Here is a 57671-nt window from a genome sequence, read left to right as displayed (position 1 = left end):
GACAGACGGTTCTCGATCGGGAAGAGATTGAGGCTGGGCTGCTGCCGGAGCGTTGCGAGGACGTCCATGGGTTCTCCTTCGCGCGGTGAAAGGGACGGTGCGGTCAGCGGCCGGAGGCGTCCAGCCACGGGTAGCGGGCGGTGTCCTGTCCGGCGTAGTCCGGATCGAGATAGATGAAGGCCCGGTGGATGAGGGCGTCACGGACCTCGAAGACCCCGCACCACCGGCCGGCGCCCCACTCGGGCAGCCCGACCCGCCAGGGCCCGTCGCGATGCTCGCCGTGGGTGGTGCCCTCCACGGCGAGGACGTCCCCACCGGTCTGGATCCAGTTGAACGACCAGAAGTGATGGGTGGCCGACTTCACCGTCGCGCCGAGGTCGCCGAAGAGCGCGGCGATCTGTGACTTGCCCTTCGCCAGCCCCCACTTGGGGAAGAAGAACTGGGCGTCCTCGGCGAAGTAGTCGAGAACTCCCTTTCCGTCGCTGCCGGTTCCGCCGTTGTCGAAGGCCTTCAGATAGGCGGTGACCAGTGCCTTGCGCTGTTCGTCGGCCGAGGTGGCCGGGATGCCGGGCATGGCTGTGCTCCTTCTGTCGCAGGGGGCGGGTTCAGAGCCAGTTGGGGGCGATCTCGGTCGCCCACAGCTCCAGGCTGCGCATCTGCATCTCGTGCGGAATGAGCCCGGAGTACTGGCACTGGAGCAGGTATTCGGGGCTGTGCCGGGCCACGAGCTTCTCGATGCGCCGGTTGATGTCGTCCGGCGTGCCCACCCACTCCAGGCCCCGCTCGAAGAGGGTGTCGTAGTCGGCGCCGATCGGACCGGTCTCCCCGGTGCGCCGCAGCGCCTCGGTGAACCCCATGGGGCCGAACCAGTTCTCGAAGATGAAACCGCCTCCGCGGCGCGCCCAGTAGTGCGCCTGGTCGGCGTCCCGGGACACCAGCACATCGCGCATCACGCCGACGCTCTGCCCCTTCGTCAGCGTCCCGCGGCCCGCCGCCTCGGCCTCCTCGGCGTAGAGGTCGAGCAGCCGGTCCACCACGTCGTCGTTGGTGTGCATGACGATCGGGACGATGCCCTCCCGGGCGCAGAACCGGAAGGTGTCCTCACTGAAGCTGAACGGCTGGAACACCGGCGGATACGGTTTCTGAAACGGCTTGGGGGCGATGCCCACCTCGGTGATCCGCCCCGTCTCGTCCTGACCGCGGCCGAAGCGTCGTACGGCGTCGTACGGAAACTCCAGGTCCTTCGGCGGAATGGTCCACTGTTCGCCCTCGTGCGTGAACGTCTCGTTGGTCCAGGCTTTCTTGAGGATGTCCCAGTGCTCCTCGAAGAGCCGGCGGTTTCGCCGGTCGTTCTCGGTGCTGTCCGACAGGGTGCCGCCCACCCCGTAGACCTGGCCCATGATCTCGGCCCAGCGTTTCTGGAAGCCGCGCGCGATTCCGACGAACGTGCGGCCTCGGGTCATGTGGTCCAGCATCGCCAGATCCTCGGCGAGCCGGATCGGATTGTGGAAGGGCAGCACGTTCGCCATCTGCCCGACGCGGATGTTCCTGGTCTGCATGGCCACGTACAGACCGAGCATGACCGGATTGTTGGAGACCTCGAAGCCCTCGATGTGGAAGTGGTGTTCGGTGAAGGAGACACCCCAGTAACCCATCTCGTCGGCGGCCCGCGCCTGATGAGTGAGCTGCCAGAGCATGTTCTGGTAGTTCGCCGGGTTCGTGCCCGACATGCCTGCCGTGATCTGGCTGTGGCTGCCGACGCTGGGCAGGTAGAAAAGCAGGGATTTCACAGCGTTACCTCCTCGACCCGCGATGCCGCTGGGCGGAACAGACCGTCGCACGCCGACTTTGCGAGGGGCTTGATTCACGGCATGTGCGCGGCACCCGACCACCGAAAGCGGCTCGTCCAACTGCGGGCAATCCGAGGCCCCCACACTGGCCCGGGCGGACTCCTGGCGTTCACCGCACTCCATTCCGCCCGTGACCCGTATTCGCGAGTCCGGAGGTGTGTTTTTCCATGACCGCATCCATTGACGCCCCCCACCGCGGGCGCACCACGGCAGAACTCGTCCGCCAGGACCGGGAGCGGATCCTGCATCCGCTGCTGCCCGAAGGGCGCGACGACAGGACGGTCCTCGTCGGCGGCGCCGGCTGCCGGGTGCGCGACGCGGACGGACGGGAGTACCTGGACGCGTCGGCGGTGCTCGGGCTGATGCAGGTCGGGCACGGGCGGCGGGAGATCGCCGAGGCGGCCGCGGCCCAGATGAGCGCGCTGGACTGCTTCCACACCTGGGGGACGATCACCAACGACAAGGCGATCGAGCTGGCGGTACGGCTGACCGATCTGGCGCCGGCCGGCCTGGACCGGGTCTTCTTCACCAGCGGCGGCGCCGAGGGCAACGAGATCGCCCTGCGCATGGCGCGGTACTACCACCACCGTAGGGGCGCGTCCGAGCGCACCTGGATCCTGTCCCGGCACAGCGCCTACCACGGCATCGGCTACGGCAGCGGCAGCCTGTCCGGATCACCCCTCTACCGCGAGGGCTTCGGCCCGGTCGTCCCCGACGTGCACTTCCTGACCCCGCCCCACCCCTACCAGCGGTCGCTGTACGACGGTGCGGACCCGACCGACTTCTGCGTCCGTGAGCTGGAGGCGGCGATCGAGCGGATCGGCGCCCACCGGATCGCGGCGATGATCGGCGAGCCCGTCATGGGCGGCTACGGAGCCGTCGTCCCGCCGCCCGACTACTGGCCGCGCGTGGCGGAGGTACTGCGCCGGCACGGCATCCTGCTGATCTTCGACGAGGTGGTGACGGCCTTCGGACGGACCGGTCGCTGGTTCGGGGCGGAGCACTTCGGCGTCGTGCCGGACGTGCTGGTGACCGCCAAGGGAATCACGTCCGGCTACGTCCCGCACGGCGCCGTGCTGGTGCGCGAGGAGGTCGCCGAGGTCATCGGACAGGGCGGCGGCTTCCCCATCGGCTACACCTACACCGGGCACCCCACGGCGTGCGCGGTGGCCCTCGCCAACCTCGACATCATCGAACGGGAGTCCCTGCTCGACAACGCCACCGCGGTCGGCGGCCACCTCGCGGCCGGGCTGCGCACCCTCCTGGACCTGCCGGCCGTGGGCGACGTACGGCAGATCGGCCTGATGCTCGCGGTGCAGCTGGTGTCCGACAAGCAGACCCGGGAGGATCTGCCCGGCGGCACGCTGCGGGTGGCCGACCGGCTGCGCGAGGACGCCGGGATCGTCGTCCGCAACAATCCGCACGCGCTGATCGTCGCCCCGCCGCTGGTCATCGACCGGGCCACCGCCGACGAACTCGTCGACGGCATGCGCTCGGTCCTGGAACGCCTCGGGACGGACGGGGTCGTCCACTGACCCACCGCACGACCACATGACCGCGCGCCGTGGAGCCGGCGCCGCCCTCCCGGGCCGCCGGTGCCACGGCGCGCGGTCATGTGCCCGCGACACGCCCGGTGACGTGCTCAGTTGCCGGTCATGGCCAGCATCTTTGGCCGGTAGCGCTCGCCGTGGACCGGCGTGCCGGCGACCACCGCGTCCACGGCGGCCAGTTCGGCCGGACCCAGCGGCAGGGCGGCCGCGGCGATGTTGTCCGCGAGATGCGCCGGATCGCAGGTGCCGGGGACGGGGACGACGTCGGGGCCGCGGTGCTGCACCCAGGCCAGGGCGAGTTGCGCGACGCTCACCCCCAACCCCTCGGCGACGGCGCCCAGCCGCCGCACCAGCGCCAGATTGCGCCCGAGGTTCGCGGCGGCGAAGCGCGGCTGGGCGCGCCGGAAGTCGTCGGCTGCCAGGTCGTCCGTGGAACGGATCGTCCCGGTGAGGAAACCGCGGCCGAGGGGGGCGTAGGCGACCAGCCCGATCCCCAGCTCCCGGCAGGCCGGCACCACCTCGTCCTCGATGCCCCGCGACCACAGGCTCCACTCGCTCTGCACGGCGCTGACCGGGCACACGGCGTCGGCGCGCCGCACCGTGCCGGCCGAGGGCTCCGACAGACCGAAGTGGCGGACCTTGCCCTCCCGCACCAACTCGGCGACCGCCCCGGCCGTCTCCTCGACCGGCACCGACGGATCGATCCAGTGCTGGTAGTACAGGTCGATGCGGTCCGTGCGCAGCCGCCGCAAGGAGTCCTCGCAGGCCCTGCGGACGTACTCGGGCCGGCCGCACAGCCCCAGGAACGCCCCGTCGGGCGACCGCAGCATGCCGAACTTCGTCGCGATCACCACCTCGTCACGCCGGTCCGCCAGCACCGCGCCCAGCAACTCCTCGCCCGCGCCGACGCCCTGGACGTCGGCCGTGTCGAACAGCGTCACCCCCGCGTCGAGCGCCGCCCGCAGCGTCCGGACGGCCGCCGCCCGATCCGGCCGCCCGTAGAAGGCCGTGGTGGGCAGGCAGCCGAACCCCTGGCAGCTCACTCGAAGGTCGCGCAGCTCACGCGACGGCAGAACGGACGTGGCACACATGGGCGGCCTCCTGGTAGGTCGATGCCCGCGGGGGGTTCCCCTGAGCGGAGATGACAGCGGCCCGCGGTGGCGTCGCGCTGGACGGTCCACCGACCGCGGACCCTCCGCAGTCCTGCCCACCGGTGGCAAGCCGGAGATCAACCGGCCCGCAAGAGCCCTCGTCGACAGTGGTCGGCGACCCCTTCCCCCCATGGAATCGAGGCTCACCGTGGCGAAGACAACGAAGTCGCAGACGGCAGTGAAGGCGACGAAGACCACCGCCGAGGTCATGCTGAAGCGGCTGCACGACTACGGCGTCGACCACGTCTTCGGCGTCGTCGGACGCGAGGCCGAGGCCATCCTCTTCGACGAGGTGGACGGCCTGGACTTCGTCCTCACCCGGCACGAGTTCACCGCCGGGGTGATGGCCGACGTGCTCGCCCGCCTCACCAACCGCCCCCAGGCCTGCTTCGCGACACTCGGCCCCGGCATGACCAACCTGTCCACGGGCGTCGCCACCTCGGCGCTGGACCGCAGTTCGGTCATCGCGCTGGCCGCCCAGTCCGAGTCGTACGACTGCTTCCCCAACGTCACCCACCAGTGCGTCGACAGCGTCGCCGTCATGGCCCCGATGACGAAGTTCAGCGCCCAGCTCGAGCGCGGCACGGACATCGTCTCGCTGGTCGACTCCGCCGTCCTCAACAGCACCACGGAGCCCGTCGGGCCGAGCTTCATCAGCCTGCCCGTGGACCTGCTCGGCGCGGACGTCGACGGCGACCTGGGCGACTCGCCCCGCATCGACGCCGGCAAGAAGGTGCTGATCGACCCCTCGTGGCAGGACAGCGTCCCGCGGATCGCCCGGCTGCTCGCCGAGGCCGAGCACCCGGTGCTGATCGTCGGCAGCGCCCTGATCCGGGCCGGCGCGGTCGACGCCCTGCGCGCGTTCGCCGAGCGGCTGCGCATCCCCGTCGTCACCACCTACACCGCCAAGGGCGTGCTGCCGCACGAGCACCCCCTCAACTACGGCGCCGTCAGCGGCTACATGGACGGCATCCTGGACTTCCCCGCCCTGGACCACATCTTCGGCCCCGCCGACCTCGTCATCGCCCTCGGCTACGACTACGCCGAGGACCTGCGCCCCTCCATGTGGACGCGCGGCAAGGACAAGACCGTCGTGCGCGTCTCCCCCTCCGTCAACCCCATCCCGGGCGTCTTCCGCCCCGACCTCGACGTGGTCGTCGACCCCGGGTTCCTCATCGAGGCCCTCGACAAGGCCACCGCCGGCGCCGGCGCCAAGACCCCGCACGACATCGAGCCGCTGCGCGCCAGGATCGCCGAGTTCCTCGCCGACGCGGAGCACTACGAGGACGGCATGCGGGTGCACCAGGTCATCGACTGCATGAACGCCGTCCTCGACAACGGGACGTTCGTCAGCGACATCGGCTTCTTCCGCCACTACGGCGTCCTGTTCGCCAAGGCCGACCAGCCCTACGGCTTCCTCACCTCCGCCGGCTGCAGCAGCTTCGGCTACGGTCTGCCCGCCGCGATGGCCGCCCAGATCGCCCGCCCCGACCAGCCCGTCTTCCTCATCGCGGGCGACGGCGGCTTCCACTCCAACAGCGCCGACCTGGAAACCGCGGTACGCCTCAACCTGCCGCTGGTCATGGTCGTGGTCAACAACGACCGCAACGGCCTCATCGAGCTGTACCAGAACAAGGGCCACAGCCGCTCGCACGCCCCGGCCGTGCGCTTCCAGAGCGTCGACTTCGTACAGCTCGCCGAGGCCAACGGCTGCGACGCGGTGCGCGCCACCGACCGCGCCTCGCTGCTGGAGGCGCTGCGCAAGGGCGCCGAGCTGGGCCGGCCGTTCCTGATCGAGGTGCCGGTGGCCTACGACTTCCAGTCCGGCGGCTTCGACGCCCTCGACATCTGACCGCCATGCTGGGACCGAATCTCGTCTCGGGCTTCAGTGTCCGCGTCGCATGGGCGTCCGGCCCCGCGACGCCCACGGCACCGCAGTTCGCGACCCAGGGACACCACATACCCGTCGAGGCGGCGTACGCGGGGCGCACGCTGCGCGGCACGGCCGTCTGCCTCGGAACGCCGGCCGCCCTCGCCAGGGACGGCGCCACCCATTTGCTGCTGGGAGGTGAGATCTACAACCGGGAGGCGATCGCCGGGGCCGTCGGCAACGCCTTCCTGACCCACGGCAGCGACGCCGAACTCGTCCTGGCGGCCTGGCTGCACTGGGGCATCAGCGCCTTCCGGATCCTCAACGGCCGCTTCGCCGCGGTGATCCTCGACAGCGGCGGCCGGATCGTCCTCGCCACCGACCACGCCGGCTCCTTCCCGCTGTGGGTACGGGCGGACGAATACGGAGTCGACGTCTCCAGCGAGGCCAAGACCCTCGCCCGCGGCAAGAGCCTCGCCGTGGACGTGCCCGGGGCCCAGCTGATCCCGCGCGGCGCGGGCGTGCACCGGGTGCCCGCCGGCACCGCCCTGATCCTTCAGACCGTCCAGGGCGAGGTCCGTACCTCCTCCGTGGTACGGACCTGGGCGCCGCCGCTGTCCCGGACGGCCCCCGAACCGGACACCGCCGTGGCGAAAGTCCGCGACCTGCTCGGCGAGGCCGTCCGCACCCGGCTGCGCGACGAAAGCGAGCCGACCGTGGTGCTGTCGGGAGGCATCGACTCCAGCGGGGTGGCCGCCCACGCGGTGGCGCACAGCGCACTCGTGCACACCGTCTCCATGGGCACGGACGTCTCCGACGAGTTCGAGGCGGCCGCGGCCGTGGCCGGCCACCTCGGCACCGACCACCAGGAGATCTCCGTCGACAGCGCGGACCTGGTGCGCGAACTGCCCTGGGCGGTCTGGGCGGCCGAGATCACCGACCACACCATCCTGGAGTACCTCCTTCCGCTGGTCGCCCTGTACCGGCGGCTGCCCCCCGGCCCCCGCCGGATCCTCACGGGCTACGGGGCCGACATCCCGCTCGGCGGCATGCACCGGCGCACCGAACGGCTGGACTTCCTCGACGCCGTCATCGCCCATGACATGGCCACCTTCGACGGGCTGAACGAGATGTCCCCCGTGGTGTCCGGGGTGGCGGGGATCTGGTCGACCCACCCCTACTGGGACCGGGACGTGCTCGACTGCCTCGTCACGCTCGACGCCGGGCTCAAACGCCGCTACGGCAGGGACAAGTGGGTCCTGCGGGAGTCGCTCACGGGCATGCTCCCGGACGCGACGCTGGCCCGGCCCAAGCTCGGTATCCACGAGGGATCCGGCACCACCAGCGCCTGGACCGCGGAACTCCTCGGGCGGGGCGTGCCCGAGGAGAAGGTCGAGGAGGCCAAGGCGGCGATGGCCCGCCGCATGCACGAGCTGATCGTGCTCGGCGGCGAACGGCCCGGCGACGTCTCCTTCGACGAGGTCCTGCTCTCCACCGAATCCGCACTGCGTCTGGAAAGGCGAACGGTGACATGAGCGACAGCACCGAGTTCGGCCTGCCCGAGGACCCGCAGCGGCCACGGGCCCAGGTACGCTCCGGCGTCTCACCCCGCTATGCGCAACTGGCCACGTTCATGCGGCTGCGCCACGACCCCGCCCCCGTCGGCCGGGACGTGGTGGTCGTCGGCGCCCCCTACGACGGCGGCACCAGCTATCGGCCGGGGGCACGGTTCGCCCCCAGGGCCATCCGGCACGAGTCGTGCCTCATCCACGGCACGGGCATCGACCGCGGCCCGAACGTCTTCGAGCTCATCGACGTCGTGGACGGCGGCGACATCGACCTCAGTCCGTTCTCCATGGACCTCGCCATGGAGACCGCCACCGAGGCGCTCACCTCCCTGCTGGCCGACAACGCCGCCTTCCTGATGCTCGGCGGCGACCACTCCCTGTCGCTCGCGGCGCTGCGGGCGGTACGGCGCAAGCACGGCAAGGTCGCCGTACTGCACCTGGACGCGCACAGCGACACCAACCCGCCCGTGTACGGCGGCACCTACCACCACGGCACCCCGTTCCGCTGGGCCATCGAGGAAGGCCTGGTCGAGCCGGGACACATGGTGCAGCTCGGCATCCGGGGCCACAACCCGAGGCCGGACTCGCTGGACTACGCCCGCGGCCACGGCGTACGTGTCATCACCGCCCAGGAGTGCGCGGACCGGCCGCTCGCGGACGTCGCCGACGAGATCCGCGACGTCGTGGGCGGCCTGCCGCTGTACGTGTCGGTCGACATCGACGTCGTCGACCCCGCCCACGCCCCCGGCACCGGCACCCCCGCCCCCGGCGGACTGTCTTCACGGGAGGTGCTGTCACTGCTCTCCCTCGTCGGCGACCTCAACCCGGTCGGCTTCGACGTCGTCGAGGTCTCGCCGACCTACGACCACTCCGGCATCACCGCACTCCTCGCCGCCGAGATCGGCGCCGAACTGCTCTACCAGTACGCCCGCGGCACGGGCCGGACCCGAACGCCGGCGCCGCCGCGCACCGAAGCGGAACCGAAGTCGGAAGGAAGCACCATGTCCCTGCCCGTCCCCTCCGTCATGCGCCTGGACGACGACGCCGACCACCTGCGCGCCCTGCGCGCCCGACTGCCCCGCGTGCCGCGCCTCGACCTCTCCGGGTTCTTCGCCACCGCGGCGGAAGTGGCCCAGGAGCTCCCGCCGGAGCTGCGCCGGGCGCTGCGCGACTTCCGGCGCGAGGGCAACACCGAGGGCTATCTGCTGCTGACCGGGCTGCCCGTCGAGGAGAGCGAGCTGCCCACCACGCCCACCAGCACCCCCGCTCCCGTGCAGCGCCCGCTGCTCGCTATGGAGGCCTGGCTGGCCCTGGTCGGCCGTGAGCTCGGTCTGCCCACCGGATACCGGGAACTGCGCGAGGGGACCGTCCTGCAGGACGTCTATCCGTCGCCGAACGCCCACTACCTCTCGTCCGAGACCTCCGAGACGCTGCTGGAGTTCCACACCGAGATGGCGTACCACCGCCACCAGCCGCACTTCGTGATGCTCGCCTGCTCGCGGGCCGACCACGAGCGCACGGCGGCCACGCTGGTCGGCTCCGTGCGCAAGGCGCTGACACTCGTCGACGACAGTGTGCGCGAGGCGCTCCACCGCAAGCCGATGCGCTGCCACGTCGACATGGCCTTCCGGCCGGCCCCCGACGCGGACCCGGTCTACTCGGTCGCGGTCCTGGACGGCCCGCGCGAGGACCCCCTGCTGGCCTACGACCGTGAACTCCTCGACCCCGTCGACCTGCCCGCCAAGCAGGCCCTCGCCACCCTGTCGGACGCGCTCGACGAGGTGACCGAGCCGGTGCTGCTGGGGCCCGGCGACCTGCTCATCGTCGACAACTACCGGACCACCCACGCACGGACGCCGTTCACTCCTCGGTGGGACGGCAAGGACCGGTGGCTGCACCGCATGTACATCCGGGTGCCGGAGCGGATGGACGGCACCGCCGAACCGGGTGACGTGGTCGGCTTCGTCGGCCGCTGAGCCCCGACCCGACGGGACCGGTCGCGCTCGCGGTCGGTCCCGTCGGCGTAGCATCGTTTCCCCAGCTCAGACCTGATCAGAGAGGACCGGCACGAGGATGACCGTGTCTTTACCGCAAGGGTTTCGCACACACACCGGGAACTGTGGGATCCGTGACGACCGCGACGACTTCCTGGTGGTCGCCTCGGACGTGCCGGCGAACCTGAGCGCGGTGTTCACCCGATCCCGCTTCGCCGGCCCGAGCGTCGTGCTCAGCCGGGAGACGGCCGCGGCCGGCACCGGCCGGGCGATCGTCGCCCTGTCCGGGAACGCCAACGTGGCGACGGGCGAGGACGGCCTGCGCGACGCGGGAGCCGTCCGCGCGGCCGTGGCCGGCGTCCTCGGCGCCGCCGAGAAGGAGGTGCTCATCGCCTCCACGGGTCTCATCGGACAGCGCTACCCGATGGCCTCCGTCCGGGCGCATCTCGACGCGCTGCAAGCGCCGTTCGAGGGCGCGGACTTCACCGCCGCGGCGCGGGCCATCATGACCACCGACACCCGGCCGAAGACCCGTTCGGCCCGGTGCGGGGCGGCGACCGTGGTGGGTCTCGCCAAGGGCGTCGGCATGATGGAACCGAACATGGCGACGCTGCTCACGTTCTTCTTCACCGACGCGGGGATTCCGGCCGCGGACCTCGACGCGCTCTTCCGCCGCGTCGTCGATCGCACCTTCAACGCGCTGAGCATCGACACCGACACCTCCACCAGCGACACCGCGGCGGTGCTCGCGAACGGTCTGGCCGGACCGGTGGACCTGGTGGAGTTCGAGCGGACCCTCGGCGAACTCGCCCTGGACCTGGTCAAGGACATCGCCCGGGACGGCGAGGGCGCCACCAAGCTGATCGAGGTGGCGGTCACCGGGGCGCGCGACGCCGAGCAGGCCAAACGGGTGGGCAAGGTCGTCGTCAACTCGCCCCTGGTGAAGACCGCCGTGCACGGCGCCGACCCCAACTGGGGGCGGGTGGCCATGGCCGTCGGCAAGTGCGAGGAGGACACCGACATCGACCCGGGCCGCGTCACGATCGGCTTCGGGGACGTGGAGGTGTATCCGGCGCCGCCGGACGAGGACCGCCTCTCCCGGGTGGCCGCCCACCTCAAGGGCGACGAGGTGCTCATCCGGGTCGGTCTGGGCATCGCCGACGGCGCCTTCCGGGTGTACGGATGCGACCTGACGGAAGGGTATGTGCGCCTGAACGCGGACTACTCGACCTGACGGCGACTCGCGGTCCGTCCCCGCCGCCCCCGTCCCCCGTCCCCGTCCCCCAGGTCCTCTCCGTCAGGCGACCTGGGGGATGCCCCTCCAGGGCGTCAGATGGAGGGGGAGGGCGTTGAGGTACACCACCTCTCCCGTCCGCGCCGCCAGCTTGCGCATGCGCCTGAGATAGGCGTGCGCCTGACGGCGCCGGCCGGCCAGCCGCTCCGCGTCGGCCAGCAGGCTCAGCCCCAGCGTCAGCAGCCTGGTGCCGGCCCGCTCGGCGCGGTCCAGCGAGCGGCCCGCCTCCGCCAGCAGCCGCGGACTGGCCGTGCCCAGGTGCGCGTTGGCCCAGGCGAGTGAGGCGTCGATCAGCCACTGCACCCCCGGCAGCCGGGTGCGGGCGGCCGCCTCGGCCGCCACCAGCGCACTGCGCAACGCGCCGTGCGGATCGTTGTCGAGGACCTTCAGCACCGACTCGGTCGTGTGCAGGGTGACGAAGTCACGCATCGCCGAGTGGTGCGAGAGGGACACCAGATGGCGCAGGTCGTCCATCGCCCCCCAGGCCTTTGCCGGGGAGCCCGCCATCCAGTGACTCATCGCCCGCACCGCACGCGTCTCGGCCTGCACCCCCTGCCCGCGGCAGGGGCGGGGCGGCAGGGCGCGGCTCGCCAGCGCCATGCTCGCCTCGGACGCGGCCAGCGCCTGGGCCAGCTGGCCGCGGGAGTGCAGCATGATGCTGCGGCCCTGATGGACCGTGGCCTCGAGCGACGGATCGTTCTCCCGCGCCGCCAGCGCCAACAGGGTCGGGATCATCGTCTCTGCCTTGCGGAACTCGGCCCGGTACACCAGGCCCAGGAAGCGTTTGGGCAGCAGCCGGGCGCACTGCGGCCTTCCCAGCGCGCGGCCCAGGGCCTCGATGCGCGCGTGGATCGCCTCGGTCGACACGGCGCCCGAGCCGTTCACGTACCAGGAGACATCGGCGCGGCGGAGCTGCACGGCCAGCTCGGCCTCGGCGTACCCCGGCTCGCCGTCCCGGCCGCCGGTCAGCGCGGCCGCCTGGTCCAGCCAGGCCATCGCCACGTCGTCCAGGCCGCGTTGCCCGGCCTTCTCCGCCTCGTCCAGCAGGGGCTGGATCACCTCGTCGGGCGTCATCGTCAGGAGGGCCGCGCGGGCGTGCCGGGCGATCGACCGCTTGGCGTCGGCGGGGGTGACGGCCCGGGCCGCCAGGAACCCGACGGCGCACCGGTGCAGCCGGGCCCGCATCGAGTACGGAAGCTCTCGGCGGACGGTGTCCCGCAGCAGGGGGTGCACGAACTCCAGACGGCACTCGGTGCCCGGGACGTTGCGCAGCAGCCCGCCCCGGATCGCGTCCCGCAGGGCGTCCGAGGAGACGCCGTCCTCGGCGGCGAGGTCCTTCATCGCCCCCGGTGAGCTGTCCGGGCCGAGGACGGCGCACGCCCGGAGCACGGTCATGATCTCCGGGGGAAGCCCGCCGAGACGCTCGTGGACGACCCCCCGCAGCGAGTCCGGCAGCAGTTCGCGGACCTCGTTCGGGGAGGCGTCGGACGTCAGCTGTTCCAGGAGCCTGACCAGGAAGTACGGATTGCCCTGGGTGCGGTGCTGCAACGCGGTGCACTGCTCCGGACCCAGGTCGCGGCCCATCGTGGCCGCCAGCTCCCGGCTCTCCGCCGGAGTGAGACCGCCGAGGGTGATCTCGTCGGACGTGGGCAGTTCGCGCACCGCCGCCAGCGCCGCGCGCATCTGCGGATCGGCGGCCGGCCGGAACGTGCGGGAGGTGACGAGCAGCAGCAGCCGCGAGTCGTGGAGCTGCCGGGCGAGAAATCTCAGCAGGTGCAGGGAGGCGGTGTCGGCCCAGTGCAGGTCCTCCAGGATCAGCAGCAGCGGAGGGCGGGCGATCCCGAGCAGCGCGCGGCTCACCGCCTCGTGCAGCTCGAACCTGCTGGGTTCGGCGGCGGCGGCCGCGAACTCGCCCGGCTCCGAGGCGAGTTCGGGGACCAGGGCGGTCAGGGTGGCGCGGATGTCGGCGGGCAGCGAGCGGACCGTCTCCGGCCAGCGCTCGGCCGTCTGACGCAGGGCCTGTTTCCACGGCCAGTGCGCGGGCAGGTCGTCGCTCTGCGGGCAGTTCACCGTGACGACGTCCATGCCGTACTCCGCGCACGCGCGCCGTAACTCGTGCAGCAGACTGGTCTTGCCGCAACCGCTCTCGCCCAGCAGCAGCGTCACTCCTCCCTTGCCGTGCCGGGCGGTCTCCACGCCGGCCAGCAGCCTTTGCAGTTCCTCCTGCCGTCCGACGAACGGGCGGACGGCCTCGTACTGCCGGTCGGCCGCGGGCTCCGGACGGACCGCCTCCTCGCGGACCGCGGGAACTGCGGGGACGGTCGGGACTGGGGGGACGGTCAGGACGGTCGGGACTGGGGGGACGGTCGGGGCCGCGGGGGCGGCTGGCGGCGTGGGCTCGGGCGGTGGGGCCGTCTGCCGCGTAGGGGTGAGCGAGGGGTCCTGCCGCAGGATCTCCCCGTGGATCTGCCGTAGTTCCGGGCTGACGTCCACCCCCAGCTCGTCGGCCAGATACCGCCGGGTGCGCTCGAAGACCTGCAGCGCGTCCGCCTGGCGTCCGCTGCAGTACTGGGCCTGCATCAGCCGGCGCACCAGGCGCTCGCGCATGGGGTGCTGGAGCACCTCGCGCTCCAGGTCGTCGAGTATCTCGTGGCTGCGGCCCAGGGCGAACGCGGCCTGCGCCCGGCCTTCCGCCGCCGACAGCCGCAGCTGGACCAGCCGTTGGGTCTCCCGGCCGGCGAAGTCGTACTCGGACAGGTCCTCGAACGGCGGCGCCGTCCATTCCCGCAGGGCCTGCGACAACAGCGCGAAGGCCTCCGCGGGCCTGCCCTGCCGCTCGGCGGCGAGCCCCTGGCCGATGAGCCTCTCGAACCTCATGACGTCGATGTGGTCGGGGTCGATGTCGAGCACGTAGCCGGGGGAGCGGTACTGCAGCCGGAGCAGGGCGCCGTCGGCCAGCGGCTGACCGCCCACGAGCTTGCGCAGACGGGAGACGTACGACTGGAGTGTGGCGACGGCGTGGTCGGGGAGGTCGTCGCCCCAGATGTTCTCCAGGATGGACGGGATGGAGACGACTTTGCCGGCGTTGATCACCAGCAGTGCGAGGACCGCGCGGCGCCGGGGCGGTCCCAGTTCCAGGGTCTTCTGGGGAAGCCGCACGGTCATCTTGCCGAAGACGCGGACGGCGGGACCGAGGGCCTCAGCATGCTGCATGCGGCTTCCTTGCTCTTGTACGGGCACGATCTGGGTGCTTCCTGACATGGGTCTTCTCCTGCCGTCCGGGCGGGCGGACGCCGAGCGAGGGGGGTGGGGTCGGCTGAAGAGGACGAACGGAGCCTTACTCGTGCAAGGCCTGTTGCCTGCGGGCGGGAACGTGGAGGGGGGCGGGAGCGGGAGGGGTGGGAGTTGGCGGGGCGGGAACGAGGAGGCGGGGGAACGGATCACACAGGTGCTGGGGCCGGTTCGCGTTCCAGGAGGCGGGTGAGGGCGGCCGAGATGAAGGCGCGGTCGTTCTCGGTCGCACCGGCCCCGGCGAGATGGCCCCAGACGCCGGGGATGACCCGCAGTGTCGCGCGGGGGATGACGCGCGCGGCCTCGGCCTCGTCCTGCGCGGCGAAGCACAGGTCGCGCAGGCCGGGCAGCAGAACCGTTTCGGCCCGGATCGAGGCGAGCGCCGCCCGGGTGTCGCCGTCGAACCCGGGGGTGGCTCCCACGTCGCTCGACTCCCAGGTGGAGACCTGGGCGAGCAGGTCCGACGCCTGCTTGGCGACGAACAGTTCCTCCCAGAATCCCGTCAGGTAGGCCTCCCGGTCCGCGAAACCCAGTTCGCGATAGAGGCGGTCGGTCCAGAAGCCGTGCGAAGCCGCCCACCCGGCGAACAGCCGGGCCGCGGCCCGCCGCCCGGCGTCGCCCGGGCCGCCGCCGCGCAGCGCGGCCCCGAGGCCGGCCAGGAACACCCGGCCCGCCTCGCTGGTCGCCGCCGATCCGCAGACGGGGGCGATCCGGTCCACCAGCTCGGGATGCGACACCGCCCACTGGTAGGTGTGCATGGCGCCCATGGACCAGCCGGTCACCAACGCCAGCCGGGTGATGCCGAGTTCCTCGGTGATCAGCCGGTGCTGAGCCGCGACGTTGTCCCGGGCCGACACGGCGGGGAAGGCCGGGCCGGAGGGGTGGTTGCTGGGGGAGCTGGAGCAGCCGTTGCCGAACAGCCCCGGGACGACCACGCAGTAACGGTCGGTGTCCAGGGGGCGGCCGCTGCCGATCAACCAGTCGTAGCCGGTGTGATCGCCGGCGAAGAACGTCGGGCACAGCACGGCGTTGTCGCGCCGGCGGTCGAGGGACCCGTGAACGGCGTACACGATCGTCGCGTCGGTCAGTCTCCCCCCGCCGGTCAGTGGTAGATCGCCCAGTCGGTAGGTTGCGTGCTCCATCGGATCTCCCTATGCGTCGGGACGTTCCCGGTACAGGACAGAACAACAGGCATGGCGTTCGGCTCGGCCGAGCGAAGGACCGCGAGGCCCCGGGCGATACGGACGTACGACATCCGCATGCGCCCATGCTGACAGCGGCGCTTGCCATCGCCTTGCATCACGCTTGCGGACGGCTTTTGGACCCCCGCGGGGTTCAGTGAGCGCCGAGGAGACGCAGCAGGGCGGTCACCCCGGCGGCCACGACCACGACGGCGACGAACGGGGCGCGCCGCAGGGCGAGCACCAGCGCCACGGCCACTCCCGCCGGACGCGCCACCCCGGCGAAACCGTCGGAGTCGGTCAGGGCGTCCGTGACGCACAGCGCGGTGAGCAGCACGACCGCCATGACCGGAAACAGCCGCTGAGTGGACTCCGGCAGACTGAACCGGTCGTGCAGCACCGTGCCGGCGAGCCGCAGCAGATAGGTGCCGACGGCCAGCGCGGCGACCGCGGCGACCATCATCGTGACCATGTCTCCTCCGTCCGTTCGCGCGGGACCGTCCGGTCGGGCGCCCGGCGGGCGGCCGGCGGCAGGACGAGCAGCAGCAGCCCCGACAGGGACAGCAGGACGGGGATGCCCGCCGGCAGCAGCGGGGTCGTGACCAGGGCCAGGGCGGCGCCGGCGAGGGCCGCGTCACGCGTGTCGCGGTCCCGCAGCGAGGGCACCACGAGCGCCAGCAGCCCGGCCGGAAACGCCGTGTCCAGACCGTAGACGGCGGGATCGCCGACGACACCCCCGAGGAGCACCCCGAGCGCCGTGCCGCCGTCCCAGGCGAAGGTGAGGGCCACCCCGCACATCCAGAACGCCCGGCGGCGACGGGCGCCCTGCGGCTGCCCCATGGCGAACGCCACCGACTCGTCGCTGATCAGCTGGCTGCCGATCAGCCGCGCCCACCAGCCCTCGCCCACCGTGTCGCGCAGCGCCAGGCCGAACGGCAGATGACGGGCGTTGAGCAGGAGCCCGGCGAACACGGCGGCGAAGGGGCTTCCGGCGGCCAGCATGCCGACCGCCAGGAACTGCGAGCCGCCGGCGTGGATGAACACCGACATGGCGATCGCCAGCCAGCCCGGGATGCCGGCGGCGACGGCGATGGCGCCGAACGACACCCCGATCGCGGCGGCGGCCAGGCTCATCGCGCCGACGCCCTGCCACATCTCCCGCTCCGGCGTCCGCGCCCCGCCCCGCCTCCGCGCACCGGCCCTCTTCCGCGTACCGACCCTCCGCGCACCGACCCTCCGCGCACCGACCCTCTTCTGCGTACCGTCCCGCCGGTTCATGGCGCCCCGCGCAGGAAGCGCTCCAGGCGGTCCAGGCCCTCGTCCGTCGCGTCGGGGTCGCGTACGAACGTGGTCCGGATCCAGCCTCCGCCCTCCTGCGGGTCGGAGAAGAAGGGGGTGCCCGGAGCCACCAGGACCCCGGCCCGGTCGAGCAGGCGTTCCGCCAACTCCCGTGAGGACCAGTCGGTGACGCCCCTGATGCCGGCGAACACGAACCAGCCGCCCTCCGGCGCGAACACGTCGAGTCCGGCCTGGCCGAGACGCTTGACCATGTGGTCCCGTCGGTCCCGGAAGTCCTCGGCGCCGCTGCTGAACCCGGTGGCCGCGGCCGTGCCCTCCTGCAGCGGAGTGGACGCGCACACCGTGGTCCGCTCCACGACCCGGCGCAGGCCCGCGGTGAGTTCGGCGCCCGCCACGCAGTAGCCGAGCCGCCAGCCGGACATCTGCAGGGACTTCGAGAAGCTGCCCACGACGATCGAGTGATCGCGCGCCTGCGCCAGGTTCAACGGCGAGGTCATGCCCGCGGGGTCGAAGACGAAGTTGTCGTAGACCTCGTCGGTGATGCAGATGATGCCGTGCCGGACACAGATCTCCACGAGCGCGAGCATCTCGTCGGCGGTGAAGACCCGACCGGTCGGGTTGTGGGGGGTGTTGAGCAGGACGGCACGGGTCCGAGGGGTGATCGCGGCGCGTATCGCGTCCGGATCCAGCCGCCAGTCGGCGCCGCTCAGCCGCACCGGACGCGGTACGGCGCCCAGCAGGCGCACCGTTCCCGGATAGGACTCGAAGTACGGTTCCGGCAGGATCACTTCGTCACCGGGGTCCACGGCGGCGAGCAGGGCCACCAGGGCGCCCTCCGTGGCCCCGCTGGTGATGGTGATCTCGTGGTCGGGGTCCACGTCCACTCCCCGGGTGCGCCGCAGATGCCGGGCGACCGCTCGGCGCAGGGCCGGCGTGCCGGCCGCCGGGGCGTACTGGTTGCGGCCGGTGCGCATGGCGGTGGCGGCCGCGGTGAGGACGGTGTCGGGCGGATCGTGCACCGGGACACCGCTGGCGATGTCGACGGCCCCGATCTCCCGTGCGGTCGCCGCCAGTCCGGCCAGCGACATGGGGGCCAGCGCGGCGACCCGGTGCGAAAGGGGGGCTTTCCTGATGCTCATGGGTGAACAGGCTCGTTCACGGTGCTTGAGGCCGATGTGACGGTGCGGTTGTGCTTCGTCGGCAGCGGGTCCCTTCAGACGTGCGCACGCCGCCGACATGCGGAGCGTCAACCCGGCTGACAAGCGGGCCCCGCGAGCATGGGCTGCGCCGCCCGCCGGGGCGTCGCCACCCACCCGTTCGACCGGAATGCGGGAGTCACGCTGTGAATCCGAGGGACAACGAAGAGCTCATCAAGAACACGCAGGTGGTGCAGCAGGTCGATCCACTGTTCGGCGCGCAGACCGAGTCGCCGCTGACCCGGGACACCCTGCTGCGGCTCGCCGCGGGCACCCTGGGAGCGATCAGGATCCCCGACATGCTCACCGCGCAGGCCTGCGCCCGGCTCACCGGCCGGCTGGACCAGACCGAGTTCAGCACCTACGACGAACGCCGGATCTGGCCCCCCATCGCGAAGTTCGGCCCCGCCGTCTACGACTACTACCTCGACGGCGAACTGCGCCCCGAGTACTGGACGGACGCGCGCAAGGCGGAACAGCAGTGGGCGCGGGCCGTCGGGGACGAGGACCCCATGGAGGCGCTGATCGGCCAGCTGGCCGCGGCCTGGGGCGGGCCGGTGACCAGGGCCACCGTCGGCGGGCAGAAACTCTTCGCGGGCATGGTCCGAGAGCTCAAGGGCGATCCGCGCATGCACTTCGACGAGGTGGTGCGGGAGTTCCCCGGCGTCTTCGACCACACACCGATCGCCCAGCTCGGCTTCAACTGCTACATCAGCCTGCCCGAGGACGGCGGCGAGCTGAACGTCTTCCGGCGCCGCTGGCGCCCCACCGACGACGCCGACCGGGTGGGCTTCGGCTGGTCGCAGACCATCGCGGTACAGGAACCGAGCCTGACGCTCACCCCGGTGCTCGGCGAAGGCATCCTCTTCGACACCCGCAACTACCACTTCATCACCCCGAGCACCGTCGGACGTCGGCTGACCCTGGCCTTCTTCGTCGGTGTGACCGCGGAGAACCGCCTCATCGTCTGGGCCTGACCGGCATCGGCACGCCGGGCCTTCGCGCCCTGCCCGCCGACGCGGGGGACGGCCCTCGCGCACGGCGGGCAGCGGCGAGCGCACCCGCATGCCGAGCGTGCGGGAATCAGACGGTGCGCGAGCTGAGGCGCGGCGCGGCTCGTCGGCCGCGGGCCCAGCCGAGCAGCAGCACCGACCACAGCGCCGCGAACGCGCACCAGGTCGACACGAACTCCAGTCGCCACAGCGCGAAGCAGACCGACGCGCCCACGGCGACCAGCACCCCCAGCGCCAGCAGCCGGCGGTCGCCGGAGAACAGCAGGGAACCGACGGTGGCCAGGACGTAGCCCACGACGAGGACGGGCGGGAAGGGAAGATCGACGGCGTAGCCGACCGTGTGGCCGCGGATCTCGGCCGTCACCGGGCCGGTGGCGATCCCGTACCCGAGGCCCGCGGCCGTCGCCACGCCGACCGCGAGCAGGAACCCCGGCCCGCGCCGGGCGGACGGCGGGGCCGCACACCACACTCCCGCCGGGACCCACACCGCCAGCAGCGGCATCGCGATGACGGCCCAGGCGACGGTGGCCGGTCCGCTGCCCCCGCCCGCCTCCCAGACCGCCGACTCCACGATCTGGTGCGCCCCGAGCAGCAGGGGCAGTGCGGCGAGGGGAAGGTCCCGGCGCCCCCGCACCTGCGCCACCGACGCCACCCCGATGGCCGCCACCCCGGCCCCCGCGACGAGATCGGCCGTCGCACTCCAACACATCGTGCCCCCGGTCCGTCGAGCCTCGGTCGCCACGGTACGTCCCGCTCCGATCATCCTCCTGTTCCGGAGCGGCGTCAGGATGCCGTTGGCGGGTAGGGGCTGCCTGTGGGGCCGTCCCGGGCGGGAGGGCGCCGGAGTGAGCGTCGGACGGTGAAGGAGGCCGAGGGTGGTGGACGCCTCGCGGGGAGTCGACCGGTTCGGACCGGTGCACGGCGGGGCCGTGCTGGAGGTGGGCCCGCTGTCCGGCCGGCCCGGCATACGGGCCAGGGGCGAGATCAACGAGGCCACTCGTTCGCCGTGGGAAGAGGCCCTGGCGGGCCTGGCACGGCAGCATGGCGACGTGTCCTATGTGGAGCTCTCCGAGGTCGGGTTCGTCGACGTGGCCGGGGTGACGGCACTCGCCGTCACGGCGCTGGCCCTGCGCGGCGGCCGGGTGGTGGTCGAGCATCCGCCACCGCAGGTACCGCGTGTGCTGGGCCTGTTCTGGCCGAGCCTGAGCCGGATCGAGGTGGCGTCGCGATGAACCCGGTGGCGACCCATGAGGCATTCGAGCACCCCGCGCTGTTCTACCGCACCGAACAGGAGTACGTGGACCGGACGGTGTCGTTCGTGCAGGACGGCCTGGACGTCGGCGAGCCCGTCGCGGTGGCGGTGCCCGTCCCCAACCTGGAGCTGATCAGAGCCGGACTCGGCGCGGACGCCGAGGGCGTCCTCCTGCTGGACATGACCGAGGCGGGTCGCAACCCGGGCCGGATCATCCCCGGCGTGCTCCGCGCGTTCGCCGACGCCCACCGCGACGGCCGGGTGCGGATCATCGGCGAGCCGATCTGGGCGGGCCGCAGCGCGGTGGAGTACCCGGCGTGCGCACAGCACGAGGCGCTGATCAACGCGGCCTTCGAGGGCCGGCCGGTGACCATCCTGTGCCCGTACGACGTCTCCCGCCTGGACCCGGAGGTCCTGGCCGACGCGATGATCACCCACCCGACCGTCATGGCCGCCGGCGCCGAGCAGGTCAGCGACGCCTACGACTGGCGCTCCGTCGTCGCCCGCTACAACGAGGCCCTGGTGCCCGCGCCGGACGCCGCCGTGTACTCCTTCGGCCCCGACGACCTGTCCGCCGTCCGCGCCTTCGCCGTCGGCCGGGCCGAACGGCTGGGCCTGGCCGGGCAGCGGCTGGAGGACGCCGAACTGGCGGTCGCGGAGCTGACGACCAACAGCGTGGTGCACGGCGGCGGGCGAGGCACCCTCGCGGTCTGGGCCGAGGCGGGGCAGGTCGTGTGCGAGGTCCGGGACGCGGGCCGGCTGGCCGATCCGCTGGCCGGCCGCAGGCCGCCGCTGCGCGGTCAGATCGGCGGCCGCGGTCTGATGCTGGTCCACTACGTGGCCGACCTGGTCCGCCTGCACACCGCCGAGGACGGCACGACCGTCCGCTTCTACCTGACCCCCTGAAGCGGCGGCGACCGCCGCCGGCCGGCAACGGTCAGTCGGCGGCGCGCAGCGCTCCCCAGGTGGCCTGGTTCACGATGCCGTTGACCTTCAGCCCCTTGTCGCCCTGGAAGCTGCGGACGGCCGTCTCCGTGCCGGCGTCGAAGTCACCGCTCACCCCGGCCCCGCCCACCTCGTAACCGCGCTTGGTGAGCATGCACTGCACCTGCCGCACCCGCTTGCCGGTGTCTCCCGTGCGGGTTCGGCCGTTGCCGGCGTAGAACGTGCAGTCGGTGATCCAGGGCGGGGTCGCGGACTCGGTCGGCGCGGTGTCGGGTGACCCGGCCGGGGTGGAGGAGGCGCCCCCGGCGCCGCCGGCCGCGGCGGCCGGGGTTTCCTGCCCGCCGCCGACGCCCGACGCCGAGGCTCCCGGCGGCGATGTGACGTCGCCGTGGGTCTCGTCGGCGCGTCCGGCGGCCGCTCCCGCGGCGGACGCCCGGTCCGGCGAGTCGGACACGCCCGGAAGGGCGACGGCACCGGGCCGGCCCCCGGCGCCGGTGCCGGTCGCCGACGCGACGGTCTCCGGTCCGGCCGCGCTCGCCGCACCGTCCTCGCGCATGAGCACGAAGGCGCCCGCGGCGACCGCGCACAGGGCGGTCCCCGCGGCGGCGGCCAGCACCCGCTTGCGGCGGACGCGGTGTCGGGCCGGCGTCGTCCCGGCGGCGGGAGACTCGGCCACGGGCGCTGGGCCCGGCCGCGGTGCGACCGGGCCCGCCGCCGGAGCCGGCGGCGACGCCAGCTTCACCCGATGGTCCGAGGGCCGCAGCCGGGCCGCCCGTTCGACGGGCAGACGACGCAGCGTCTCGTACGCCTGCTGCCGGGCCAGCACCTGGCCGTGCAGCGGCTCCGGCCAGCCGGGCGTCCCGGCCCGTGTCCCGGCCGCGTCGATCAGCTCCCGCGGGGTGGGACGCCGCTCGGGCTCCTTGGCCAGACAGGCGGTGAGCAGCGCCCCCAGCTCGGGGTCGGCCGCCGACACCACGCCGGTCACCTCCGGGTTCGGTTCCTCGAACGCCACCCGGTGCATCACGTCGACGCCGGTGCCGTCGCCGAACGGGGCCCGTCCGGTGGCCGCGTAGAGCAGGGTGCAGGCCAGCGAGAACACGTCGGAGGCGGTGTCGCAGTGGCCCGTCCTCAGGTACTCCGGGGACATGTAGGCCGGTGTGCCGACCCGGTTGCCCGTGCCGGTGATCGCGCTGGCGTCCGCGGCCTTGGAGATCCCGAAGTCGATGACCCACACGCCCCGCAGCGACAGCAGCACGTTGGACGGCTTGAGGTCCCGGTGCACGATGCCGGCGGCGGCGAGGGCGGTGAGCGCCTGCCCGAGCTCGGCCACCAGCTGCCACACGGTGGCCGCCGGCAGGGCCGCGTCGTCGCGTACGGCGTCGGCCAGATCCAGTCCGGGGACGTACTCCGTGGCCATCCACAGCAGCTGGTCGTCCCAACCGGTGCCGCATAACCTCGGGGCGTGCGGCGGACCCAGCCGGGCGTGCACCGACGCCTCGCGTTCGAAGCGGCGCTGGAAGCGGACGTCCTCGGCGTACTCCGGCCGGATCACCTTCACCGCGAACAGCCCGGGAGTGTCGTCGGCTGCCCGGGCCAGATAGACCCGGCCCATTCCGCCGCTGCCGAGCAGCGCCACCGGCACGAAGGGACCGACCCGGGCCGGGTCGCCGATCCGCAGGGGTGCGGCCCCGGTCTGCCGGAGCGCGGCGGCCTCGCGCGCGGCGGGGTTCGGTGAGGACGGCAGCTGGTCGGACACGGAACTCCCGAAGTGATGTTCGTCGTAAGTCAGTTCGCATGGGCGGAATATCGAGGCTAGCCGAGCCGCAGCCCGTGCTCAGGGATTCAAGTACTTCCGTCCCCTCACCGCCGCCGCGGACCGGCTCGCCGGGGCCGCGACGCAGCCGGGTGAAGCCTGAGCCGCCGTCAGCTCAACGGGGCATGCATGAGGATCTCCGCCGTATCCGGCCGGGTCGGCGGACACGACGCGCTGGAGGCGAGAGTGATGAACGAACGAGCCGGACGAACCGGCCACGACACCCTCAGGGTCCCGGTCCTCATCGTCGGCGGTTCCCTGGTGGGGCTCGCGACCTCGTTGTTCCTGGGACGGCTCGGAGTGCGGCACATGCTGGTGGAGCGCCATTCCGGCACCTCCATCCACCCGCGCGGCCGCGGCAACAACGTCCGCACGATGGAGCTGTTCCGGGTGGCGGGCGTGGAGCGGTCCATCCAGGAGGCGGCCGCCACCCTGGCCGGCAACCACGGCATCCTGCAGACCCCCACCCTGGTCGGCGACGCCGGCGAGTGGCTGTTCCGGGACATCGACCCGGGCGGCGGACTGGCCCGTTTCAGCCCCAGTTCCTGGTGCCTGTGCAGCCAGAACGACCTGGAGCCGGTGCTCCTCGACCACGCCCGCAGGCACGGCGGCGACCTGCGGTTCTCCACCGAACTGATGTCGTTCGAGAGCGACGCCGACGGCGTCACCGCGGTGGCCAAGAGCCGGGAGACGGGTGAGCACACCACCATCCGCGCGGACTACCTCGTCGCCGCCGACGGCCCCCGCAGCCCCGCCCGCGAGCAGCTCGGCATCGGGCAGAGCGGCCCCGGCGACCTGTTCCACAACGTCAGCCTCACCTTCCGCTCCCGCGGCCTCGCCGACGTCGTGGGCGACCGCCACTTCATCGTCTGCTACCTGACCAGCCCCGACGCCGACGGCGCCCTGCTGCCCGTGGACAACGTCGAGAACTGGGTCTTCCACGCCCCCTGGCACCCCGAACACGGCGAAACCCTGGAGGAGTTCACCGACGAGCGGTGCGTCGAGCACATCCGCCGGGCCGTCGGCGTCGCCGACCTCGACGTGACGATCACCGGCAAGGCGCCCTGGCACGCCGCCCAGCGCGTCGCCCGCAGCTACCGGTCGGGGCGCGTGTTCCTGGCCGGCGACTCGGCCCACGAGATGTCCCCGACCGGGGCCTTCGGTTCCAACACCGGCATCCAGGACGCGCACAACCTCGCCTGGAAGCTGGCCGCGGTGCTCGACGGCTGGGCGGGGGAGGGGCTCCTGGACAGCTACGACGCCGAGCGCCGCCCGGTGGCGGAGGCCACCAGCGCCCGCGCCGCCGCCCGGTCGGCCGAGCACAGCCACCCCGGTTTCGCCCCGCCGCCCGGCGCGGGCGGCGGCGGTCCCCAGCGCGGCATCCTCAACGTGGCCCTCGGCTACCGCTACCCGCAGGGCGCCGTCGTCGGCGCCGACCCCGCCGAACCGGTCGTCCCGGAGGGTCTCGACCTCAGCGGCCGGCCCGGCAGCCGGGCACCCCATCTGTGGGTCCGGCGAGCGGGCGAGAGGATCTCCACCCTCGACCTCTACGAGCGGGCCCCCGTCCTGCTCAGCGACGCCGGTGAGCCGGGCGGATGGCACGAGGCCGCCGCCCGGCTCGCCGAGGAGCTCTCCCTCCCGCTCAGGTCGTACCGGGTGGGCGCCGGACCCGGCGCCGACCTGGTGACCGAGGACGACGTCGACTGGGCGGAGCGCCACGGCACGACCCGCGGCGGCGCCGTACTCGTCAGGCCCGACGGATTCGTCGCCTGGCGCTCGCCCGGCCCGGAGCCGGACGCCGAGGCGGCGCTGCGCGAGGTCCTGAACACCGCGCTGGCTCTCGCCACGCCCCGCGGACTCCACCGGAACTCGGCGGACTTCACCCGTGTGAACGCCCCGAGTGGTGCCGCGACGAGGCGCGGCTGACGGTGGATCACGTCCCGGTCGGGTCAGGTCAGCTGACGAGGCGTCGGCTACCCGATCGTGACGGAAGGGCCATCGCATGCGTTCCGCTCACATGATCCCGGCCGCCGGTGACCCATGCCGGGCGCGATAGCGAAGCCGAGGCCGCCACCCGCACCCCGGGTGGCGGCCCGGCTCGCTTCCCGTGCCGTGTCCGCTCCGCTGCCGCGCCCGAGTGAGGTGGTTCCCGATGGCAGTACCCCCGTCCCCGTCCCCGTCCCCGTCCTCGTCCTCTTCCCCGTCGTCTTCCCCTTCCGCTTCCCCGTCTGCGTCCGCTCCGTCGTCCGCCGCTGCTTCCGGTCGCCCCGTTCCGCCCGTTCCCTCCGAGGAGAGAAACCCCCGCACCGGACTGACGATGCTGTGCGCCGCGGCCGCCGTGATCCTGGCGCTGAACCTGTTCGGCGGCAAAGCCACGGCCCCCGGCGCCCCCAGCCCCCCGCACGCCCCGCCCGGCGCCGCCGCGCTCGCGGCGAGCGCCGCACCCGACACGTCCACCTCGGCCCCGTCCGCCGAGAACCAGGCCCCGCTGGGCAAGCACCTGCCGCGCTCCAGGCCCGTACGCCTGCTCATCCCGAAGATCTCGGTCGACGCGCCCTTCACCGACCTCGTCATCGGCCCCTCCGGACAGCTGGAACCGCCGCCCGCGAGCGACGTCAACCTCGTCGGCTGGCACGTCGCCGGGGCCTCCCCCGGCGAGACGGGCACCGCAGTCATCGCCGGGCACGTCGACACGAAGACGTCCCCCGCCGTGTTCGTGCGCCTCAGCGAACTGGTGAAGGGCGACACCTTCTCCGTCCGGCGGGCCGACGGCAGCACGGCGACCTTCCGGGTGGACACCGCGGAGACCTTCGCCAAGGACGCCTTCCCCAGCGAACGCGTGTACGCCGACACCGCGCAGGCACAGGTACGGCTCATCACCTGCGCGGGGAACTACGACCGGACGGTCAAGGACTACACCGACAACCTGGTCGTCTTCGCCCATCTCATCTGACGCCTCGCCGGGCCCCGGTCACCCGCGTAGTTCATCCGAGTCGCGCGCTTGCGGGGACGGGCTGAGGATCGAGGAACGCTGACGTCGCATCACCGCGGCCGACGTTCACTTCCCCCTCCGCGAAGGAGATGTGCGCAGGATGACCACCACGTCCGAACGTGTTGCAGGTTCGCGGACGCGACAGGCGTCGCAACGAGTCTCCCAGTCCGTGTTCGACGGCTCCCGGCTTCGAGTCGTCCTCCTGGTCGACGTCTACGACGGAGCCCAGCAGCAGTTCCTGGAGGCCTACGAGCAGCTCTGCAACCAGGTCGCGTCCGTCCCCGGACATGTCAGCGACCAGCTGTGCCAGTCCATCGAGAACCCCTCCCAGTGGCTCATCACCAGCGAATGGGAGAGCGCCCCGCCGTTCCTCGCCTGGGTCAACAGCGAGGAACACGTGCGGATGGTGGAGCCACTGCACAGCTGCGTCCGCGACACCAGGTCGTTGCGCTTCCACGTCGTGCGCGAGACCGGCGGCCCGGCGACCGAGGCCAAGCCAGGCAAGCGCCGGCTCCAGACCTCGCCCAGGATCGGCGACGGCGTGATCCGTCACGCGCTCACCTTCACCGTGAAGCCGGGCAGCGAGGAGATCGTCGCCAAGATCCTCGCCGACTACGCCTCGCCCGAGCCGCAGGTCGACGACACCACCCGGCTGTGCCGCACCTCGCTGTTCATGCACGGCAACCGGGTGGTGCGGGCCATCGAAGTGCGGGGCGACCTGCTCGCCGCGCTGCGGCACGTCTCCCGGCAGCCCGAGGTACGGGCCGTCGAGGAGGCCATCAACCCCCATCTGGAGCAGGACCGCGACCTCAACGATCCCGAGTCCGCACGGGTGTTCTTCACCCGGGCCGCGCTTCCGGCCGTCCACCATGTGACGGCGGAACGCCAGGACGCGCAGGCCGAGCGGTACGCCCTGTACTACCCGGCCCGGGCCGACCGCGGCATGAAGCTCGCCGAGCTGCTGGCCCGGCAGGACGAGGCGGCGGCGGACGACCCGCGCAGCCCGGTCCTGCGCAGCACGATCTTCCAGCGCGACGACGTCGTCGTCCGGCTGATCGACGTGTGCGGCGGACTCGACGCGGCCGACCCCGTGCAGGCCCTCGGCCTGGCCGACCCCGGGCAGGTCGCCGAGCTGACGACGCTCCAGGACGCCGTCGACGCGGACGCCTCCGCGACGAAGGACGCCCGGCTCACGCGCTTCCTCGAACGTGCCCGCATGGACCTCGTCACCGACCGTCGGTCGCCCGACGCCTGATTCGCCATCACGTGGGCGTGGGCGGCGCTACGCCCCGCCCACGTCGGTGCAGTACAGCAACGGAGGAACGTCGTGATCACTTCCCGTCCCAGAGTCGTGGATCTCAGCGAGGTCGAGCCCAACACCCGGCGCGGCGGCGATCTGCGCGCCATGCTCACCCCCGTCACGGTCGGTTCGACCAGCGGTTTCATGGGCGTGGCCCTGATCAAGCCAGGCGACCGCATCGGCGAGCACTATCACCCCTACTCCGAGGAGTTCGTGTACGTCGTGTGCGGGCAGCTGGAGGTGGACCTGGACGGCGAGCCCCAGCCGCTGCAGCCCGAGCAGGGTCTGATGATCCCCGCCCACATGCGACACCGCTTCCGCAACGTCGGAAACGTCGAGGCCCGGATCGTCTTCCACCTCGGCCCGCTGGCCCCGAGCCCGCCGCTCGGCCACGTCGACACCGAGGAGAGCGACGCCGAGCCCGTGGTGATCGGGCGCGAGGCGACCGCACGACGTCAGGTCGGGTCATGACGAGGCGGGTCGCGGTCACCGGCATAGGCATCGTCGCCCCGGGCGGCATAGGCGTCCCGTCGTTCTGGCGGCTCCTGGTCGAGGGACGCACTGCGACGCGCGGCATCACCTTCTTCGACCCGAGCGGCCTGCGCTCGCGGATCGCCGCCGAGTGCGACTTCGACCCGGCGGCCCACGGACTGGATGCCGCAGACGTCGAACGGTGCGACCGCTACATCCAGTTCGCCATGGTCGCCGGCGACGAAGCGGTCCGCGACGCCGGTCTCGACCTCGCCGCCGAGAACCCCTGGCGGGTCGGCGTCTCCCTGGGCACCGCCGTCGGCGGCACCACCCGGCTGGAGAACGACTACGTTCTGGTCAGCCATCGTGGGCAGCGCTGGGACGTGGACCACCGGGAGGCGGCCCCGCAGCTGCACCGCGCGTTCTCGCCCAGCACGCTCGCCGCCACGGTGGCCGAACGGTTCGGGGCGCGCGGCCCGGTGCAGACCGTCTCCACGGGCTGCACCTCGGGACTCGACGCGGTCGGGTACGCCTTCCACACCGTCGAGGAGGGCCGGGCCGACGTCTGCATAGCGGGTGCCTCGGACTCGCCGATCTCCCCGATCACCATGGCCTGCTTCGACGCGATCAAGGCCACCTCCCCGAACAACGACGACCCCGCCCACGCCTCGCGTCCCTTCGACGCCGACCGGGACGGGTTCGTCATGGGCGAGGGCGGCGCCGTACTCGTCCTGGAGGAGTTGGAGCACGCCCGGGCCCGCGGCGCCCACGTGTACTGCGAGCTCGGCGGCTACGCCACCTTCGGCAACGCCTACCACATGACCGGCCTGACCAGCGAGGGCCTGGAGATGGCCCGGGCCATCGAGGACGCCCTCGACCACGCCCGCACCGACGCCACGGCGATCGACTACGTCAACGCGCACGGGTCGGGCACCAAGCAGAACGACCGCCACGAGACCGCGGCGGTGAAACGGGTCCTGGGCGGCCACGCCTACGACACGCCCATGAGCTCCATCAAGTCCATGGTGGGTCACTCCCTCGGCGCGATCGGTGCGATCGAACTCGTCGCCTGTGTCCTGGCCCTGACCCACCAGGTCGTACCGCCGACCGCGAACTACGAGACGCCCGACCCCGAGTGCGACCTGGACTACGTCCCGCGCGTGGCCCGCGAGCGCAAGCTGGCCAGCGTGCTCTCGGTGGGCAGCGGATTCGGCGGCTTCCAGTCCGCGGTGGTCATGAACCGGCCGAGGGAGAAGACACGATGAGCGAACCCCATCCACGGCGCGCGGCCGTCACGGGAATCGGTGTGGTCGCGCCCAACGGAGCCAGTACCGAGACCTTCTGGAAGTCCACCAGCGAGGGCATCAGCGTCCTGGAGCGCGTCACCCGCGAGGGATGCGAACACCTGCCCCTGCGGGTGGCGGGCCAGGTCCGTGACTTCGACCCGACGGCCATGATCGAGGAGCGCTACCTCGTCCAGACCGACCGGTTCACGCACTTCGCGATGGCCGCGGCCGACCTCGCGCTGGACGACGCCCGCCTCGCGCGGACCGCCACCGACGCGGCGCCGTTCTCCGTCGGCGTGGTCACCGCGGCCGGTTCCGGCGGCGGCGAGTTCGGCCAGCGGGAACTGCAACAGCTGTGGGGAAAGGGCAGCCGCTTCGTCGGCCCCTACCAGTCCATCGCCTGGTTCTACGCCGCCAGCACCGGCCAGATCTCCATCCGGCGCGGCTTCAAGGGCCCCTGCTCGGTCGTCGCCGCCGACGAGGCCGGCGGCCTCGACGCCCTCGCGCACGCGGCGCGGGCCGTGCGGCGCGGCACCGACGTGATCGTGGCCGGGGCCACCGAGGCGCCGATCGCGCCCTACTCGATGGTCTGCCAACTCGGCTACGAGGAGCTCAGCACGCTCGACGACCCGACCCGCGCCTATCGTCCGTTCACCGCCGCGGCCTGCGGGTTCGTGCCGGCCGAGGGCGGCGCCATGGCCGTGGTCGAGGAGGAGGGCACGGCCCTGGCGCGAGGCGCGCGGGTGCGGGCCCTGCTCGCCGGGCACGCGGCCACCTTCACCGGCGCCTCCCGCTGGGAGGAGTCCCGGGAGGGGCTCGCCCAGGCGATCCGGGGAGCACTGGAGGAGGCCGGGTGCGCCCCTGAGGAGATCGACGTGGTCTTCGCCGACGCCCTCGGCGTGCCGGCCGCGGACCGTGCCGAGGCGCTGGCGATCGCCGACGCCCTCGGCGCGCACGGCACCCGCGTGCCTGTCACCGCGCCGAAGACCGGGATCGGCCGGGGTTACTGCGCGGCGCCGCTGATGGACGCCGCCGCGGCCGTGCTCGCGATGGAGCACGACATGATCCCGCCCACCCCCAACGTCTTCGACATCTGCCATGACCTCGACCTGGTGACCGGCCGGGCCCGCAGCGCCGAAATGCGCACGGCGCTGGTCCTGAGCCGGGGACTCATGGGGTCGAACTCGGCGCTGGTGCTGCGGCACGGCGCCACCGACGCCTCGTAGCGAGGCGCCGCGGAGAAGAAGAGGAGAGGAACCGCATGTCTGATCGCATCACCGTGGAAGAGCTGGCCGAACTCATGAAGAAGTCCGCCGGCGTCACCGTCGCCCCGGAGGAACTCCGGCAGAACGACACCGGCTTCGACCGCCTCGGCGTCGACTCGCTCGGCCTGCTGGGCATCGTCGGCGAGCTGGAGAACCGGTACGGCACGCCGATGCCCCCCGACGCCGAGCGTTCCAAGACGCCCCGGCAGTTCCTCGACCTCGTCAACAGTGCCCTTCTGGCAGGAGCGTGAGATGACCGGACACACACAGAACGAGATCACCATCGCGGCCCCCCTGGACCTGGTCTGGGAGATGACCAATGACCTGGAGAACTGGCCCCGGCTGTTCAGCGAATACGCCTCCGTCGAGGTCCTGCGCCGGGAGGGGCGGAAGACCACCTTCCGGCTGACCATGCACCCGGACGAGAACGGCACCGTGTGGAGCTGGGTCTCCGAGCGGGAGCCGGACCGCGAGGCGCTCACCGTCAAGGCCCGCCGGGTCGAGACGGGGCCCTTCGACCACATGAACATCCACTGGCGGTACGAGGAGGTCCCGGCCGGTACGCGGATGGTGTGGACACAGGACTTCGCGATGAAGCCGGAGGCGCCGGTCGACGACGAGTGGATGACCGACAACATCAACCGGAACTCCAAGGTCCAGATGAGCCTCATCCGGGATCGCATCGAGAAGGCCGCCGCCGAACGCGGCGCCACCCGGGGTCTGACCGACTGAGCCGGACGGAGAAACAGTCTCATGCACCAAGCCCTGATCGTCGCCCGTATGGCCCCGGGATCGGCCCCCGACATCGCCAAGGTGTTCGAGGAGTCCGACCGGGGAGAACTGCCGCGCCTCGTCGGCGTCGTCCGGCGCAGCCTCTTCCAGTTTGGTGACGTGTACATGCACCTCATCGAGTCCGAGCGTGAGCCCGGGCCCGCCATCGCCAAGATCACCGGGCATCCCGAGTTCCGGGACGTCAGCGAGCGGCTGTCCGCGTACGTCAGCGCGTACGACCCCGAGACTTGGCGTTCCCCCAAGGACGCCATGGCGCAGCGCTTCTACCTCTGGGAGCGCGAGCCGGCCGGCTGACCGAGGCCGACCATCACCGGTCGCCGGACCCGCGACGCTGCGGGCCCGGCGACCGGTGGTTCGTGGGGGGAGTGGGAGAGGGGATGCGGGGAACGTGCGGCCGGATCAGCCGGGGACGTGGCAGTCGAACGCGTGCAGATAGGGGTTGACCGGGCTGATGTCGTCGATGACCAGGCCCGCTTCGGTCAGCCGGTCGACCATGCTGTCGGTGGTGTGCTTCGCCCCACCGACGTTGAGCAGGAGCATCAGATCCATCGCGGTGCTGAACCGCATCGATGGCGTGTCGTCGACCAGGTTCTCGATGACCACGACCCGTGCCCCGGGGCCTCCCGCCGCCCGGACGTTGCGCAGGGTGCGGGCGGTGCTCTCGTCGTCCCACTCCAGGATGTTCTTGATGACGTAGACGTCGGCCTTCACCGGAACGGCCTCCCGGACGTCGCCGGGCACCACGCGCGCCCGGTCCGCGAGGTCGCCGCCCGCCCGCAGCCTCGGCACCGCGTTCTCCACCACCCGGGGCAGGTCGAGCAGGGAGCCGTGCATCGCGGGGTACTTGTCCAGCAGGCTCGCCACCACGTGCCCCTGACCGCCGCCGATGTCGGCGACCGAGGAACTCCCCGACAGGTCGAGGAACTCCGCGACGTCCCGCGCGGACTGCACGCTGGACGTCGTCATGGCGCGGTTGAAGACGTCGGCGGACTCCGGGGCGTCCTCGTTGAGGTAGGGGAAGAACTCCTTGCCGTACAGGTCCTCCACGACGTTGCGGCCGGTGCGCACCGCCTCGTCGAGCAGCGGCCAGGCGTCCCAGGTCCACGGCTCGGTGCACCACAGGGAGATGGCGCGCAGGCTGTGCGGGTCGTCCTCGCGCAGCAGCCGGGAGACGTCGGTGTGCGTGAACGTCCCGTCCGGTTGCTCGGCGAAGACGTCGTAGCAGGACAGGGCCCGCAGCAGTCGGCGCAGCGGCCGGGGTTCGGTCTTCACCGCGGCCGCGAGGTCCTCCACGGTCATGGGACGGTCGCCGAGGGCGTCGGCGACGCCCAGCCGGGCGGCCGCGCGCAGGGCGGCGGCACACGCCGCCCCGAACGCGAGCTCCCTCAGCCGCATGGACGGCGGTGGAGCAGTACGAGCGGTCGTCATGTGCCGCCTTCCTTCCTTCTCGGGGTCACTGACCCGGCTTCAGCACAGGCCGGCGGGCTTCGACGCCCGGCAGCTGTTGCCCCTGAAGGCGTTGCCCTTGCCGGTGTCCGTGTTGATCAGGTCCGCGGGGGAGTTGCCCCGCAGCACGTTGTCGGTGATCCGGTTGCGATCGCTGGTGGTGCCCACGAAGCTCTTGAACAGGACGATGCCGCCCGACAACCGGGACTTGCCTGCGTTCTCCTCGATCACGTTCTTGGTCACCAGGCTGTCCTCGGCGCCGGTCAGGACGATCCCCGAGCCCTGCAGCGCGTCCAGCCTGGCCGTCTTCGGGCAGGACTTGTTGTTGCGCACGATGCGGTTCTCGGCCACGGTCACGAGGCCGGCCTTCGGCTTGTTCTCGTCGCCGACGACGAACACGCCCGCGCAGTTGCCGGTGAGCTGGTTGTGGGCGACGGTGAGGTCGCGCAGGCGGCGGACGGTGATGCCGATCCGGTTGCCGTCCAGGCGGTTGTGCTCGACCAGCGTCCCCCTGGTGTCCGTGGCGCCCTGCTCCTCCTTGATCGTGTTGGCGAGGAACAGACCCGCGTCGCCGTTGTTCCGGGCGACGTTGTCCTGGAACACACCGCGCACCGAACGCTCCGTGGCGATGCCCCACACACCGTTCTTCACCGCGGTGACGTGGTGCACGGTCAGCCCGTCGGTCGCCATGGAGAGGACGCCGGCCTTGACGAAGCCGGTCACCGTGAGGGAGGCGATGGTGACGTCCTTGACGTCGCGGTGCTTCGTGCCGAGGACGCAGATGCCGTAGCCGCCCGCGGCGCAGCTCTCGGGGACCTTCGGGGCAGGCGCGGCGGCACTCGTGGTGCTGGTGCCGGCAGCGGTGGCGCCGGTGCTCACGCGCGGGTCCGGCTTGAGGACCGTGCGGCTGCCCATGCCGCGCAGGGTCAGCCCGGGCGTGCCCACCTTGACGCTCTCGTGGAAGGTGCCGGAGGTCAGCAGAACGGTGTCACCCGGCTTGGCGGCGTCCACCGCCTTCTGGATCGACTGCCCCGGCCGGACCACGTGGACCGTATGACTGGCGACCGACGGAGCGGCGCCCAGGCCGGTGCCCGCGAGCGCGGCGGTGCACGCCAGGTATGCGATATGGCATTTCTTCATATTGCGTACGTTATGACCGGATCGGCGGCGAATCGGTGCGATGGGCCATCCGGCGGCGTGTCCCACCGCGAGCGTTGAGGGCTTGTTCTCGCTCGTCTCGCGGGGTGGGTGACGAATCGGGAGTGGCTGCCGAATCATGGCGAATTTGCGAAGCAAACGTGAAGTGTGTCACTCCACGAGTTCCACGGGTTTGTGGACCTTGAGGGCTATGTCCAGTTGTGAGTCTCTGGTTAGTGAGGCCGGAGCGGTCGTATGTTGCGACCTGACCGTGTGAGCGAACACATCCGGTCATAGTCCAACGCGGTTTCGTGGGGGAGCAGTTCACATGAATACATACGGGGGGAGACGTCGGCTGCGCGCAGCCGGCGTGGTGCTCTCTGCTGCCATCGTGCTGGCGGCGAGTGCATCCGGCGGCGCCCTGGCGGCGACCGGTGAGAGAGCGGCCGACGCCCCGGCCGCAAAGTCCGTCGAGTCTGCAAAGTCCGCCGGCACCGCCGTGGCCGACGGGTCGGCCACGGCCGCCGGGGCCGACGGAGCGGGCGGGGGCGAGGACGCCAAGGCGCTGGCGAAGGCCGCGCGCACGGGCAAGCCCGTGGAGATCACCTCGATGCGGGGTGAGAGCAGTGAGGTGTACGCCCTGCCCGAGGGGCATCTGGAGGCGCGGGAGCATCTGCGTCCGGTGCGCACCCGGGTGGACGGCGCATGGCGCACCATCGACACCACCCTGACCCGCGGCGCGGACGGAACGGTGGCACCCAGGGTCACGACGGTCGGTCTGACGTTCTCGGGCGGCGGTTCCGAGCCGCTGGTGCGGATGACGAAGAACGGCCGTGAACTGGCGCTGTCCTGGCCGAAGAAGCTGCCCGCCCCGGAGCTGAACGGGAACACCGTTACCTATCCGGAGGTGCTGCCCGGCGTCGATCTGCGGATGACGGCGCAGCAGGACGGCTTCACCCAGCTCCTCGTCGTCAAGTCGGTCGAGGCCGCGGCGAACACCGAACTGAGCAGGCTGCGGCTGAAGTTGGACGCCGACGGCATGCGGGTCAAGGAGACCTCGGACGGCGGTCTGACGGCGATCGACCAGGGCGCCGGAAGCGCGGTCTTCGAGGCCCCGCGCCCCGTGATGTGGGACTCCAGCACCAAGGCCCCCGGCGCCGCGGCGAAGTCCACGCCCAAGGCCACCACCGAAAGCCCCTCCACAACCACCTCCAACTCTGCCTCCAACTCCGCCTCCACCTCAAAAACCGCTTCCAGAACCGCCGGCCAGGCTGCCGCGGAAGCCGCCGCGGAAACCCCCACGGCATCCGCTTCGGAAACGGCCCCCGCCGCCGGGCGCGGGCCGAACGCCCCCGAGGCCGTCGCCGCGGAGTCCGGGAACGTCGCCGCGGTCGGCGTGGACGTCCCCGCCGCGCAGGACGCCCTGGTGCTGACGCCGAACAGCGGTGTCCTCAAGGGCGCGAACACGGTGTATCCCGTGTTCATCGACCCCCAGTGGTACTCCCCGAAGGCGTCGGCGTGGACGATGGCCTCCAAGTACTGGGCGTCGTCGCCGCAGTGGAAGTTCAACGGCGACGCGGACGCGGGCCTCGGGTACTGCAACTGGTCCTACTGCGCGCCGTACGACACCAAGCGGCTCTTCTACCGCATCCCGACCTCGAAGTTCGCCGGCCGCACCGTGCTGCAGGCGGAGTTCGTGGTCCGCAACACCTGGTCGGCGTCGTGCGCGGACCGGGGCGTGGAGCTGTGGCGCACCAAGGACATCTCCTCGTCGACGACGTGGAACTCGCAGAACGCGGACGGCTTCTGGATCGATCACCTCAGGACGGCGTCCTTCGCCTACGGGTTCACCGGCTGCGCGGCGAAGGACGCGGAGTTCGACGTGAAGTCCGCGGTACAGCAGGCGGCGGACAAGAAGTGGTCGACGATGACCTTCGGCATGAAGGCGTCCAGCGAGTCCGACGGATACGCCTGGAAGCGGTTCTCGGACGACGCCTATCTGCGCGTGCAGTACAACCGGCCGCCGCCGCAGATCAAGATGTCCCAGCTGACCATGGAGTACGGCGGCTCCTGCAAGAAGCCCGCCAGTGCCGCGCGGGTGCGCAGTCTGGGCAAGATCTACGCCAACGACGTCACCGACCCCGACGGCGACTCCGTCTCCGTGGAGTTCCGCGCGAGCTGGGACACCGGTGACGGCAAGGGCGTCATCACCCGCTGGAAGTCCGGACTGACGACGGCGAAGAAGTCCGGCTCGGACTTCGTGATCAGCCTGCCGTCCTCCGTTCCCCCCGACAAGACGGTGAACTGGTACGTCCACTCCTACGACGGCGCCCAGTACTCGCCGTGGTCGTACACCGGTGACCCGACCGCCTGCTACTTCGTGTACGACAAGAACGTGCCGAAGGCACCGACCATCTCGTCCGCCATCTACCCGGCCTCGAACCCCGACGACCCCGACGACCCCTGGTACGACGGGGTGGGCCAGTACGGCGACTTCGTGATCACCGGCGCCGTCTCCGACGTGACGAAGTACTGGTTCGGCCTCAACGGCGACCCCGTCTCCGCCAACACCGTCGCCACCTCGGGCGGAGCGGCGAAGACCGTGCCCGTGCTGCCGCTCAAGCCGGGCCTCAACACCTTCACCGCGCGATCCTGGGACGCGGCGGGCAACGGCTCCGAGATCCGCACCTATCAGTTCCGGGTCAAGTCGGGGCAGCTGGAGCGCGCCGACTGGTCGATGGACGAGGCGGCCGGCGCCACCCAGGCGGCGGGCAGCGCACCCGAGCAGAGCGCGACCCTGTACAACGGTCCGACGCCGGACGTGGAGGGCAAGTTCGGCAAGGCCGTGCAGTTCGACGGTGTCGACGACTACGCCGCCACCGACATCGCCACCATCAACACCGACGTCAGCTTCTCGGTGTCCGCGTGGGTGAAGCTGTCCGCGATGCCGTCCGGCGCGGCGGTCGTCGCCTCCCAGCGCGGCAACAACGCGCCGGGCTTCGAGCTGTACTACTCCAAGGGCTACGACCGCTGGGTGTTCAACCAGTACAGCGCCGACAGCACCAGCGGCACGCCCGTCCGCGCCATGCAGGCTGCCGCCGGCGGGGTCAAGGCGGGGGAGTGGACGCATCTGGTCGGCGAGTACGCCGCAGGTGAGAAGCTCCTGAAGCTGTACGTCAACGGCGCGCTGGCCGGAACCACGGCCTACAGCACACCGTGGAACGCGCGGCGCGGCATGGTCATCGGCGGCAGCTTCCTGGGCGGCACGCCCACCTCGCCCTTCCCCGGCGCCATCGACGAGGTGAAGACCTTCGAGAAGCCGCTGTCGGCGGGCGAGGTGTCGAGCCTCTACAGCTCGAACACGATCGGCTCCGGCCGCCCGGCCCGTGCCGTCTTCCACATGGACGACGCCGCCGGCGCGACCGCGCTGAGCGGCCGGGCCGACGTGAACCCCGCGGTCCTCAAGGGCGGCGCCACCACGGGCTCGGCCGGCGTGGACGGCAACGCGCTGACCCTGGACGGGACCGACGACTACGCGGTCACCGCCGGCCCGCACATCAACACCTCGTACAGCTTCGCCGTCTCCGCCTGGGTGAAACTGCCGAAGACCAAACCGACGCACGCCGCGACCGTCGCCACACAGATCGGCGACACGGTGACGGGTCCGGAGCTGTACTACTCCAGCTCCTACGACCGCTGGGTGTTCAACCAGCACAGCGCCGACACCGCCGACTCCACGGTGGTACGGGCCATGCAGCCCGACGGCGTCACCGCGTACGGCGGTGAGTGGACGCACCTGGTCGGCGTGCAGGACACGGAGGCCGACAAGCTCTCCCTGTACGTCAACGGGACCCTCGCCGGCACCACCGCCCTGCCCACGACCTGGTACGCCGGAGGCGCGATGCAGTTCGGCGCCAGCGCGTTCCAGGGCGCGGCCACCTCGTTCTTCCCCGGCCAGATCGACGACGTGCGGCTGTTCGACCGGCCGGTGTCGGCCGGTGAGGTGCAGCAGCTGTTCAAGCAGCGCGCTGTGGTCAAGGGCCGCTGGAAGTTCGAGTCGGCCACCGGCACCCCGCTGACCTCGCCGGATGCCTCGGCCTCCGGCAACGCCATGACCCTCTACAACGGCGCCCAGACGGGCTCGGGCTGGGTCGACGGCGCCGTCGCCCTGGACGGCACCGACGACTACGCCGCGGCCTCCGTGGTCCCGGTCGACACCAGCGCCAGCTTCACCGTCAGCGCCTACGTCCAGGCGGCCGCCACTCCGACGAGTCCGGTCACGGTCATGAGTGCTCCGGGCGCCAAGAAGAGCGCGTTCGCGGTCCGGTACGAGCCCAGTGCCACCCCGGCCACCGATCCGGGCCGCTGGCGCATCGCCACGGCCGACTCCGACAGCGACTCCGCCGCCGTCGCCGACATCGGCAACGGCATGTTCTACAGCCCCACCGACTGGAACCACCTGGCACTGGTCTACGACGGCTTCTCCAAGGAGGTCCGCCTCTACGTCAACGGCGAGCTCCAGGAGACCGCCTGCGCCGACGCCGACGACGACGGGGTGCAGGACGACGCGAGCTGTACTGACACCGTCTCGTGGTCCGACGACGTGCTGACCTACAAGGCCGCCAAGACCCTGCAGCTCGGCCGGGACACCACCGGGACCACGTCCGGTCAGTACTTCCCCGGCTCGCTCTCCGACGTGTGGGTCTTCCAGGGCGCCCTGACCGAGACCCAGATCGATCACCTCGCCGTCGGCATGCCGGGCGTGGACACCGCCGTCCCCAGCGGCGACTGATCGGCTCACCCGCCGGAACGGGCCGGCCGCCGCGCGCGGACCGGCCCGTTCCCCGGCCAACTGCTTCGCTCCGCCGTGCACGGCGTCCCGCTGTCCGCGGAGCACTCAACGGGAGGAACACGGAACGGCATGAAGACCAGATCACGTAACCGAACGGGCAGGCCGTGGCGCCGTATGGCGATGGCCACGGCCGCCGTGCTGACCGCGACCCTGCTCCAGGCGTCGGGCGTGCCCGCCGTCGCCCAGGGCTGGGTGAAGCCCGCGCTGCCGCGGTCGGAGTCGCCGGTCGCCGGCGGCCCGGCGGGCAAGGCGGTGCCCCGCAAGGTGACCAAGGGGCCTCGCACGCCCACCGGAGCACCGGCCACCGGCTGGCCCAAGGCGAGCGCGGCGGCCGTGACGCTGCGGCAGCAGGCGACCCGGGTCAAGGGGCTGCCGCTCACCCTGGACACCAAGGTCGACCGGTCCAAGGACGCGGCCACCGGCACCTACACCGTCGGCACGCTGTCCCGCGAGGCGTCGCGGAAGACGGGTGTCGACGGGCCGGTCTTCACCCTGACTCCCCGCCAGGGCGGCACGCAGCGCGCCGGTACGGTGCGCGCCGCGCTGGACTACTCCTCCTTCGCCGGCCTGTACGGCGGCGGGTATGCGGACCGGCTGACCCTGGTCCGGCTGCCCGCCTGCGCGCTGACGTCGCCGCAGAAGGCGCAGTGCCGTACGGTCCAGCCGGTGCCGACCGTCAACGACACCGAGAAGCAGACGCTGACCACGAAGGCGGTCGCGCTCAGCGCGAGCACGGCGACCGTGCTGGCGGCGACCGCTTCGTCGGGCAGCGACCGGGGCGACTACAAGGCCACCCCCCTGTCCGCCTCCTCGACCTGGAACACCGATCAGAGCACCGGCTCGTTCGCCTGGGCCTACGACATGGCGGTGCCGCAGGTGCCCGGCGGGCTGGCCCCGAAGGTCGGTCTGTCGTACTCCTCCGGCGGCATCGACGGCCGGACGGGAAACACCAACAACCAGGCGTCGTGGGTCGGTGACGGCTTCGACCTGTCGCCGGGCTTCATCGAGCGCAGCTACAAGGGGTGCGCGGACGACGGCGTCACCAACGCCGACGGCAACAAGCCGGGCGACCTGTGCTGGGCGTACGACAACGCCACGCTGTCGCTGAACGGTTCGGGCGGTGAGCTGGTGCCCAACGGGACCAACTCCTTCAAGCTGCAGAACGACAACGGCACGAAGATCGACCGGATCTACGGCTCCACCTCCGACGTGCGCTCCAACGGCGCCCGTAACGACGAGTACTGGCGCGTCACCACCCCCGACGGCACGCAGTACTACTTCGGCTACAACCGGCTGCCCGGCTGGGCCAGCGGCAACGAGACCACCGACTCGGCGTGGACGGTGCCGGTCTTCGGCAACAACACCGACGAACCGTGCCACGCCGCCGCCTTCGCGGACTCCTGGTGCCAGCAGGGCTGGCGCTGGAACCTCGACTACGTGGTGGACCCGCACGGCAACGCCGTCGCGTACTACTACGACAAGGAGACCAACTCCTACGGCCGCAACCTCAAGGCGGCCGACGACACCCCGTACGTGCGCGGCGGCACGGTCGACCGCATCGAGTACGGCCTGAAGTCCACGGCCATGTACTCGGCGAAGCCGCTGGCCAAGGTGAACTTCACCAACAGCGAGCGGTGCATCCCCGACAGCAACACCGACTGCTCCTCGATCTCCAAGGACGCGTTCTACTGGTACGACACCCCGTGGGACCTGAACTGCACGGCGGGCACCGACTGCGACAACGGGCGGTTCTCCCCGGCGTTCTTCACCCGCAAGCGCCTGACGAGCGTCACCACCCAGGTGCTGGTGGCCGGTTCCTACAGCAACGTCGACGGCTGGAAGCTCGCCCACCGGTGGGGGATGGCGGACACCGACTACCAGCTGCTGCTGGACTCGGTCCAGCACACCGGCTACGACGGCACGGCCTCGATCACCCTGCCGAAGGTCACCTTCGCCTACACACAGCTCGCCAACCGCCTCGACAAGATCGGCGACGGCTACGCGCCGTACATCAAGGCCCGGCTGTCCTCCGTCGCGGACGAGTCGGGCGGTCAGATCGACGTCGGCTACTCGGCGCCGGTCTGTGACGCCGCCGCGCTGCCCACCCCGGAGACCAACACCACCCGCTGCTTCCCGCAGTACATCGGCGGCAGTGCGACCGTCGACCCGGACCGGCAGTGGTTCAACAAGTACGTGGTGGACACGGTCACTTCGACCGACCGCACGGGCGGCGCCCCGGACCAGGTCACGATGTACGACTACCTGGACGGCGCGGCCTGGCACTACGACGATGACGACGGCATGACCAAGGAGAAGTCCAAGACCTGGTCGCAGTGGCGCGGTTACGGCCACGTCCGGGTGCGCACGGGCGGTCAGGGCGGCGCGTCGGCGATGAAGACGCAGACCGACAGCTACTTCCTGCGCGGCATGGACGGCGACCGCAAGACGGCCTCCGGCGGTACCAAGAGCGTCTCGGTCACCCTCGATGCGGGTGAGGGCGATGCGATCACCGACCACGAGTCGCAGGCCGGGTTCGCGTACAAGACCGTCACCTACTCCGGTCCCGGCGGGAAGGTGCTGTCCAAGACGGTGAACCGGCCCTGGTACAAGGAGACCGCGAAGAAGGTCCGCACCTGGGGCACCGTCACCGCCAACCTCACCGGCAACGCCTCAGCCAAGTCGTGGACCTCGCTGGACGACGGCGCCGGCGTCAAGTGGCAGACCACCGCGACGTCCGACACCCACGACGCCACCACCGGCCTGGTCACCCAGACCGAGGACCTCGGCGACACGACGACCGCGGCCGACGACCAGTGCACCCGCACCACCTACGTCACCGGCAGCGTCCCCGTGCAGGCCCCCGCCCGGGTCGAGACGGTCGCCAAGGCGTGCGACGCCGCCACCAGCCGCCCGGCCGACGTCATGTCCGACGTCCGCACCGCCTACGACGGCGGGGCCTACGGCGCCGCGGCGACGAAGGGCGACGCCACCAGGACCGCGAAGCTCAAGACGTACAGCGGGACCAGCGCCCTCTACCTGGAGTCCACCTCCACCTACGACGGCTATGGCCGGGCCCTGACCACCAACGACCTGACCGCCGACGTCACGGTCACCTCGGCGGGCGCGCTCACCCGGGCCGCCCGCACCGACGGCCGGATCACCACCACGGCGTACACCCCGACCACCGGATTCCCCACCAGCAGCACGGTCACCACCCCGCCCGCCACGCCCGGCGACAGCACCACCGCCCAGACGTCGACCACCGCCTACGACACGCTGCGCGGCCAGCCGCTCACGGAGACCGACACCAACGGCAAGGTCGTCACCTACGCGTACGACCCGCTGGGCCGCACCGCCAAGGTGTGGCAGACGGACCGGACCACGAGCCAGACCCCCAGCTACGAGTTCACTTACACCATCACCGAGGGCAAGCCGGTCGTGGTGGCCACCAAGACCATCGGCAACTCGGGTGCGCAGGACACCACGTACACCTTCTACGACGGCTTCCTGCGCGCCCGGCAGACCCAGGCCCCCGGTCCGAACGGCGGAACACTGCTGGCGGACACCTTCTACGACGAACGCGGCCTGACCGCAAAGGAGTTCGCTCCCTACTACGCCACGACGGCGCCGTCCACGACGCTCTTCAAGCCCGAGGACGCGCTGGGCGTGGAGACCCAGAACCGTTACACCTACGACGGCCTGGGCCGGGTGACCGAGTCACGGCAGATCGCCGGCAACGGCGACGGCGGAGCGGTCCTCGGCGTCACGAAGACGATCTACGGCGGTGACCGCACCACGGTCATCCCGCCGGTCGGCGGCACCGCGCAGACCACCGTCACCGACGCCCGCGGCCGCACCAGCGAAGTACGCCTGCTGCACGCCCGCGCCGCCGACGCCGCCTACGACACCACGTCGTACGGCTACTCGCCGCGCGGCGAGCTGACGCGGGTCACCGACCCGGCCGGCAACGCCTGGACGTGGACGTACGACCTGATGGGCCGGCTGACCGACACCACCGACCCCGACAAGGGCGCCGGCCACAACGAGTACGACGACCGCTCCCAGCTGACCAGCACCAAGGACGCCCACGGCAGCGTCCTCGCCTACGGCTACGACGGTCTGGGCCGCAAGACCGAGCTGCGCGACACCTCCTCGACCGGCACCCTGCGCGCCAAGTGGGTCTACGACACCGTCAGCGGCGCCAAGGGCCAGCTCGCGTCCAGCTCGCGATACAGCGGCGGCCAGGAGTACAAGACCAGCGTCGTCGCCTATGACCGGCAGTACCGGCCGTTGCGCACCTCGATGACCATCCCCTCGACCGAGGGCGTGCTGGCCGGCACCTACCTGTCGGCGACCACGTACAACGCCTCCGGCACGATCCAGGGCATCGGCTACCCCAAGGCCGGTGACCTCGCCGCCAACACCGTCACCTACACCTACGAGGACGGCACCCTGCGGCCCGTCGGGATCAGCGGCCCGCAGAACCTGACCGGGAGCTCCACCTACAGCCTCACCGGCAAGCCGCTGCAGTACTCGCTGGCCGCGAACGGCGGCAAGACGACGTACGAGACCAACACCTACGAGTGGGGCACCCAGCGGCTGGCCACCTCACGGGTGGACCGTCAGGACGTCGCGGGCGTCGACCAGTACAACACCTACAAGTACGACGAGGCGGGCAACGTCCTGTCCGTCTCGGACACCTCCCGCGCCGGCACCGACAACCAGTGCTTCGCCTATGACTACTTCGGCCGGGTGATGGAGGCCTGGGCGCAGTCGACCACCGGCTGCGTCGCCACTCCCACCACCGACACGGTGGGCGGCCCGGCGCCGTACTGGACCTCCTACACCTACGACAAGGTCGGCAACCGGCTCACCGAGACCCGGCACGCCACCACGACCGGCGCCTCGGACACCAAGCGGACCTACCACTACCCCGACCCGGGTCCGGTCCGGCCGCACGCACTGGGCTCCGTGGACGAGGTCACCGGCACGGTCAAGTCCACCGACAGCTTCACCTACGACGACGACGGCAACACCCACACCCGGCTGCTGGGCAACGGCACCTCCCAGACCCTGGACTGGGACGCCGAGGGCCACCTCGCCAAGGTCACCCAGCCGGTGGAGGGCAGCAGCGACAAGGTCACCGAGTACCTCTACGACGCCGACGGCACCCGGCTGATCGGCCGCACCCCGACCGAGACGACGCTCTACCTCGGCGCCACGGAGATCACCCTGCCGAAGGGTGCGACCGCCGCCAAGGGCACCCGCTACATCGACGTCGGCGGCGGCCACCAGGCGGTGCAGGCCAACGACGGATCCATCTCCTTCACGCTGGCCGATCACCACGGCACGGCCCAGCTGTCCGTCAACGCCACCTCCCAGGCACTGACCCAGCGCCGCACCCTGCCGTTCGGCGGGTCGCGCGGCACCGAGCCGACCACCTGGACCGGCACCAAGGGCTTCATCGGCGGCACCGCCGACACCGCCACGGGCCTCACCCACCTCGGCGCCCGCGAGTACGACCCCGCCACGGGACGGTTCCTGTCGGTCGACCCGGTCTTCACGGCCGACGACCCGCAGCAGATGAACGGCTACACCTACGCGAACAACAACCCGCTGACGTTCTCCGACCCGGCGGGCACGGAGATCGGCTCCCGGCCCAACTCCTGCCAGTACGACATCAAGTACTGCAGCAAGCACGAGCAGCAGGAAGTCGGCTACGACCCGAAGACGGGCACGTCCGACTACCACCGCGGCAACATCTACAAGCGCGCCCACGCGGCGAAGAAGCACTGGGTGGCGACGAACACCCCCGTCACGAACGACATCGACAAGCTCCAGAACTACTGGGCCAGCATGATGGACGGGGAGTTCACCGACAACTTCTGGTCCAACCCCGTCTACGAGTCGTCCACGGCGGGCTCGGCCTGCTACGGGCGTGAGGGATGCCGTCAGGCCTACCTCTACGTGCTGCACGAGGGCGACCACGCCGACGTCAAGAAGGCCAAGGAGATCGCGGCCACCTACTGCGTCTACCACGCCAACCAGTGCTCGGACGAGGCCAAGGAGGTGGCGCGGGGCAAGGTCATCGAGGAGATCACCAACGAGGTGTTCCTGGCCTATCTCGGCGGGGCGCAGGGAATCGAGGAAGACGGGACGCCCTGCAACAGCTTCGCCCCCGGTACCGAGGTCCTGCTGGCCGACGGCACCACCAAGCCCATCGAGGAGATCAGACCCGGCGACAAGGTTCGCACCACCGATCCGAAGACCGGCCGCACCACGACCAGGACGGTCACCGCCGAGATCACCGGCAAGGGCCTGAAGCAGCTGGTCAGGATCACCCTGTCCGTCGACGGCGAGAAGCGGACGGTCTCCCTGACCGCGACCGACGGTCACCCCTTCTGGGTGCCGGAACTGGGCCAGTGGATCGACGCCACCCACCTCATCCCCGGCGAGTGGCTGCTCGCTTCCACCGGGGCGACGGTCCGGGTGACGGCGGTGGACCGCTGGACCGCCCCGGCCACTGTGCACAACCTCACCGTCGCCGACGTCCACGCGTACTATGTGCTCGCCGGGACCACGCCGGTGCTCGTGCACAACTGCCCCAAGCGGGTGGCACGGGGTGCCAACGCCGTTCCGGAGACCCCGAACATCGTTCACGAGGGGGTCGCGGACATCAAGGTCAACGGACGCCCGCAGCGGGTGGACGAGAACGGCAACCCCGACTTCTTCACGGTGCGACCGACCACGCCGCAGCGGATCGCCCGGAAGTGGGGTGGAGCCAAGATCTACGACATCCCCAACGGCGGCAACAGCTACCGGGTGCTGATCAACGGTCACGGTGACATCGGCTGGGTCAGGAACCACGACTACACCAAGATCTACCCCTACACACCTCGGTCGTAAGAAGTCCCGAGGGAATCCGCCGCGACATCGCGGCGCCGTCCGGGCCCCCGGGGGGGGGGGGGGCCCCCCGCCGCCGGGTTGAATTAGGACCCCCGGACCGAGGGTAGCACCCGGGTGTAAGGGTGGCCCCGCTGGGAGAAGCGGGGAGCGCGGCCGCCACCGCCAGGACCCCGCCTCCCCCCGACCCCCCCCCGCGCCCCGGCCCCCCCCCCCCCCCCCCCCCCCCCCCACCCCCCCCCCCCCCCCCCCCCCCCCCCCCCCCCCCCCGCCCCCCGCGGGGGGCGCGGCCGGCCCCCCCCCCCCCCCCCGGGTTCATGTCGTCCCGAGGAGCCTTGGGACGCACGGGTGAGAAAGGTTGCCCCCTGTGGAAGAAGCAGAGTTCGCGGCGTCGCTGTTGGACGCGGGCCTGCAGTGGTGCGCGGCGGAAGCCGTCGGCGGCGCGCTGCCCGTCGCGGCCGCCTGGCTCGCCACCAGCTGCCGTCGGGAGGACGGACGGCGTGACGAGACCGTGCGCAGGGACGATCCGCAGTTGATCGAGAAGGCGAACGACGGGTGGTTCCGGCTGGCCCGCGACCACGGGTTCCTGGGAGAGGACCGGGAGTTCCTGCTGGGCGTGAACCACGCCGACGACGAGTCGGTGCCGATCCTGCGCTGGGCGAGAGTCCGGCTCCTTCAGGAGTGGGACATCATGGGGGCCGGCGCCGCGACCGGGATCCTGGGATCGGCGGCCGGATTCCCCGAGTTCGCCATGCTCTCGCTCGACGGCAACGTCATCCTGCGAGGCACCGTCTGGCAGGAATCCATCGGCTCCCTGCTGGTTCCCGACCCGCATCGGGTGAAGATCATCCGTGACTACGTCGAGCGGCGTTCCGCCAATCCCCGCACTCCCGCCGCGGAGCGTGCCGAAGGCGAGGCCTGGCTCAGAACGCATCCCCCGGAGCACTGACGGGATACACGATGCCCCGCCGGACGTTTCCGGCGGGGCATCGTGCATGACGGCTACCGGGGACGACGGCCCCGGCTTCCGGGGGCGCGGCGGGGGAGCGGCCGTGGGCGGGTCTTCGCGGCCGGGGGCTCCTCGGCGGGCCGGGTCCTCGCCGACTCGTCCTGCCACGCCTCGTAGTCCGTGAAGGCGTCACCAAAGTCCTGGCCGCCGAATCCGGCCAGGGCGTCGGCGTGCCGGGACTGCGGGACGCTCTTGACCAGGGCCAGGGCGAGTGTGTCGGAGTCGGGCATGGCGTCCGGCGAGCGCTGGGCGACCGTGTCGGGCAGCATGACGAGGGACGTCGTGCCGGACCGCTCGCCCGAGGGGCGCAACTGGACGCGGATGCCGTGCCGTTCGGCGAGTCGGCCGACCACGAACAGGCCCATGTGCTGGGAGATGTCGACGTCGACGGTCGGCGGGTTGGCCAGCTTGTGGTTGAGCGTCGCGAAGTCGTCCGCCTCCAGCCCGATGCCCTCGTCGTGGATCTCGACCATGATCCGTCCGTCGGGCAGCCGCACCGCGGTCACCCGCACCTCCGAGCGCGGGGAGGAGAACGCGGTGGCGTTCTCCAGCAGTTCGGCGAGCAGATGGACGAGGTCGGTCACGGCCCGGCCGTGGATGTGGGCCTCGGGGATGCCGGAGAAGCGGATGCGCTCGTACTGCTCCACCTCCGACGAGGCCGCGCGGATCACGTCGACCAGGGGAAGCGGCTGGTCCCACTGCTGGGCGGGCTTCTCGCCGCCGAGCACCAGGAGGTTCTCGCCGTTGCGGCGCATACGGGTCGCGAGGTGGTCCAGGCGGAAGAGGTTCTCCAGCAGCTCCGGGTCGGCCTCGTTGTCCTCCAGGCTGGTGATCAGCGCCAGTTGGCGTTCGATCAGGGACTGGCTGCGGCGCGAGAGATTGGTGAAGATCGCGTTGATGTTGCCCCGCAGCAGGGCCTGTTCCGCGGCGAGCCGGACGGCCTCGCGGTGGACGTGGTCGAAGGCCCGGGCGACCTCGCCGATCTCGTCGGTGGTGTGGATCGGGATCGGGGTGACCCGGGTGTCCACCTGGCCGGGATCGTTCTGCGACATCTGGTCGATCATCGTCGGCAGCCGCTGCCCGGCGATCTCGATGGCGGAGGCGCTGAGCCGGCGCATGCCGGTGCTCATGGTGCGGGCCACCCAGGCGGCGAGCAGGAAGGCGACGAGCACCGCGGCGAGGACGAGCGCGGCGTTCATGATGGCGTCGCGGCGCGCGTCGTCGGCGATGTCCTGGGCGCTCGCGAGCGCGGTGTCGGTGAGGTTCACCTGGATGCCCCGGTAGGCGTCGAAGCCCAGCGTGGACGCGGCGAAGAACGACTCGGGCGTGATGCCCTGCGCGGCGAGTTCCGCGGCCGGCTTCCCGGTGGAGATCTCGGTGATCATCTCGTCCATGCCGGGCGGGGCGACGAACGGCCGGCCCGCCGCCTTGGCCTGCGCGGCGGCCTGGGCTGTCTGTTCCTTGCCGCGCGCCTGCGCGTCGGCCAGCGCCTTCTGCAGCCGCGCCATGTCCCCGGTGGTGCCGGCGCCCGCGTACTCCTGGAGCCCCACCTGTTCGAGGTAGGCGTACGAGCGGAACGAGGCGAGCTGCGTCTGGAGCTCGCCCCGGGCGAGGCCGTCGCGGTCCTCCACCAGCAGATGGGTGCCGATGGACCGGATCAGGGACTCGGCCGCCTGGGTCAGGGACACGGCGTAGAGCGTGCGGCCGTAGCTCGCCTGGTTGCTGCTGCCGAAGCCCAGCTCGTTGGAGATCTCCATCAGGGGGTGCTGGACGGTGTGGTAGCTCTCCTCCGTCTGCACCCCGGACATCCGGGAGGTGAAGGCGGCCGCCCGCACGGTGTCGAGCTGCTTCTCGCCCTCGCGCACCAGCTGCACGCGCCGCAGGAGTCCGGCGGTCTTCGGCATACGGTCGACCGCCGCGCTGAACGCCTTGGCGTCCGCGTCGGTGATCTTCCGGGCCTGCACGACCGCGTCCGATGTCTTCTTGTCCTTGACCAGCGGGATGACCGACACATCGCGTTCGTTGATCGCATCGCTGGCATATTTGTTTGCCGCTTGAACCAGTTCGGCCACGCGGACCGCGTCGTCGGCGTCCTGCCAGGTGTCGACCGAACGTTTCACCCGCACGCCCCCGAGGACGAGGGCGACGAGCACCGGAATCAGCAGAACGGCCCGAAGCCTTCTGCCCACTGGCCAGTTGCGGGTGAGGGACTTTCTCCGTCCCTCCGCCGTAGGTGAGTTGTTCGGCAAGGTCGTCCAATCGCTGCTGGAACGTCTCGCGCGTGACGCGCCGGTACCCCTCACTACGACGCGTCGGCGGGGCCGCGTTCAAAAGTGGTGCAACTTTAACCAAAGTTCTCGGTCTCCGCGGTCACTTCAGCGCACTCGGGTCATACCGAGTCACAGAAAACCGACGGGTACCGCCTCAGGCCCGTCCATGGGCCTCCTGGGAGCGTCGCGACAGCGAGTCGATGACCACCGCGGCGAACAGCACCCCGCCCGTGATCACGAACTGGACGGCCGGGGGAGTGTCCGTGATCGCCATGCCGGAGGCGATCGACTGGATGACCAGCATGCCCAGCACCGCCGACCAGGTGGTACCGCGCCCGCCGAACAGACTGGTGCCGCCGATCACGGCCGCCGCGATGGCGTTGACCAGCAGCACCCCGGAGCCCGAGCTCTGGCTCACCGAGGTGATGCGGGAGGCCAGGAACAGGCCGCCGATCGCGGCCATCGTGCCCGAGGCCGCGAGCACCGCGGTCTGCACCCCCGTCACGCTGAGGCTGGCACGACGGGCCGCCTCGATGCTGCCGCCGAGGGCGTAGACCTGCCGCCCGTAGTGCGTACGGCGGAGCATGACGTCGAGGCCGGTCACCACCACGAGGAAGATCAGCAGGGCGAGCGGCAGGCCCTGGAACCGGTTCAGCAGATAGGCGACGGCGAACGCGACCACCGCCAGCCCCGCGGTGCGCACCACGATCGCGCGCAGCGAGCGATGCGGCATGCCGACGGCCCTGCGCCGCCGCCGGTCGCGGTCCAGGGCGAGGAAGACCGCACCCGCGGCGAGCGCCGCCAGCCCGTAGGCGACCGCGTCATCGGTGAAGTAGTAACTGGTCAGCTTGGCGACCAGCCCGTTCTCGTCGAGGTTGACGGTGCCGCTGTCGCCGAGGATGGCGAGCATCAGGCCGTTCCAGGTGAGCAGCCCGGCGAGCGTGACCACGAACGCCGGCACCCGCGTCCGGGCGATGGAATAGCCCTGCACGGTTCCCGCGAGGGTGCCCGCGAGCACCGCGACGACGAGCGCGAGCCACTCCGGCACCCCGTGGTTGACGTTCAGCACGGCGAAGACGGCCGCCGCCAGGCCGCTGATCGAGCCCACGGACAGATCGAGCTCGCCGAGCAGCAGCACGAAGACGATGCCGACCGCGATCAACCCCGTCCCGACGATGTCCACGCTGAGGTTGGACAGGTTGCGGGGCGAGAGGAAGTTCTCGTTGAGGGACTGGAAGGTGATCCACACGACGGCCAGGACGAGCACGACGGGCAGTGACCCCAGCTCGCCCGCCCCCAGCTTGTGCCGGAAGACCGCGACCCCGCTCCCCAGGGCACGGCCGACGGCCCGCACGCCGGTCACCACCCCGCCTCCCGGGCGGCCGGCCGGCGGGGCACGTTCTCCGTGGCGCCGGTGATGGACGAGATGATCTGCTCGTGCGACGCGGTGTGCACGTCGAAGAAGCCGTTGTTGCGGCCCAGACGCAGCACCGCGGCCCGGTCCGCGAGGGCCTTCACGTCGCCCATGTTGTGGCTGATGAGCAGCACGCCCAGCCCGCGGTCTCGCAGCTGGTCGATCAGGTCCAGGATCTCGGTGGTCTGCTCGATGCCCAGCGCGGCGGTGGGTTCGTCCAGGAGGAGCACCCGCGGTCCGGCGAGGAGCGAGCGGGCGATGGCGACCGTCTGCCGCTGGCCGCTGGAGAGGGAGACCACGGGGCCACGCAGATCGGGCAGTCGACTGGTCAGGCGTTCCAGCAGCTCTCTGGTGCGGCGCTCCATCTCGACCTCGTCGAGGAACCCGAACCTGCGCAGCTCCCGGCCGAGGAACAGGTTCCCGACGACGTCGAGGTTCCCGCACAGCGCCAGGTCCTGGTAGACGGTGGCGATGCCGAGGTCCCGGGCGTCATGCGGGCGTCTGATGTGGACCGGCCGGCCCTTCCACTCGATGACGCCCTTCTCGGCGGGGGTGACCCCGGAGATCACCTTGACCAGAGTGGACTTGCCGGCCCCGTTGTCCCCGAGGAGGGCGACGACCTGCCCGGAGTGGATCTCCAGCTCGATGTCCGTGAGGACCTCGACGACGCCGAAGCGCTTGCACACGCCCCGCAGCGCCAGCAGGGGGGGATCCGGCACGGAAACCAACTCCTTCTCGGGGGGCGTCGGGGCGATGCGGCGTCCGGTCGGCGCGGCCTCAGGTCAGTCCGGCCTTCGCGCAGGCGGCCCGCAGCTGCGGGGTGCAGATCTGCGCGACCGTGTGCAGGCCGTCCTTCACCACTGTGTCCCGGATGTTGCCGGCGGTCACCGACAGGGGGGTGAGCAGGACGGAGGCGACCGCGTCACCGCCGCGCGTCGGCACCTGGCCCGTGGCCACCTTGTCCAGGCTCTGCCCGCGGGCCGCGGCCACCGCCATGGCCCCGCCGGCGGCCGCCTCGGGCTTGAACGGCTTGAAGACGGTCATGTACTGGTCGCCCGCGACGATGCGCCGCAGGGCCGGGAGCTCGGCGTCCTGCCCGGTGACCGGGGGCAGCGGGTCCACCTTGTTGGCCTTGAGGGCGGCGATGCTCCCGCCGGCGAGGCCGTCGTTGGCCGCGTAGACGCCGTCGACGGAGCCGGCGCCGAGGGCCGCCAGGGCCCCGGACATGTTCATGTGCGCGGTCTCGGCCCGCCACTGGGGGGTGTCGTAGGCCTTGCCGATCTTCACCTTGCCGCCGAGCACGGACAGCGCGCCCTCCTTGAACGCCTTCGCGTTCGGGTCGCTGGGGTCGCCGTTCATCATGACGATCTCGGCGCCGGGCACCTTGTCGCCCATCGCCTTCAGCAGCGCCCGGCCCTGGAGCCGGCCGACCTCCACACCGTCGAACGAGACGTACCCCGAGATCGGACCCTGGGCGAGCCGGTCGTAGGCGATGACGGGGATGCCCGCCTCGTGGGCCTTGGTGACGGAGGCGCCGAGCGAACGGGCGTCCACGGCCACCAGCACGATCGCGTCGACGTTCTTGGTGATCATCGACTCCATCTGCTCCTGCTGGAGGGCCACGTCGCCCTTGGCGTTGGCGTGCTCGACCGCGCAGGTGTCGCACAGTTGCCTGATCCTCTTCTCCAGCAGGGGCCGGTCCTGCGTTTCCCACCGTGCCGTGGTGGCGTCCGGCAGAAGCAGACCGATGCGCGGCCCGTTCTCCCCGACGGGAGCGTTCCCCCCGCCCGCCCCGCAGGCCGCCAGCACGATCGCGGCGGACACCGCGGTCACGGTGGCGATCGTGTCCCGAATGCAGGCCTTCATGGGTGATACCTGCCGTAGACGACAATAAGGTGGAAATGTGGTGGATGTGTTCGATTGATCCTTATATGCGATTCTGGTGGGTGGGTGCCCCGATCTCAACCTGTCGGCACCTGCGGCAGGACGGGAGGTACGTTGCGGACATGCCTCGATCGGGCCCTGACCTTCGCCGGAGCGACACTGGCCGCGGTCTACGCACCCGACGCCGGCAACCAGGAGCTTCGGTTGGTGGACGCGTCCGGAGGAACCTCTTCCGGTTCGGGGCCGCCGGAGCATCTCCCCCTGTCCGGTGACTCGCCCCCGGCACGCGCCCTCCGCGTCGGCCGACCGCTCTGGCTCACCGCCGAGCCCCCGCTCGCCGCGCTGCCCCTCGGCCCCGAGGGCGCACGCCAGGGCTGCCTCCTCGTCATGGGAACCTCGGCGGACGGCTTCCAGACCGAGCAACGCCGGTTCCTGGAACGCTACGCCGACGCCGTCGCGGCCCTCCTCCCACCCGGCGCCGACCCGCCCCGGCCGGCCCAACTGCTCGGGCCCGCCCTGCGCAGCCTGCGCGTCGGCTCCTTCGTGCTCTTCCCGGACACCGGCCTGATCGACGCCGACGACATCCTGCTCGAACTCGTCGGCATCACCCCGGACGACTTCGACGGCAAGGCCGACACCCTGCTCGCCCACGCCCTCCCGGAGGACATGCACGCCCTGATGTCGGTGCTGGAGCCGTCCGCCGAGGACTTCGGCCGACGGGACCTGGAGTTCCGGGTCCGCGGCCCCACCGGCGAGATGCGCTGGCTGAGCCTGAGCTGCCGGGTGCAGGCCCCCGCCGACGGCCGGCCGGAACAGGTCCTCGGCGTGGTCACGGCCACCCCGGTCCTGCGCCGGGGCTCCGACGACGTCGCCCGGATCCAGTGGCTGACCGCCGCCCTCGACGACGCCGCGACCGTCCGGGACGTCGGCCGCGTCGTGGTCTCCGCCCTGCGCGAGCCGCTGGCCGCCGACCGGGTGGCCCTCGCCGCGCTCCAGGACGACCGGCTCATGGTCACCGTCCTCGACCCGCCCCAGCCCACCGCCTGGCCCGAGGTGTGGCGGACCGAATGGCGCACCGATTGGCCCGACGCCCCGCTGCGCGCCCTGCCCACCCTGCGGGCCGCCCTGCGGGACGGCCGGATGGACCTGTGGCCGGCCGGCGCCGACCTCGAACCCGGCCTCGCCGGCATCGGCACCGGCGGCCTCGCCGTCCTGCCACTGCCCGCCAAGGACCGGGTCGCCGGCGTCTGCCTGGTCGGCTGGGACCGCCCGCACGAGTTCGTCCCCGAGGAACGCTCCCTGCTCACCGCCACCGCCGCCCTCGTCGGCCAGGCCCTCAAACGCGCCCACGCGCACGACGCCGAGCAGGAACTCGCCACGATGCTCCAGCGCAGCCTGCTGCCCCGGCGCCTGCCCGAACTGCCCGGCGGCACCGCCGTAGCCCGCTATCTGCCCGCCCGGCGAGGCCTCCAGGTCGGCGGCGACTGGTACGACGTCATCGCCCTCTCCGAGGACCGGGTCGCCCTGGTCATCGGAGACGTCCAGGGACACAGCGCCGGAGCCGCGACGATCATGGGCCAGATGCGCACGGCGGTCCGCGCCTACGCCATGGAGGGCCACCCGCCCGACGTGGTCGTCTCCCACGCCAACCGGCTCCTCGTCGCCATGGAGACCGACCTGTTCGCCACCTGCTGCTACGCCGAACTGGACATGGAGGAGGGCAACATCCTGTTCGTCCGGGCCGGCCACCTCTCCCCCCTGCTGCGCCTGCCCGACGGCTCCACCGAAGAGGTCGAGGTCGCGGGCGGGCCCCCGTTGGGCATTCTCGCGGAAGCGGAGTTCCCCATGACAGCCGTCGAACTCGCCCCCGGCACCGTCCTCGCCCTGGTCACCGACGGCCTCGTCGAGGCCTCCGACCTGCCCCTGGACGAGGGTATGCACCGCACGCGCCTCGCACTGGCCGCGGCGGACCCCGAAGACCCCGGCCGGATGGCCGACGCACTCCTCGGCGACGTCGGCCGCCGTGAGGACGACGTGGCGCTGCTGCTCCTGCGCTACGACGGCATGAAGACCCGTCCGATCCGGGCCGGCTGGATGGTGTGGCGGCTGCCCGACGCCGTCATGCACGCCCGCCGCTTCACCGCACGCACCCTGCGCCGCTGGCAGGTCCAGGAAGCGGGCGACGCCGTCCTGCTCGTCGTCTCCGAACTCGTCACCAACGCTCTCGTGCACACCCAGGGCCCGGTCCGCCTCGACCTGGTGCTGCGCGGCGACCTGGTGCGCGTCGGCGTCAGCGACGCCTCGCCGCGCGCACCCGCCAAACCGGTCATCGTCGACTGGGAGTCCACCGGCGGCCGGGGCCTGCTGCTGGTCGAGGCGATGTCGGAGTCCTTCGGCTCGGTCCCCGTGGCCGGCGGCAAACAGGTGTGGAGCGAGATCGCCGTACCTGGGGGTGCGCCATGAGGATCCCACGCCGGTACCTCGTCGCCGTGGTCGCCGCGGCCCTTGTGACGACGCTCCTGGCCGCCTGCGGAGGCGAGCACCGCACGGGCGGCGAAGGCTTCACCGTCGGCCTGCTGCTCCCGAGCCGCGCCGTCCCCCGCTGGGAAGACTCGGACCGGCCGCTGATCGAGGCGCATGTGAAGAAGCTGTGCCCCACGTGCAGGATGGCGTACGCCAACGCCGGGGACGACGTGACCCGCCAGCGCGGGCAGCTGGTCTCCATGGTCACCAAGGGGGCCAAGGTCGTGATCCTCGACGCCGCCGACACCCGGGCGATGCGCTCCTCGATCCAGGAGGCGCGCCGGGCGGGCGTCCCGGTCGTCGCCTACGACCGCCTCGCCGAAGGCCCCATCGCCGGCTACGTCAGCTTCGACGCCCTCCAGGTCGGCCGGCTCCAGGGCGAGGCACTCCTGACCGCCCTGCCGAAGGGCGCCGGACGCACCGACGTCGTCATGGTCAACGGCGACCCGACCAGCGCCAACGCGGCCTCGTACCGCAAGGGCGCGCTGTCCGTCCTCACCGGCAAGGCGACGGTTGTGCGGTCCTACGAGACCCAGGACTGGAGCACGCAGAACGCCCACGCCAACATGTCCGCCGCCATCGCGGCCCTCGGCCCGGACCGCATCGACGGCGTCGTGGCGGCCAACGACTCCATCGCCGCGGGCGTCGTCGCCGCCCTCAAGAGCGCCGGCGTCACGAAGTTCCCGCCGGTCACCGGACAGGACGCCGACCTCGAGGCCGTGCGACGCATCGTCAAGGGCGAGCAGTACATGACGGTGTACAAGCCGTTCGAGAAGGAGGCCGCCGCCGTCGCCACCATGGCCGTCGCCGTCGGCCGCGGCGAGGATCCCCGCGACAGCGCCACGACCACCATCGACAGCCCCACCACCGAGAACATCCCGTCGGTCCTGCTCACCCCGACCGCGGTCACCGCCCCCGACATAGGGCCGGTCCTGGTCGGGGACGGCGTGTACACCGTCGGCCAGATCTGCACCCGTGACCTGCGGGCCGCCTGCGACCGGGCCGGCCTCACCCCGTGAGCAGCGGGACCTTCATACCTCGTGCGAACCGTCAGTACGCCGTGCGAACCGTCAGTTCTGGTACGGCTGCTGGTGCTGGTGCGGCTGCCCGTACGGCTGCTGCCCGCCGAAGCCACCCGCGCCCTGCGCGAGCAACTGGTCCGCCTGCTCCTTCGTCACCTTCTGCTCGGCGCCGCAGAACGTGCACTGCGTCGCGTACTTCGTCGAGATCGGGAACAACGGCACGAAGAACAGCGTGAACTTCGTGACCCGCTTCCTGAGGGTGTGCGCGGCGGGGTTCCCGCACCGGCCGCACAGCAGCGTCAGTATCGCCAGTTGGTAGAGGTATCCCTTGGTGCCGAAGATGATCACGCTGTGCTTCCTTCTGAGTGAGTGGTCGTCCGCACCGCACAGTCTGCTGCATACCGCGTCACCCGCGTGAGCGGCAGCCGGGTCCATGCCCTGGGCCACGTGGGCGAACGCCCGGCCGCGACAGCCGCGGCCGCCGCCGGGACACCGCCATGGTCGTCTGGCCGCCGCACGACGGCGCTTCCCCGCTCCCCTCACGGAGAGGTCCCGCAGTCCATGCCCCGACTCCCACGCCTGGCGGGCGTCACCGCCGCCGCTCTCGCCCTCGGCCTGCTGGCCACGGCTCCCGCCGCGGGCGGCGAGCCGACCGTCTCCGATCCGCGCGTCGTCGCCCACTTCGACCTCGCCCACGGCCGGACACCCGAGAACATCGCGCTCGAGCCCGACGGTTCCGCCGACCTGACGTTCGCCTTCGCCCGGCAGGTCGGCAACGTCACCCGGGAGGGCCGGACACGGATCCTCGCGACGCTGCCAGCCGTGGCGAGCCCGAACACCCCCATCACCGGCGCGGCCGTCGTCACCGGCATCGCCCGCGCCGACGACGGCACCCTCTACGTCAACTACGCCACCGGCACCGCCAAGACGGGCATCTGGCGCATCGACCCCGACGGCGGCGCACCCCGGCAGATCGCGGAACTGCCGGCGAACGGCTTCCCGGGCGGCCTCGCCCTCGACGAACGCCGCAACGTGCTCTACGCCGCGGACTCCGTGCTGGGCACCGTCTGGCGCGTCCCGCGCTCCGGCGGCGAACCCGTCGCCTGGGCCACCGGAGCGGAGCTCGAACCCGGCACCGCGCCTGACGCGGCCGGCGTCGGGGCCAACGGCCTCAGGTTCCACCACAACGCCGTGTGGGTGTCCAACACGGACGCGGCGACGCTCCTGCGCATCCCCGTGCGCCAGAACGGCTCCGCCGCGACGATCGAGACCCGGGCGACCGGCCTCGACGGGATCGACGACTTCGGCTTCCTCGAACGGCACCGGGACACCGTCCTCGCCGCCCTGAACGTCAGCAGCCAGGTCGCCCTGGTCCGCCCGGACGGCACCCACCGGATCGTCCTCACCCGGCAGGACGGCCTTTCCAACCCCACCGCCGTGGCCGTCCGCGGCCGCACCGCCTACGTCTCCAGCGCCGCCTACTTCACCCGGCAGGACCCCAACCTCCTCCTGGCCCGCGTCCACCAACGCGCCCGCGACTAGCCAGTAGGGCCTGTCCGGCGGAGCATGCCGCAGACGCGGGGAATGGCACGCCCTCCCCCACTCTCGGCTGCGCTCGAGCGGGGGGACCCCCATCGCGTCGACGCCCTCCTCCGCCTTGCAGGTGGACGCACCATTCCCTGCTCACCTGCGTCGATCAGGCGCCGCTGCTTTCCTGCGACCTGATCCGCCGGACAGGCCCCAGCACCGGCCGTGGGGGGGGGGGCCGCGCCCGGGGGGGGGGGGCCCCGCGCGGGGGGGGCCCCGGGGGGGGGGGGCCGGGGGGGGGCGCCCGCCCG

Annotated in this window: 41 protein-coding genes and 1 pseudogene (1 of these 42 cut by a window edge); 24 read left to right on the top strand and 18 right to left on the bottom strand. The window is 71.7% G+C overall.

Annotation, left to right across the window (positions count from 1 at the left end; genetic code table 11):
• The 3 genes in view from ACIBTS_RS12190 to ACIBTS_RS12180 are tightly spaced (at most 35 nt apart) and all read right to left on the bottom strand, a layout consistent with a single transcriptional unit that may run on beyond the window.
• Positions 1-68, bottom strand: the beginning of a protein-coding gene (locus ACIBTS_RS12190; protein WP_399318727.1) for a serine hydroxymethyltransferase. 1132 nt of this gene lie to the left of the window's left edge; 68 of the gene's 1200 nt are visible here — the first part of the coding sequence; the start codon lies at positions 66-68; the stop codon falls past the left edge of the window.
• 35 nt (positions 69-103) lie between these two features.
• A complete protein-coding gene (locus ACIBTS_RS12185) occupies positions 104-574 on the bottom strand; it encodes a nuclear transport factor 2 family protein (protein WP_399318725.1) in 471 nt (156 codons plus the stop codon).
• A 31-nt stretch (positions 575-605) separates the two neighbouring features.
• Entirely contained in the window at positions 606-1790 is a 1185-nt protein-coding gene (locus ACIBTS_RS12180; protein ID WP_399318723.1) for an LLM class flavin-dependent oxidoreductase, read from the bottom strand.
• Positions 1791-2017: 227 nt separating this feature from the next.
• Between ACIBTS_RS12180 and ACIBTS_RS12175 the strand changes: the two genes are divergently transcribed.
• Positions 2018-3385 (top strand): aspartate aminotransferase family protein, encoded by a 1368-nt coding sequence (locus ACIBTS_RS12175; RefSeq protein WP_399318722.1) that lies wholly within the window; start codon positions 2018-2020, stop codon positions 3383-3385.
• Between the two features lie 107 nt (positions 3386-3492).
• On the opposite strand, the gene ACIBTS_RS12170 is transcribed toward ACIBTS_RS12175, so the two are convergent.
• On the bottom strand, positions 3493-4491 hold the full coding sequence (locus tag ACIBTS_RS12170) for an aldo/keto reductase (protein ID WP_399318721.1): 999 nt from the start codon (positions 4489-4491) through the stop codon (positions 3493-3495).
• 268 nt (positions 4492-4759) lie between these two features.
• Between ACIBTS_RS12170 and ACIBTS_RS12165 the strand changes: the two genes are divergently transcribed.
• The 5 genes and pseudogenes from ACIBTS_RS12165 to argJ all read left to right on the top strand — a co-directional run bounded on the left by ACIBTS_RS12165 (position 4760) and on the right by argJ (position 11217).
• Complete coding sequence (locus ACIBTS_RS12165) at positions 4760-6403, top strand: thiamine pyrophosphate-binding protein (RefSeq protein WP_399318884.1); 1644 nt, start codon at positions 4760-4762, stop codon at positions 6401-6403.
• A gap of 5 nt (positions 6404-6408) precedes the next feature.
• Positions 6409-7956 (top strand): asparagine synthase-related protein, encoded by a 1548-nt coding sequence (locus ACIBTS_RS12160; RefSeq protein WP_399318719.1) that lies wholly within the window; start codon positions 6409-6411, stop codon positions 7954-7956.
• Positions 7953-8921: pseudogene (speB, locus tag ACIBTS_RS12155) on the top strand (agmatinase); the annotation flags it as partial. The gene ACIBTS_RS12160 and the pseudogene speB, both read left to right, overlap by 4 nt.
• A 93-nt stretch (positions 8922-9014) precedes the next feature.
• A complete protein-coding gene (gene cs1, locus ACIBTS_RS12150; protein ID WP_399318882.1) occupies positions 9015-9965 on the top strand; it encodes a clavaminate synthase Cs1 in 951 nt (316 codons plus the stop codon).
• Positions 9966-10062: 97 nt separating this feature from the next.
• A complete protein-coding gene (gene argJ, locus ACIBTS_RS12145) occupies positions 10063-11217 on the top strand; it encodes a bifunctional glutamate N-acetyltransferase/amino-acid acetyltransferase ArgJ (protein WP_399318718.1) in 1155 nt (384 codons plus the stop codon).
• A 63-nt stretch (positions 11218-11280) separates the two neighbouring features.
• Here argJ and ACIBTS_RS12140 read toward each other — a convergent pair whose 3' ends face one another.
• The 5 genes from ACIBTS_RS12140 to ACIBTS_RS12120 form a co-directional block, all read right to left on the bottom strand.
• Positions 11281-14490, bottom strand: coding sequence for a BTAD domain-containing putative transcriptional regulator (locus ACIBTS_RS12140; RefSeq protein ID WP_399318717.1), 3210 nt, complete (start codon positions 14488-14490; stop codon positions 11281-11283).
• Between the two features lie 227 nt (positions 14491-14717).
• Positions 14718-15710, bottom strand: coding sequence for an alpha/beta fold hydrolase (locus tag ACIBTS_RS12135; protein ID WP_399318715.1), 993 nt, complete (start codon positions 15708-15710; stop codon positions 14718-14720).
• A 193-nt stretch (positions 15711-15903) separates the two neighbouring features.
• Complete coding sequence (locus ACIBTS_RS12130) at positions 15904-16221, bottom strand: AzlD domain-containing protein (protein WP_197697270.1); 318 nt, start codon at positions 16219-16221, stop codon at positions 15904-15906.
• Positions 16209-16904 carry an AzlC family ABC transporter permease gene (locus tag ACIBTS_RS12125; RefSeq protein WP_399318713.1) on the bottom strand — a complete coding sequence of 232 codons (696 nt, stop codon included), beginning with the start codon at positions 16902-16904 and terminating at the stop codon, positions 16209-16211. Before ACIBTS_RS12125 ends, ACIBTS_RS12130 begins: the two co-directional genes overlap by 13 nt.
• 119 nt (positions 16905-17023) lie before the next feature.
• Positions 17024-18187 carry a pyridoxal phosphate-dependent aminotransferase gene (locus tag ACIBTS_RS12120; protein WP_399318712.1) on the bottom strand — a complete coding sequence of 388 codons (1164 nt, stop codon included), beginning with the start codon at positions 18185-18187 and terminating at the stop codon, positions 17024-17026.
• A gap of 203 nt (positions 18188-18390) precedes the next feature.
• On the opposite strand from ACIBTS_RS12120, the gene ACIBTS_RS12115 reads away from it, so the two are divergent.
• The gene (locus ACIBTS_RS12115) at positions 18391-19221 is read left to right on the top strand and encodes a hypothetical protein (protein ID WP_399318710.1); all 831 of its coding nucleotides are present in this window, start codon (positions 18391-18393) and stop codon (positions 19219-19221) included.
• A gap of 106 nt (positions 19222-19327) precedes the next feature.
• Here ACIBTS_RS12115 and ACIBTS_RS12110 read toward each other — a convergent pair whose 3' ends face one another.
• Positions 19328-19966 carry a DUF6629 family protein gene (locus ACIBTS_RS12110; protein WP_399318708.1) on the bottom strand — a complete coding sequence of 213 codons (639 nt, stop codon included), beginning with the start codon at positions 19964-19966 and terminating at the stop codon, positions 19328-19330.
• A 166-nt stretch (positions 19967-20132) separates the two neighbouring features.
• Here ACIBTS_RS12110 and ACIBTS_RS12105 point away from each other — a divergent pair, with 166 nt between their 5' ends.
• Together ACIBTS_RS12105 and ACIBTS_RS12100 are read left to right on the top strand one after the other, a co-directional pair.
• Positions 20133-20489, top strand: coding sequence for an STAS domain-containing protein (locus tag ACIBTS_RS12105; protein ID WP_399318706.1), 357 nt, complete (start codon positions 20133-20135; stop codon positions 20487-20489).
• On the top strand, positions 20486-21415 hold the full coding sequence (locus ACIBTS_RS12100; RefSeq protein WP_399318705.1) for an anti-sigma factor RsbA family regulatory protein: 930 nt from the start codon (positions 20486-20488) through the stop codon (positions 21413-21415). Before ACIBTS_RS12105 ends, ACIBTS_RS12100 begins: the two co-directional genes overlap by 4 nt.
• A 31-nt stretch (positions 21416-21446) precedes the next feature.
• Here ACIBTS_RS12100 and ACIBTS_RS12095 read toward each other — a convergent pair whose 3' ends face one another.
• Positions 21447-23210, bottom strand: a complete 1764-nt coding sequence (locus ACIBTS_RS12095) for a protein kinase (protein WP_399318704.1) — start codon at positions 23208-23210, stop codon at positions 21447-21449.
• 246 nt (positions 23211-23456) lie between these two features.
• Between ACIBTS_RS12095 and ACIBTS_RS12090 the strand changes: the two genes are divergently transcribed.
• The 9 genes from ACIBTS_RS12090 (at position 23457) to ACIBTS_RS12050 (ending at position 31667) form a co-directional block, all read left to right on the top strand.
• Positions 23457-25193: an FAD-dependent oxidoreductase gene (locus tag ACIBTS_RS12090; RefSeq protein WP_399318880.1), complete on the top strand. Its 1737-nt coding sequence runs from the start codon at positions 23457-23459 to the stop codon at positions 25191-25193.
• A 391-nt stretch (positions 25194-25584) separates the two neighbouring features.
• Complete coding sequence (locus ACIBTS_RS12085) at positions 25585-26220, top strand: class F sortase (RefSeq protein WP_399318702.1); 636 nt, start codon at positions 25585-25587, stop codon at positions 26218-26220.
• A 139-nt stretch (positions 26221-26359) separates the two neighbouring features.
• The gene (locus tag ACIBTS_RS12080; protein ID WP_399318700.1) at positions 26360-27514 is read left to right on the top strand and encodes a SchA/CurD-like domain-containing protein; all 1155 of its coding nucleotides are present in this window, start codon (positions 26360-26362) and stop codon (positions 27512-27514) included.
• Between the two features lie 72 nt (positions 27515-27586).
• Complete coding sequence (locus ACIBTS_RS12075; protein WP_319345014.1) at positions 27587-28030, top strand: cupin domain-containing protein; 444 nt, start codon at positions 27587-27589, stop codon at positions 28028-28030.
• Positions 28027-29295 carry a beta-ketoacyl-[acyl-carrier-protein] synthase family protein gene (locus ACIBTS_RS12070; RefSeq protein WP_319676078.1) on the top strand — a complete coding sequence of 423 codons (1269 nt, stop codon included), beginning with the start codon at positions 28027-28029 and terminating at the stop codon, positions 29293-29295. The genes ACIBTS_RS12075 and ACIBTS_RS12070 overlap by 4 nt, the downstream gene beginning before the upstream one ends.
• A complete protein-coding gene (locus ACIBTS_RS12065; RefSeq protein WP_319676079.1) occupies positions 29292-30542 on the top strand; it encodes a beta-ketoacyl synthase N-terminal-like domain-containing protein in 1251 nt (416 codons plus the stop codon). The genes ACIBTS_RS12070 and ACIBTS_RS12065 overlap by 4 nt, the downstream gene beginning before the upstream one ends.
• Positions 30543-30577: 35 nt before the next feature.
• Complete coding sequence (locus ACIBTS_RS12060; RefSeq protein WP_319676080.1) at positions 30578-30832, top strand: acyl carrier protein; 255 nt, start codon at positions 30578-30580, stop codon at positions 30830-30832.
• Position 30833: 1 nt separating this feature from the next.
• On the top strand, positions 30834-31313 hold the full coding sequence (locus tag ACIBTS_RS12055; protein ID WP_334582954.1) for an SRPBCC family protein: 480 nt from the start codon (positions 30834-30836) through the stop codon (positions 31311-31313).
• 21 nt (positions 31314-31334) lie between these two features.
• Positions 31335-31667 (top strand): TcmI family type II polyketide cyclase, encoded by a 333-nt coding sequence (locus ACIBTS_RS12050; protein ID WP_079663814.1) that lies wholly within the window; start codon positions 31335-31337, stop codon positions 31665-31667.
• A 105-nt stretch (positions 31668-31772) separates the two neighbouring features.
• On the opposite strand, the gene ACIBTS_RS12045 is transcribed toward ACIBTS_RS12050, so the two are convergent.
• Both ACIBTS_RS12045 and ACIBTS_RS12040 read right to left on the bottom strand, forming a co-directional pair.
• On the bottom strand, positions 31773-32801 hold the full coding sequence (locus ACIBTS_RS12045) for a methyltransferase (protein WP_319676082.1): 1029 nt from the start codon (positions 32799-32801) through the stop codon (positions 31773-31775).
• A gap of 39 nt (positions 32802-32840) precedes the next feature.
• Positions 32841-33959 (bottom strand): nitrous oxide reductase family maturation protein NosD, encoded by a 1119-nt coding sequence (locus ACIBTS_RS12040; protein WP_399318698.1) that lies wholly within the window; start codon positions 33957-33959, stop codon positions 32841-32843.
• A 325-nt stretch (positions 33960-34284) separates the two neighbouring features.
• On the opposite strand from ACIBTS_RS12040, the gene ACIBTS_RS12035 reads away from it, so the two are divergent.
• From ACIBTS_RS12035 to ACIBTS_RS12025, 3 genes are all read left to right on the top strand, one after another.
• Positions 34285-38748 carry a LamG-like jellyroll fold domain-containing protein gene (locus ACIBTS_RS12035; protein WP_399318697.1) on the top strand — a complete coding sequence of 1488 codons (4464 nt, stop codon included), beginning with the start codon at positions 34285-34287 and terminating at the stop codon, positions 38746-38748.
• A gap of 129 nt (positions 38749-38877) precedes the next feature.
• Complete coding sequence (locus tag ACIBTS_RS12030; RefSeq protein ID WP_399318696.1) at positions 38878-45714, top strand: polymorphic toxin-type HINT domain-containing protein; 6837 nt, start codon at positions 38878-38880, stop codon at positions 45712-45714.
• Between the two features lie 364 nt (positions 45715-46078).
• The gene (locus ACIBTS_RS12025) at positions 46079-46660 is read left to right on the top strand and encodes a hypothetical protein (RefSeq protein ID WP_399318695.1); all 582 of its coding nucleotides are present in this window, start codon (positions 46079-46081) and stop codon (positions 46658-46660) included.
• A gap of 53 nt (positions 46661-46713) precedes the next feature.
• Here the strand turns inward: ACIBTS_RS12025 and ACIBTS_RS12020 are convergent, their stop codons facing one another.
• From ACIBTS_RS12020 to ACIBTS_RS12005, 4 genes are all read right to left on the bottom strand, one after another.
• Positions 46714-48909 (bottom strand): nitrate- and nitrite sensing domain-containing protein, encoded by a 2196-nt coding sequence (locus ACIBTS_RS12020; RefSeq protein WP_399318693.1) that lies wholly within the window; start codon positions 48907-48909, stop codon positions 46714-46716.
• 235 nt (positions 48910-49144) lie between these two features.
• A complete protein-coding gene (locus ACIBTS_RS12015; protein WP_399318691.1) occupies positions 49145-50356 on the bottom strand; it encodes a sugar ABC transporter permease in 1212 nt (403 codons plus the stop codon).
• A complete protein-coding gene (locus ACIBTS_RS12010) occupies positions 50350-51132 on the bottom strand; it encodes an ATP-binding cassette domain-containing protein (protein ID WP_399318690.1) in 783 nt (260 codons plus the stop codon). Before ACIBTS_RS12010 ends, ACIBTS_RS12015 begins: the two co-directional genes overlap by 7 nt.
• Before the next feature lie 49 nt (positions 51133-51181).
• Positions 51182-52270: a sugar ABC transporter substrate-binding protein gene (locus ACIBTS_RS12005; protein WP_399318688.1), complete on the bottom strand. Its 1089-nt coding sequence runs from the start codon at positions 52268-52270 to the stop codon at positions 51182-51184.
• Positions 52271-52402: 132 nt separating this feature from the next.
• On the opposite strand from ACIBTS_RS12005, the gene ACIBTS_RS12000 reads away from it, so the two are divergent.
• Both ACIBTS_RS12000 and ACIBTS_RS11995 read left to right on the top strand, forming a co-directional pair.
• Positions 52403-54751 carry a SpoIIE family protein phosphatase gene (locus tag ACIBTS_RS12000; RefSeq protein WP_399318686.1) on the top strand — a complete coding sequence of 783 codons (2349 nt, stop codon included), beginning with the start codon at positions 52403-52405 and terminating at the stop codon, positions 54749-54751.
• Positions 54748-55830 carry a substrate-binding domain-containing protein gene (locus tag ACIBTS_RS11995; protein ID WP_399318684.1) on the top strand — a complete coding sequence of 361 codons (1083 nt, stop codon included), beginning with the start codon at positions 54748-54750 and terminating at the stop codon, positions 55828-55830. Before ACIBTS_RS12000 ends, ACIBTS_RS11995 begins: the two co-directional genes overlap by 4 nt.
• A 51-nt stretch (positions 55831-55881) precedes the next feature.
• Here ACIBTS_RS11995 and ACIBTS_RS11990 read toward each other — a convergent pair whose 3' ends face one another.
• Complete coding sequence (locus tag ACIBTS_RS11990; RefSeq protein WP_079663826.1) at positions 55882-56181, bottom strand: zinc-ribbon domain-containing protein; 300 nt, start codon at positions 56179-56181, stop codon at positions 55882-55884.
• A gap of 213 nt (positions 56182-56394) precedes the next feature.
• Here ACIBTS_RS11990 and ACIBTS_RS11985 point away from each other — a divergent pair, with 213 nt between their 5' ends.
• The gene (locus ACIBTS_RS11985; RefSeq protein ID WP_399318682.1) at positions 56395-57375 is read left to right on the top strand and encodes a hypothetical protein; all 981 of its coding nucleotides are present in this window, start codon (positions 56395-56397) and stop codon (positions 57373-57375) included.
• Positions 57376-57671 lie beyond the last annotated feature (296 nt).

The sequence above is a fragment of the Streptomyces sp. NPDC050121 genome, assembly GCF_044460385.1.
In the GTDB taxonomy this organism is placed as follows: domain Bacteria; phylum Actinomycetota; class Actinomycetes; order Streptomycetales; family Streptomycetaceae; genus Streptomyces; species Streptomyces soliscabiei.
Note: the sequence above shows the minus strand (reverse complement) of the source record. Positions and strands in the feature narration are given on the sequence as shown.

Coding starts and splice junctions, on each gene's coding strand:
- ACIBTS_RS12185 (WP_399318725.1), bottom strand. CDS start 574: ATGCCCGGCATCCCGGCCACCTCGGCCGACGAACAGCGCAAGGCACTG.
- ACIBTS_RS12175 (WP_399318722.1), top strand. CDS start 2,018: ATGACCGCATCCATTGACGCCCCCCACCGCGGGCGCACCACGGCAGAA.
- ACIBTS_RS12170 (WP_399318721.1), bottom strand. CDS start 4,491: ATGTGTGCCACGTCCGTTCTGCCGTCGCGTGAGCTGCGCGACCTTCGA.
- ACIBTS_RS12165 (WP_399318884.1), top strand. CDS start 4,760: ATGCTGAAGCGGCTGCACGACTACGGCGTCGACCACGTCTTCGGCGTC.
- ACIBTS_RS12160 (WP_399318719.1), top strand. CDS start 6,409: ATGCTGGGACCGAATCTCGTCTCGGGCTTCAGTGTCCGCGTCGCATGG.
- cs1 (WP_399318882.1), top strand. CDS start 9,015: ATGCGCCTGGACGACGACGCCGACCACCTGCGCGCCCTGCGCGCCCGA.
- argJ (WP_399318718.1), top strand. CDS start 10,063: ATGACCGTGTCTTTACCGCAAGGGTTTCGCACACACACCGGGAACTGT.
- ACIBTS_RS12140 (WP_399318717.1), bottom strand. CDS start 14,490: ATGCAGCATGCTGAGGCCCTCGGTCCCGCCGTCCGCGTCTTCGGCAAG.
- ACIBTS_RS12135 (WP_399318715.1), bottom strand. CDS start 15,710: ATGGAGCACGCAACCTACCGACTGGGCGATCTACCACTGACCGGCGGG.
- ACIBTS_RS12130 (WP_197697270.1), bottom strand. CDS start 16,221: ATGGTCACGATGATGGTCGCCGCGGTCGCCGCGCTGGCCGTCGGCACC.
- ACIBTS_RS12125 (WP_399318713.1), bottom strand. CDS start 16,904: ATGTGGCAGGGCGTCGGCGCGATGAGCCTGGCCGCCGCCGCGATCGGG.
- ACIBTS_RS12120 (WP_399318712.1), bottom strand. CDS start 18,187: ATGAGCATCAGGAAAGCCCCCCTTTCGCACCGGGTCGCCGCGCTGGCC.
- ACIBTS_RS12110 (WP_399318708.1), bottom strand. CDS start 19,966: ATGTGTTGGAGTGCGACGGCCGATCTCGTCGCGGGGGCCGGGGTGGCG.
- ACIBTS_RS12100 (WP_399318705.1), top strand. CDS start 20,486: ATGAACCCGGTGGCGACCCATGAGGCATTCGAGCACCCCGCGCTGTTC.
- ACIBTS_RS12090 (WP_399318880.1), top strand. CDS start 23,457: ATGAACGAACGAGCCGGACGAACCGGCCACGACACCCTCAGGGTCCCG.
- ACIBTS_RS12085 (WP_399318702.1), top strand. CDS start 25,585: ATGCTGTGCGCCGCGGCCGCCGTGATCCTGGCGCTGAACCTGTTCGGC.
- ACIBTS_RS12080 (WP_399318700.1), top strand. CDS start 26,360: ATGACCACCACGTCCGAACGTGTTGCAGGTTCGCGGACGCGACAGGCG.
- ACIBTS_RS12070 (WP_319676078.1), top strand. CDS start 28,027: ATGACGAGGCGGGTCGCGGTCACCGGCATAGGCATCGTCGCCCCGGGC.
- ACIBTS_RS12065 (WP_319676079.1), top strand. CDS start 29,292: ATGAGCGAACCCCATCCACGGCGCGCGGCCGTCACGGGAATCGGTGTG.
- ACIBTS_RS12060 (WP_319676080.1), top strand. CDS start 30,578: ATGTCTGATCGCATCACCGTGGAAGAGCTGGCCGAACTCATGAAGAAG.
- ACIBTS_RS12055 (WP_334582954.1), top strand. CDS start 30,834: ATGACCGGACACACACAGAACGAGATCACCATCGCGGCCCCCCTGGAC.
- ACIBTS_RS12050 (WP_079663814.1), top strand. CDS start 31,335: ATGCACCAAGCCCTGATCGTCGCCCGTATGGCCCCGGGATCGGCCCCC.
- ACIBTS_RS12045 (WP_319676082.1), bottom strand. CDS start 32,801: ATGACGACCGCTCGTACTGCTCCACCGCCGTCCATGCGGCTGAGGGAG.
- ACIBTS_RS12040 (WP_399318698.1), bottom strand. CDS start 33,959: ATGAAGAAATGCCATATCGCATACCTGGCGTGCACCGCCGCGCTCGCG.
- ACIBTS_RS12035 (WP_399318697.1), top strand. CDS start 34,285: ATGAATACATACGGGGGGAGACGTCGGCTGCGCGCAGCCGGCGTGGTG.
- ACIBTS_RS12030 (WP_399318696.1), top strand. CDS start 38,878: ATGAAGACCAGATCACGTAACCGAACGGGCAGGCCGTGGCGCCGTATG.
- ACIBTS_RS12005 (WP_399318688.1), bottom strand. CDS start 52,270: ATGAAGGCCTGCATTCGGGACACGATCGCCACCGTGACCGCGGTGTCC.
- ACIBTS_RS11995 (WP_399318684.1), top strand. CDS start 54,748: ATGAGGATCCCACGCCGGTACCTCGTCGCCGTGGTCGCCGCGGCCCTT.
- ACIBTS_RS11985 (WP_399318682.1), top strand. CDS start 56,395: ATGCCCCGACTCCCACGCCTGGCGGGCGTCACCGCCGCCGCTCTCGCC.